This is a genomic window from Xylanimonas oleitrophica, from assembly GCF_003244315.1.
Classification (GTDB): domain Bacteria; phylum Actinomycetota; class Actinomycetes; order Actinomycetales; family Cellulomonadaceae; genus Xylanimonas_A; species Xylanimonas_A oleitrophica.
Genome location: NZ_QKWH01000009.1, coordinates 57672 through 113977, shown reverse-complemented (window position 1 = coordinate 113977; position 56306 = coordinate 57672). Strand labels below are relative to the sequence as shown.

56 protein-coding genes (2 of these 56 cut by a window edge) are annotated in these 56306 nt (G+C 73.6%); 35 read left to right on the top strand and 21 right to left on the bottom strand.

Annotation, left to right across the window (positions count from 1 at the left end; translation table 11 throughout):
* From recN to DNL40_RS11735, 7 genes are all read left to right on the top strand, one after another.
* Positions 1-885 carry the 3' portion of a DNA repair protein RecN gene (gene recN, locus DNL40_RS11765; protein ID WP_111251446.1) on the top strand. Its footprint begins 840 nt before the window's first position, so 885 of the gene's 1725 nt are visible here — the last part of the coding sequence; the start codon falls outside the window, past its left edge; it ends in the stop codon at positions 883-885.
* Between the two features lie 5 nt (positions 886-890).
* A complete protein-coding gene (gene steA / locus DNL40_RS11760; protein WP_111251445.1) occupies positions 891-2093 on the top strand; it encodes a putative cytokinetic ring protein SteA in 1203 nt (400 codons plus the stop codon).
* A 93-nt stretch (positions 2094-2186) separates the two neighbouring features.
* On the top strand, positions 2187-3278 hold the full coding sequence (locus tag DNL40_RS11755) for a copper transporter (protein ID WP_179951055.1): 1092 nt from the start codon (positions 2187-2189) through the stop codon (positions 3276-3278).
* Positions 3278-4123 (top strand): hypothetical protein, encoded by an 846-nt coding sequence (locus tag DNL40_RS11750; protein WP_111251443.1) that lies wholly within the window; start codon positions 3278-3280, stop codon positions 4121-4123. The genes DNL40_RS11755 and DNL40_RS11750 overlap by 1 nt, the downstream gene beginning before the upstream one ends.
* Positions 4120-5835 (top strand): murein biosynthesis integral membrane protein MurJ, encoded by a 1716-nt coding sequence (gene murJ / locus DNL40_RS11745; RefSeq protein WP_111251442.1) that lies wholly within the window; start codon positions 4120-4122, stop codon positions 5833-5835. The genes DNL40_RS11750 and murJ overlap by 4 nt, the downstream gene beginning before the upstream one ends.
* A gap of 170 nt (positions 5836-6005) precedes the next feature.
* Entirely contained in the window at positions 6006-7688 is a 1683-nt protein-coding gene (locus tag DNL40_RS11740; protein WP_111251441.1) for a CTP synthase, read from the top strand.
* Positions 7685-8350, top strand: coding sequence for an NUDIX domain-containing protein (locus tag DNL40_RS11735; protein ID WP_111251440.1), 666 nt, complete (start codon positions 7685-7687; stop codon positions 8348-8350). The genes DNL40_RS11740 and DNL40_RS11735 overlap by 4 nt, the downstream gene beginning before the upstream one ends.
* Positions 8351-8408: 58 nt before the next feature.
* Here the strand turns inward: DNL40_RS11735 and DNL40_RS11730 are convergent, their stop codons facing one another.
* The 3 genes from DNL40_RS11730 to DNL40_RS11720 form a co-directional block, all read right to left on the bottom strand.
* Complete coding sequence (locus DNL40_RS11730; protein ID WP_111251439.1) at positions 8409-9341, bottom strand: COX15/CtaA family protein; 933 nt, start codon at positions 9339-9341, stop codon at positions 8409-8411.
* Positions 9342-9403: 62 nt separating this feature from the next.
* Entirely contained in the window at positions 9404-10186 is a 783-nt protein-coding gene (locus tag DNL40_RS11725; protein ID WP_425450779.1) for an ABC transporter permease, read from the bottom strand.
* Positions 10183-11154 (bottom strand): ABC transporter ATP-binding protein, encoded by a 972-nt coding sequence (locus tag DNL40_RS11720; protein ID WP_111251437.1) that lies wholly within the window; start codon positions 11152-11154, stop codon positions 10183-10185. Before DNL40_RS11720 ends, DNL40_RS11725 begins: the two co-directional genes overlap by 4 nt.
* 62 nt (positions 11155-11216) lie before the next feature.
* Here DNL40_RS11720 and DNL40_RS11715 point away from each other — a divergent pair, with 62 nt between their 5' ends.
* From DNL40_RS11715 to DNL40_RS11680, 8 genes are read left to right on the top strand one after another with little or no spacing between them, the layout of a single operon-like run.
* Positions 11217-12080, top strand: coding sequence for a helix-turn-helix transcriptional regulator (locus DNL40_RS11715; protein WP_342766648.1), 864 nt, complete (start codon positions 11217-11219; stop codon positions 12078-12080).
* Complete coding sequence (sufB, locus tag DNL40_RS11710) at positions 12077-13504, top strand: Fe-S cluster assembly protein SufB (RefSeq protein WP_111251435.1); 1428 nt, start codon at positions 12077-12079, stop codon at positions 13502-13504. The genes DNL40_RS11715 and sufB overlap by 4 nt, the downstream gene beginning before the upstream one ends.
* A gap of 1 nt (position 13505) precedes the next feature.
* Positions 13506-14750 carry a Fe-S cluster assembly protein SufD gene (gene sufD / locus DNL40_RS11705; protein WP_111251434.1) on the top strand — a complete coding sequence of 415 codons (1245 nt, stop codon included), beginning with the start codon at positions 13506-13508 and terminating at the stop codon, positions 14748-14750.
* Positions 14751-14757: 7 nt separating this feature from the next.
* Entirely contained in the window at positions 14758-15102 is a 345-nt protein-coding gene (locus DNL40_RS11700) for a non-heme iron oxygenase ferredoxin subunit (protein ID WP_111251433.1), read from the top strand.
* A 44-nt stretch (positions 15103-15146) separates the two neighbouring features.
* Entirely contained in the window at positions 15147-15914 is a 768-nt protein-coding gene (gene sufC / locus DNL40_RS11695) for a Fe-S cluster assembly ATPase SufC (RefSeq protein ID WP_111251432.1), read from the top strand.
* A gap of 20 nt (positions 15915-15934) precedes the next feature.
* A complete protein-coding gene (locus DNL40_RS11690; RefSeq protein ID WP_111251431.1) occupies positions 15935-17251 on the top strand; it encodes a cysteine desulfurase in 1317 nt (438 codons plus the stop codon).
* A gap of 19 nt (positions 17252-17270) precedes the next feature.
* Positions 17271-17756, top strand: coding sequence for a Fe-S cluster assembly sulfur transfer protein SufU (gene sufU / locus DNL40_RS11685; RefSeq protein ID WP_218926051.1), 486 nt, complete (start codon positions 17271-17273; stop codon positions 17754-17756).
* Between the two features lie 11 nt (positions 17757-17767).
* Positions 17768-18139, top strand: a complete 372-nt coding sequence (locus tag DNL40_RS11680) for a metal-sulfur cluster assembly factor (protein WP_111251430.1) — start codon at positions 17768-17770, stop codon at positions 18137-18139.
* Between the two features lie 357 nt (positions 18140-18496).
* Here DNL40_RS11680 and DNL40_RS11670 read toward each other — a convergent pair whose 3' ends face one another.
* Positions 18497-19120, bottom strand: a complete 624-nt coding sequence (locus tag DNL40_RS11670; RefSeq protein ID WP_111251429.1) for a hypothetical protein — start codon at positions 19118-19120, stop codon at positions 18497-18499.
* Positions 19121-19327: 207 nt separating this feature from the next.
* Between DNL40_RS11670 and DNL40_RS16780 the strand changes: the two genes are divergently transcribed.
* Positions 19328-20161, top strand: coding sequence for a PRC-barrel domain-containing protein (locus tag DNL40_RS16780; protein ID WP_111251428.1), 834 nt, complete (start codon positions 19328-19330; stop codon positions 20159-20161).
* Between the two features lie 31 nt (positions 20162-20192).
* On the opposite strand, the gene DNL40_RS11660 is transcribed toward DNL40_RS16780, so the two are convergent.
* From DNL40_RS11660 to DNL40_RS11645, 4 genes are read right to left on the bottom strand one after another with little or no spacing between them, the layout of a single operon-like run.
* Positions 20193-20555: a PRC-barrel domain-containing protein gene (locus tag DNL40_RS11660; RefSeq protein WP_111251427.1), complete on the bottom strand. Its 363-nt coding sequence runs from the start codon at positions 20553-20555 to the stop codon at positions 20193-20195.
* Between the two features lie 10 nt (positions 20556-20565).
* Positions 20566-21009, bottom strand: a complete 444-nt coding sequence (locus tag DNL40_RS11655) for a hypothetical protein (protein ID WP_111251426.1) — start codon at positions 21007-21009, stop codon at positions 20566-20568.
* Positions 21006-22232, bottom strand: a complete 1227-nt coding sequence (locus tag DNL40_RS11650; RefSeq protein ID WP_111251425.1) for an NRAMP family divalent metal transporter — start codon at positions 22230-22232, stop codon at positions 21006-21008. The genes DNL40_RS11655 and DNL40_RS11650 overlap by 4 nt, the downstream gene beginning before the upstream one ends.
* The gene (locus DNL40_RS11645) at positions 22229-22741 is read right to left on the bottom strand and encodes a hypothetical protein (protein ID WP_111251424.1); all 513 of its coding nucleotides are present in this window, start codon (positions 22739-22741) and stop codon (positions 22229-22231) included. The genes DNL40_RS11650 and DNL40_RS11645 overlap by 4 nt, the downstream gene beginning before the upstream one ends.
* A 126-nt stretch (positions 22742-22867) precedes the next feature.
* Here DNL40_RS11645 and DNL40_RS11640 point away from each other — a divergent pair, with 126 nt between their 5' ends.
* Positions 22868-23239: a PadR family transcriptional regulator gene (locus tag DNL40_RS11640; RefSeq protein ID WP_111251423.1), complete on the top strand. Its 372-nt coding sequence runs from the start codon at positions 22868-22870 to the stop codon at positions 23237-23239.
* On the top strand, positions 23239-24597 hold the full coding sequence (locus tag DNL40_RS11635; protein WP_111251465.1) for a permease prefix domain 1-containing protein: 1359 nt from the start codon (positions 23239-23241) through the stop codon (positions 24595-24597). Before DNL40_RS11640 ends, DNL40_RS11635 begins: the two co-directional genes overlap by 1 nt.
* Positions 24598-24622: 25 nt before the next feature.
* Here the strand turns inward: DNL40_RS11635 and DNL40_RS11630 are convergent, their stop codons facing one another.
* The 4 genes from DNL40_RS11630 to DNL40_RS11615 all read right to left on the bottom strand — a co-directional run bounded on the left by DNL40_RS11630 (position 24623) and on the right by DNL40_RS11615 (position 28058).
* A complete protein-coding gene (locus DNL40_RS11630; RefSeq protein ID WP_111251422.1) occupies positions 24623-26221 on the bottom strand; it encodes an ABC-F family ATP-binding cassette domain-containing protein in 1599 nt (532 codons plus the stop codon).
* Between the two features lie 117 nt (positions 26222-26338).
* Positions 26339-27301, bottom strand: coding sequence for an SURF1 family cytochrome oxidase biogenesis protein (locus DNL40_RS11625; RefSeq protein WP_111251421.1), 963 nt, complete (start codon positions 27299-27301; stop codon positions 26339-26341).
* A complete protein-coding gene (locus DNL40_RS11620) occupies positions 27298-27552 on the bottom strand; it encodes a hypothetical protein (protein WP_111251420.1) in 255 nt (84 codons plus the stop codon). Before DNL40_RS11620 ends, DNL40_RS11625 begins: the two co-directional genes overlap by 4 nt.
* Positions 27552-28058 (bottom strand): DUF3099 domain-containing protein, encoded by a 507-nt coding sequence (locus tag DNL40_RS11615; protein ID WP_245885872.1) that lies wholly within the window; start codon positions 28056-28058, stop codon positions 27552-27554. The genes DNL40_RS11620 and DNL40_RS11615 overlap by 1 nt, the downstream gene beginning before the upstream one ends.
* Positions 28059-28229: 171 nt before the next feature.
* Here DNL40_RS11615 and fabG point away from each other — a divergent pair, with 171 nt between their 5' ends.
* From fabG to DNL40_RS11600, 3 genes are read left to right on the top strand one after another with little or no spacing between them, the layout of a single operon-like run.
* Positions 28230-28970, top strand: coding sequence for a 3-oxoacyl-ACP reductase FabG (fabG, locus tag DNL40_RS11610; protein WP_245885871.1), 741 nt, complete (start codon positions 28230-28232; stop codon positions 28968-28970).
* A gap of 49 nt (positions 28971-29019) precedes the next feature.
* Entirely contained in the window at positions 29020-29790 is a 771-nt protein-coding gene (gene fabI, locus DNL40_RS11605; protein WP_111251417.1) for an enoyl-ACP reductase FabI, read from the top strand.
* Between the two features lie 60 nt (positions 29791-29850).
* On the top strand, positions 29851-30372 hold the full coding sequence (locus DNL40_RS11600) for a SixA phosphatase family protein (RefSeq protein ID WP_111251416.1): 522 nt from the start codon (positions 29851-29853) through the stop codon (positions 30370-30372).
* A gap of 118 nt (positions 30373-30490) precedes the next feature.
* Here DNL40_RS11600 and serB read toward each other — a convergent pair whose 3' ends face one another.
* Positions 30491-31159 (bottom strand): phosphoserine phosphatase SerB, encoded by a 669-nt coding sequence (gene serB / locus DNL40_RS11595; protein ID WP_111251415.1) that lies wholly within the window; start codon positions 31157-31159, stop codon positions 30491-30493.
* The gene (gene glgC, locus DNL40_RS11590) at positions 31156-32397 is read right to left on the bottom strand and encodes a glucose-1-phosphate adenylyltransferase (RefSeq protein WP_111251414.1); all 1242 of its coding nucleotides are present in this window, start codon (positions 32395-32397) and stop codon (positions 31156-31158) included. Before glgC ends, serB begins: the two co-directional genes overlap by 4 nt.
* A gap of 215 nt (positions 32398-32612) precedes the next feature.
* Here glgC and glgA point away from each other — a divergent pair, with 215 nt between their 5' ends.
* On the top strand, positions 32613-33848 hold the full coding sequence (gene glgA / locus DNL40_RS11585) for a glycogen synthase (protein ID WP_111251464.1): 1236 nt from the start codon (positions 32613-32615) through the stop codon (positions 33846-33848).
* A gap of 26 nt (positions 33849-33874) precedes the next feature.
* On the opposite strand, the gene DNL40_RS11580 is transcribed toward glgA, so the two are convergent.
* Positions 33875-34648, bottom strand: coding sequence for a hypothetical protein (locus DNL40_RS11580; RefSeq protein ID WP_111251413.1), 774 nt, complete (start codon positions 34646-34648; stop codon positions 33875-33877).
* A gap of 30 nt (positions 34649-34678) precedes the next feature.
* On the opposite strand from DNL40_RS11580, the gene DNL40_RS11575 reads away from it, so the two are divergent.
* From DNL40_RS11575 to DNL40_RS11535, 9 genes are all read left to right on the top strand, one after another.
* Positions 34679-35488, top strand: coding sequence for an ABC transporter ATP-binding protein (locus DNL40_RS11575; protein WP_111251412.1), 810 nt, complete (start codon positions 34679-34681; stop codon positions 35486-35488).
* 106 nt (positions 35489-35594) lie between these two features.
* Positions 35595-36101: an NfeD family protein gene (locus tag DNL40_RS11570; RefSeq protein WP_179951056.1), complete on the top strand. Its 507-nt coding sequence runs from the start codon at positions 35595-35597 to the stop codon at positions 36099-36101.
* Between the two features lie 127 nt (positions 36102-36228).
* Positions 36229-37407 (top strand): SPFH domain-containing protein, encoded by a 1179-nt coding sequence (locus DNL40_RS11565; protein WP_111251410.1) that lies wholly within the window; start codon positions 36229-36231, stop codon positions 37405-37407.
* Between the two features lie 119 nt (positions 37408-37526).
* The gene (locus DNL40_RS11560) at positions 37527-38234 is read left to right on the top strand and encodes a TetR/AcrR family transcriptional regulator (RefSeq protein ID WP_245885870.1); all 708 of its coding nucleotides are present in this window, start codon (positions 37527-37529) and stop codon (positions 38232-38234) included.
* The gene (locus tag DNL40_RS11555) at positions 38234-39985 is read left to right on the top strand and encodes an ABC transporter ATP-binding protein (RefSeq protein WP_111251408.1); all 1752 of its coding nucleotides are present in this window, start codon (positions 38234-38236) and stop codon (positions 39983-39985) included. Before DNL40_RS11560 ends, DNL40_RS11555 begins: the two co-directional genes overlap by 1 nt.
* Positions 39982-42063 carry an ABC transporter ATP-binding protein gene (locus DNL40_RS11550; protein WP_111251407.1) on the top strand — a complete coding sequence of 694 codons (2082 nt, stop codon included), beginning with the start codon at positions 39982-39984 and terminating at the stop codon, positions 42061-42063. Before DNL40_RS11555 ends, DNL40_RS11550 begins: the two co-directional genes overlap by 4 nt.
* A 118-nt stretch (positions 42064-42181) precedes the next feature.
* Positions 42182-43471 (top strand): endo-1,4-beta-xylanase, encoded by a 1290-nt coding sequence (locus DNL40_RS11545; RefSeq protein WP_111251406.1) that lies wholly within the window; start codon positions 42182-42184, stop codon positions 43469-43471.
* A gap of 4 nt (positions 43472-43475) precedes the next feature.
* Positions 43476-44315, top strand: a complete 840-nt coding sequence (locus DNL40_RS11540) for a TrmH family RNA methyltransferase (RefSeq protein WP_111251405.1) — start codon at positions 43476-43478, stop codon at positions 44313-44315.
* Positions 44316-44450: 135 nt separating this feature from the next.
* Complete coding sequence (locus DNL40_RS11535; RefSeq protein WP_111251463.1) at positions 44451-45362, top strand: siderophore-interacting protein; 912 nt, start codon at positions 44451-44453, stop codon at positions 45360-45362.
* Positions 45363-45470: 108 nt separating this feature from the next.
* On the opposite strand, the gene DNL40_RS11530 is transcribed toward DNL40_RS11535, so the two are convergent.
* Entirely contained in the window at positions 45471-46049 is a 579-nt protein-coding gene (locus DNL40_RS11530; protein WP_245885868.1) for a YbaK/EbsC family protein, read from the bottom strand.
* Positions 46046-46576 carry a YbhB/YbcL family Raf kinase inhibitor-like protein gene (locus DNL40_RS11525; RefSeq protein ID WP_111251404.1) on the bottom strand — a complete coding sequence of 177 codons (531 nt, stop codon included), beginning with the start codon at positions 46574-46576 and terminating at the stop codon, positions 46046-46048. Before DNL40_RS11525 ends, DNL40_RS11530 begins: the two co-directional genes overlap by 4 nt.
* 160 nt (positions 46577-46736) lie before the next feature.
* Between DNL40_RS11525 and DNL40_RS16775 the strand changes: the two genes are divergently transcribed.
* From DNL40_RS16775 to DNL40_RS11510, 3 genes are all read left to right on the top strand, one after another.
* Positions 46737-47642 carry a hypothetical protein gene (locus DNL40_RS16775; RefSeq protein ID WP_245885867.1) on the top strand — a complete coding sequence of 302 codons (906 nt, stop codon included), beginning with the start codon at positions 46737-46739 and terminating at the stop codon, positions 47640-47642.
* 125 nt (positions 47643-47767) lie between these two features.
* Positions 47768-49429 carry a Y-family DNA polymerase gene (locus DNL40_RS11515; protein WP_111251461.1) on the top strand — a complete coding sequence of 554 codons (1662 nt, stop codon included), beginning with the start codon at positions 47768-47770 and terminating at the stop codon, positions 49427-49429.
* Complete coding sequence (locus DNL40_RS11510; protein WP_111251403.1) at positions 49422-52931, top strand: error-prone DNA polymerase; 3510 nt, start codon at positions 49422-49424, stop codon at positions 52929-52931. Before DNL40_RS11515 ends, DNL40_RS11510 begins: the two co-directional genes overlap by 8 nt.
* A 9-nt stretch (positions 52932-52940) precedes the next feature.
* Here the strand turns inward: DNL40_RS11510 and DNL40_RS11505 are convergent, their stop codons facing one another.
* Positions 52941-53240 (bottom strand): hypothetical protein, encoded by a 300-nt coding sequence (locus DNL40_RS11505; RefSeq protein WP_146252085.1) that lies wholly within the window; start codon positions 53238-53240, stop codon positions 52941-52943.
* A gap of 38 nt (positions 53241-53278) precedes the next feature.
* Positions 53279-54118, bottom strand: coding sequence for a metal-dependent hydrolase (locus tag DNL40_RS11500; protein ID WP_111251401.1), 840 nt, complete (start codon positions 54116-54118; stop codon positions 53279-53281).
* Positions 54119-54249: 131 nt separating this feature from the next.
* Between DNL40_RS11500 and DNL40_RS11495 the strand changes: the two genes are divergently transcribed.
* Positions 54250-54675 carry a YrdB family protein gene (locus DNL40_RS11495; RefSeq protein WP_111251400.1) on the top strand — a complete coding sequence of 142 codons (426 nt, stop codon included), beginning with the start codon at positions 54250-54252 and terminating at the stop codon, positions 54673-54675.
* A gap of 96 nt (positions 54676-54771) precedes the next feature.
* Here the strand turns inward: DNL40_RS11495 and DNL40_RS11490 are convergent, their stop codons facing one another.
* Entirely contained in the window at positions 54772-55380 is a 609-nt protein-coding gene (locus DNL40_RS11490; RefSeq protein WP_245885865.1) for a hypothetical protein, read from the bottom strand.
* A gap of 24 nt (positions 55381-55404) precedes the next feature.
* On the bottom strand, positions 55405-56306 hold the 3' portion of the coding sequence (locus tag DNL40_RS11485; RefSeq protein ID WP_111251459.1) for a zinc-dependent alcohol dehydrogenase. The gene runs 244 nt beyond the window's last position; the window shows 902 of its 1146 coding nt (coding positions 245-1146); its start codon lies beyond the right edge, outside the window — the gene reads right to left on this strand; the stop codon is at positions 55405-55407.

The window sequence follows — 56306 nt, the reverse complement described above, 5'->3', positions numbered from 1 at the left end:
GCCGGCTACCTCCTCGCGGACGTGGCGACAGAGCTGTCGGCGTACGTGGACGACCTGCAGGCCGACCCGGGTGGTCTGGAGGTGGCCCACGCGCGTCTGGCGGAGCTGACCACGCTGACGCGTACGTACGGCGAGACGGTCGACGACGTCCTGCGGTGGGCGTCGGACGCCGGTCTGCGCCTCCTCGACCTCGACGACGGCGGGGAGCGGCTGCGGGGCATGACGGAGCGCACGGAGCAGCTCGACGAGGAGATCGTGCGGCTCGGTGGTGAGGTCACGGCGGGCCGCAGGGCCGCCGGGGCGCGCCTGGCGGAGGCCGTCACGGGCGAGCTGGCCGGCCTCGCCATGGGTGGTGCGCGGCTCGAGGTCGATGTCGAGGACTCCGAGCCGGGTCCGTGGGGCGCCGATCAGGTGACGTTCGCGCTGGTGCCGCACCCGGGCGCGCCTGCCCGCCCGTTGGGCAAGGGGGCCTCGGGCGGTGAGCTGAGCCGCGTGATGCTCGCGCTCGAGGTGGCGCTGGCCACCGCGGCGACGGAGCGCGCCGACGACGGGAAGGGGGCTGGGCTGCCGACGTTCGTGTTCGACGAGGTCGACGCGGGCGTGGGCGGCCGTGCTGCCGTCGAGGTGGGGCGTCGGCTCGCCGTCCTGGCACGCAGCACGCAGGTGATCGTGGTCACGCACCTGGCGCAGGTGGCGGCGTTCGCCGACGCGCACCTGGTGGTGACCAAGTCCGCAGGTGACGAGGGCACCGTCACGGGTGTGCGCGAGGTCACGGACGACGAGCGTGTCCGCGAGCTGGCGCGCATGCTCTCGGGTCAGGAGGACAGCGAGGCCGCCAGGACCCATGCTCTGGAGCTGCTCGAGTCTTCCACCGTGGGACGATGAGCGCGATGAGATCGATCCTTCGCCGGTCAGCGGGCCAGCCGGGCCAGTCGCACGACGACGCCGGGGCCTCGCTCACGCGCGGCCCCGCCCGGGTGGGGCGCCGCACCAAGGACCTGACCAAGCGGCTCGCTCCGGGCGACGTCGCCGTCATCGACCACGTGGACATCGACCGGGTCGCCGCCGAGGCGCTCGTGGCGGCACAGCCGGCTGCGGTGCTCAACGCTGCCCGTTCGACGTCGGGTCGCTACCCGAACGCGGGCCCGCGCATCCTGCTCGACGCGGGCATCGTGCTGGTCGACGACCTCGGTGCCGGGGTCATGGCGGTGTCGGACGGCGCGGTGGTCGCGATCGACGGCGGGCGGGTCACCGTCGACGGCGAGACCGTCGCCGAGGGTGCGCGGCAGACCGAGTCCACCGTCGAGGCGAACCTCGCCGCGGCGCGGGAGGGCCTGTCGACGGAGATCGAGCGGTTCGCCGAGAACACGATGTCCTACCTGCGCCGGGAGCGTGAGCTGCTGCTCGACGGCGTCGGCGTCCCGGACGTGCGCACCGAGTTCGAGGGGCGTCACGTGCTGATCGTGGTGCGCGGCTACCACTATCGCGAGGACCTCGCGATGCTGCGGCCGTACATCAAGGAGAACCGGCCGGTGCTGGTGGGCGTGGACGGCGGTGCCGACGCCATCCTGGACGCGGGCCTGCGGCTGGACATGATCGTGGGCGACATGGACTCCGTCTCGGACAAGGCGCTCGCCTCCGGTGCGGAGGTGGTGGTGCACGCCTACCGGGACGGCAACGCACCGGGCCTGGAGCGTGTCCGGGCGCTCGGCGTGGACCCGGTCGTGTTCCCAGCGACCGGCACCAGCGAGGACATCGCCATGCTGCTCGCGGACGACAAGGGCGCCGAGCTCATCGTCGCGGTCGGTACGCACGCCACGCTGGTCGAGTTCCTCGACAAGGGACGCGCCGGCATGGCGAGCACGTTCCTGACACGGCTGCGCGTGGGCGGCAAGCTGGTGGACGCCAAGGGTGTCTCGCGCCTCTACCGCACCCGCATCTCGAACCTCCAGCTGACGCTGCTGTCGCTGGCCGGCCTCGCCGCGGTGGTGGCGGCCATGTGGTCGACCTCCGTGGGACGCACGCTGTTCGGCATCACCGGTGCCCGGCTGGACGACCTGGTGTCCTGGATGGGTAGCCTCTTCGGCGGCTGATCGCCGGGCCGCGTCCGCTGCGGCCGGCCGACCTCCACCGTCTCCGCACCGCCCGTCCCCGGACGGCACCGATCGAAGGAACTCCTGCACACCGTGATCGACTTCCGCTACCACCTCGTCTCGCTGATCTCGGTGTTCCTCGCGCTCGCCGTCGGCATCATCCTGGGGGCGGGCCCGCTGCAGGGAGCGATCGGCGACCAGCTCACCGACCAGGTCGACGCGCTGCGCACCGAGCGCAACGACCTGCGGGACGAGCTCTCGGCGACGCAGGTGGAGGCCGAGCGCCGTCTCGAGTTCTTGCAGGCCGCCGGCCCGCAGCTGGTCGCCGGCACGCTCGAGGGCAGCCGGGTCGCCGTGGTCGACCTCGACGACGTGGCCGGTGACGTCCAGCAGGGTGTGCGCGACCAGGTCGAGGCGGCGGGCGGCACCGTGACGCTCGGCGCCGTGCTCCTGCCGGCATGGACGGACACCGAGCACGCCGGGTTCCGCGACACCATCGCTGGTGGTCTGCGCGAGCGTCTCGCGGAGGCTGCGCCCGACCTGCCGGAGGACGCCAGCACCGAGCAGACCCTCGCGGCGGCGCTCGCGGTCGCTCTGACGGGTGCGGAGGCGCCGGGCGTCCGGAGCCAGGACGCGATCGCTCTGGAGCAGCAGCTCGTGCAGGCCAACCTCGTCGACGTGCGCGAGGAGCAGGGTCAGCCTGCTGACGCCGTGCTGCTGATGTCGGGCGTCACCGCGGTGGCCGAGCCCGGCGAGACGCCGGAGCCGGAGGCGACCCCCGAGGCGGACGCCGTGTCCTCGATGGTGGCCCTGGCGCAGAGCGCTCGTCTCGTGGCCCCCGCAGTGGTGCTGGCCGGCCCGACCCCGACGTCGGACGACGTGCTCTCGGCGCTGCGCGCCGAGGCGGACGCGGCTCGCGAGGTGAGCACCGTCAGCGGGATCGAGACCCCTGTGGGCCGCTTCGTGGTGCCGCTGGCCCTGGCCGCGCAGCTCGGGGGGCAGGTGGGGCAGTACGGCTTCGAGGACGGCACGACGCCGCTGCCTCTGCTGCCGCGCCCGCTGCCCGCCCCGGCGGGAGCGGACGGTGCCGCTGCCGAGGGTGCGGAGCAGCCCGGGGAGACCACGGAGGTCTCGGCTGACGTCGCGACCGACGGCGGCGAGGGTGCGACGGAGGGTGAGGGCTGATGAGCCTCGGCAGGCTGCTCGCCTCCGGCGTGGTGGGGGCGGGCGTGACCGCGGCCGTCCGAGCGGGCCTCGGCAGCGGTGCCCTGGTCGGTGGGGTGCGCGAGGGGGCGGCACCCTGGACGCGGACCAACCACCGTGGTGAACCCGTCAGTCTCCTCGAGGGGCCTGCGGTCGCCGCCGGGCTGGTGGCTGGCGCCGTCGCCGGGGGCTCGGGGCGAGGTCGTGCTGCCGCGGTGGTCGCCACCGCCGGCGCGGGTGCGCTGGGCCTGGTCGACGACCTGGCGGAGGACACCTCGACGCGGACCAAGGGGCTGCGCGGGCACCTCGGCGCTCTTGCCGAGGGGCGGCTGACGACCGGTGGGCTCAAGGTGCTGGGCATCGGCGCGACGTCGCTGGCGGCCGCCGCGGTGGGGACCCGTCGCACTGCGGGCGCTGGGCGGTGGGTGGCTGACGTCGCGGTCAACGGGGCGCTGATCGCGGGGACGGCGAACCTCGTCAACCTCCTCGACCTGCGGCCGGGGCGTGCGCTCAAGGCGTCTGCCCTGCTCGTGTCGCTGCCTGCGGGCGGGCCGGGCGCGGCGGCGGGCACCGGTGCGGTGCTCGGTGCCGGAGCGGCGGCGTGGAGTGGCGACCTCGGTGAGCGCGACATGCTCGGTGACGGTGGCGCGAACGCGCTCGGAGCCCTGGTGGGCACCCGGCTGGCGCTGGGGCTGCCGCGCCCGCTGCGCGTGGCGGCGCTCGCTGGCGTCGTCGGGCTGACGCTGGCGAGCGAGAAGGTCAGCTTCTCGGCGGTCATCGACCGCACGCCGTGGCTGCGGACGATCGACGCCCTGGGCCGCAGGTGACGTCGGAGCCGGTGCGGTCGCGCCCGAGCCGGTGGCAGACGCTGGCCGGCGCGGCCCTCCTCATCACGGCGGTCACGCTCGCCTCCCGCCTCGTCGGGTTCGGACGTTGGCTCGCTCAGGCGCAGTTCTTGGGCACGGGGGGCGTCGACGCGCCGTTCAACTCCGCCAACCTCCTGCCCAACGTGCTGTTCGAGGTCGCTGCCGGGGGAGCGCTCGCCGGGGCCGTCGTGCCGCTGCTGGCTGGTCCGTTGAGCCGAGCGGCAGGTTCTGGTGCCGACGCGCACGAGGCGCGCGCGGCGGCCTCTCGGTCGGCCTCGGCCCTCCTGTCCTGGGCGCTCGTGGTGCTCCTGCCGCTGGGTGTGCTGACGGCGGCGCTGGCACGACCGATCGTGTCGTCGCTGGGGCTGGGCGACCCGGTCCTGGACGACGCGGCCACGTTCTTCCTGCGGGTCTTCGCGGTGCAGATCCCGGTGTACGGGGTGGCCGTGGTGCTCGGGGGCATCCTCCAGGCGCACAAGCGGTTCTTCTGGCAGGCGTTCGCGCCGCTCGTCTCGAGCGTGGTGGTCATCGGCGTCTACGCCGTGTTCGGGGTGCTGGCGCAGGGCCAGCAGCAGCAGGTGGCAGCGCTGCCCCCGCGGGCGCTCGAGTGGCTCGCCTGGGGTACCACCCTGGGGGTCGGCTTCCTCGCGCTGCCCTTGCTGGTGCCGGTGCGTCGTACGGGGCTCCGGCTGCGGCCCACGCTGCGGTTCCCGGCGGGTGAGGGGAGGCGCGCGGCGGCCCTGGCCTTCGCCGGCGTGGGCGCCCTGGTCGCGCAGCAGCTGTCGGCCCTCGTCGTCATGAAGGCGGCCAACGCGGCAGGCGGTCCAGGTGCCTTCACCGTGTACCTCTACGTGCAGCAGGTGTACCTGCTGCCGTACGCGGTGCTCGCCTTCCCGATCGCGACGAGCGCGTTCCCACACTTCGCCGAGCATGCGGCGGCGGGTCGCCGGGAGGAGCTCGGGGCCCTGGTGTCGCGCACCTCGCGGTCCCTCCTGCTGGCGGTGGGCGCCGGTGTGGCGGCCCTCCTGGCGGCTGCGCCGTTCGTGCAGCTCGTCTTCGACCTGGTCGCGCGCGGCGGTGGTGCTGCGGGCATGGCCGCAGGGCTGACGTGGATGGCGCCGGGGCTCGTGGGCTATGCGCTGATCCTGCACCTGTCCCGGGCGCTGTACGTGGTCGACGCCGGCCGGCCCGCCGTCGTCGCGACGGCGGCAGGCTGGCTCGTCGTCGCCGCGGGCGCTGCGAGCGTGCCGGCCGTGGCGCCCGTGCTCGCGGGTGGCGACGACCCGTCGTGGGCGCTCGTGCTGACGCTGCTCGGCGCGTCCACCACGGTGGGCATGGCGGTTGCCGGGGCGGGGCTCCTGGTCGCCGTCCGACGCCGAGTCGGGGCCGCAGCGCTGCGCGGCGTGCCCCTGACGCTGGCCGTGGTCGCGGCGGGTGCCGCCGCCGGTGCGGTGCTCGCGCGCGTGCTGCTGGCCCCGGCTGTCGCCACGCACCCGGGGGCCGGTGGCGCGCGCGACTTCGACCCCGGGGAGCTCTTCGGGAGCGTGGCGCTCGGTGCTCTGGCCGGGGTGCTGGCGGCCGCCGTGGTGTGCCTGGTGGCGCTGGTGGATCCCGTCCTGCGTGGCCGGCTGACCGCGGCGGTGCGTGCGCTGAGGGCGCGCGCCCGGCGCTGAGCGGGCGACGCGCGACACCCGCCGGCGTGCCCGTTCGCGGAGCGACGTCCTGGCGGCCACACTGGCCACGAACATGTCCGCCGCCACCGGGCGGCCACCGTGCGGTACGTGCCGCGTCGCACACGCGTCGCGGGGCGTGGGACGGGAGCCGTCGGATAGGATGGAGTTCCGTGGCAGATCACCTGAACCGACTCCAGACCCGCTCCTCCGGCCGCTCGGGTGCCTCGCACACGACGCGCCACATCTTCGTGACGGGCGGTGTGGCCTCGTCTCTCGGCAAGGGTCTGACTGCCTCCTCCCTCGGTCGCCTGCTGCGTTCTCGCGGCCTGCGCGTCACCATGCAGAAGCTCGACCCGTACCTCAACGTGGACCCGGGCACCATGAACCCGTTCCAGCACGGTGAGGTCTTCGTGACCGAGGACGGCGCCGAGACCGACCTCGACATCGGCCACTACGAGCGCTTCCTCGACGTCGAGCTGCCTGCGTCGTCGAACGTCACCACCGGCCAGGTGTACTCCCGCGTGATCGCCAAGGAGCGCCGCGGCGAGTACCTGGGAGACACGGTGCAGGTGATCCCGCACATCACCGACGAGATCAAGGCGCGCATGCGCGCCCAGGCCGGCACCGACGTCGACGTGATCATCACCGAGATCGGCGGCACGGTGGGCGACATCGAGTCGCAGCCGTTCCTCGAGGCCGCCCGGCAGGTGCGCCACGAGCTCGGCCGTGACGACTGCTTCTTCCTGCACGTGTCGCTGGTGCCCTACATCGGCCCGTCGGGCGAGCTCAAGACCAAGCCGACGCAGCACTCCGTGGCCGCGCTGCGCAGCATCGGCATCCAGCCTGACGCGATCGTGCTCCGCTCGGACCGCGTGGTCCCGGACTCGATCAAGCGCAAGATCGCGCTGATGTGCGACGTCGACAACGAGGCCGTCGTCAACGCGGCCGACGCGCCGAGCATCTACGACATCCCGCGCGTGCTGCACGCCGAGGGCCTGGACGCCTACGTCGTGCGCCGTCTGGACCTGCCGTTCCACGACGTCGACTGGGACGGCTGGAGCACGCTGCTGCAGCGGGTGCACGAGCCGGAGCACAACGTCGAGGTCGCCCTGGTGGGCAAGTACATCGACCTGCCCGACGCGTACCTGTCGGTCACGGAGGCGCTGCGTGCCGGCGGGTTCGCGAACGACGCGAAGGTCTCCATCCGCTGGGTCGCGGCGGACGACTGCCAGACGCCCGAGGGTGCGCAGGCCTCGCTCGAGGGTGCGGACGCGATCCTCGTGCCCGGCGGCTTCGGGGTCCGCGGCATCGACGGCAAGGTCGGTGCGCTGCGCTGGGCCCGCGAGAACCTGGTGCCGACGCTCGGCATCTGCCTGGGCCTGCAGTCGATGGTGATCGAGTACGCCCGCAACGTGCTCGGCTACACCGACGCGTCGTCCACGGAGTTCGACCCGGCCTCCGAGCACCCGGTGATCGCCACGATGGCCGAGCAGCTCGCCATCGTCGACGGCCAGGGCGACCTGGGCGGCACGATGCGCCTGGGGGCGTACGAGGCCGCGCTTGCGCCCGGCTCGGTGGTCGCCAAGACGTACGGCACCGAGCGTGTGACGGAGCGTCACCGGCACCGCTACGAGGTGAACAACACCTACCGCCAGGAGCTGGAGGAGGCGGGGCTGCGCATCTCGGGCACGTCGCCGGACGCGAAGCTCGTCGAGTTCGTGGAGCTGCCCGCCGAGACGCACCCGTACTACGTCTCGACGCAGGCGCACCCGGAGTTCAAGTCGCGCCCGACGCGCTCGCACCCGCTGTTCAGCGGTCTGGTCGCGGCGGCGCTGGAGCGGCAGAGCGCGTGACCGAGCGCCTCGAGGACGTCGTCGCGCCGCGCCCGGTGGTGCGGCGCGACGACGTGTTCTCCGGGCGCATCTTCGACGTGGTGCGCGACTCGGTGGACCTGGGCGGCGGTGGTGAGGCCGGCGAGGGCGACCAGGCCGGGACGGTGACGCGCGAGTACGTCGACCACCCGGGCGCTGTGGCGGTCGTGGCGCTCGACGCCGAGGACCGTGTCGCGCTGGTGGACCAGTACCGCCATCCGGTGCGGTCGGTGCTGTGGGAGGTGCCCGCTGGCCTGCTCGACGTCGAGGGCGAGCCTGCCCACGTGGGCGCGGCGCGCGAGCTGGCCGAGGAGGCCGACCTCGTCGCGCAGCGGTGGGACGTGCTGGCCGACTTCCTGACCTCTCCAGGCGGCAGCAACGAGGCGCTGCGCGTCTATCTCGCCCGGGAGCTCTCTCCGGTGCCCGTGGGGGAACGTCACGTGCGGACGGACGAGGAGGCTGCCATGCAGGTGCGCTGGGTGCCGCTGGACGACGCGGTGGCCGCCGTGCTGGACGGTTCGTTGCACAACCCGTCGACGGTGGTGGGGGTGCTCGCCGCGCACGCGAGCCGCGCCGGCGGCTGGGCCTCGTTGCGCCCCGTGGACGCCCCGTGGCCGTACCGTCGCGGCACCCTGCCGTCCTGACCTTCCCTCCTCGCGCCGCGCGTCCCGGCGATCCCCTGGCGGGCTCCGGGCGGCGCGGTCAGGTGCGGGTGCGCAGCCGCAGGACGGCGTTGGCGGTGGCCCAGACGAGCAGGCCGGCACCGAGCATGTGGATGCCCACCAGCAACGCGGGGAGGCCGAGGAAGTGCTGCGTGTAGCCGATCACGCCCTGGGCCAGCGTGGTGACCAGGAGCAGCCAGGCGCCGCGCCGGGCGGCGGCCGTCGTCGTGCCGGCCCGGGCACGGTGCAGCAGCACCAGCAGCACGACGAGCGCGATGGTGAAGAGCCACACCGAGGCGGCGTGCGCGCGTGTGATCGCCAGCGGGTCGAGGGCGAAGCGGTAGCCCACCTCGGTGTCGCCTGAGTGGGGCCCGGACCCGGTGACGAGCACGCCGAGCGTGATGACGGGGACCAGGAGGAGCGCCAGCACGGTGCCGGTGAGGCTGACGGCGCGCGAGCCCACGGGCGCGGGACCGCCGTCGCCCTCGCCGTGGCGGTGCAGGAGGTAGGACGACATCCACACGAGGCCGGCGGACACCCCGAAGTGCAGGGACACCCAGCCGGGGTGCAGGTGCAGCAGCACCACGACACCACCGATGACGGCTTGGGCGAGCACGCCGAGCAGGGGCACGAGCCCCAGACGGCGGTAGGCGACCGACCGGGTGCGGTCCGTCCAGACCAGCAGGAGCACGGCGACGCCGATGACCGTCAGCACGCCGGTGAGGGTCCGGTTGCCGAACTCGATGTACGGGTGGATCGAGGACGCCTCGTGGAACGCCGGGGTGAACCGGCCCGGCTCGCAGGCGGGCCAGGTGGAGCAGCCGAGCCCCGAGCCCGTCAGACGCACGGCGCCGCCGGTGACGATGATGCCGATCTGGGCGATGACGTTGGCGATCAGCACCGGCCGGGTGAATCGGCGCAGGGGGGCCAGGCGGTCGGCGCGCTCACGCGCGGGGACGGTGGTGGCGGTCACGTCACCCACGGTAGTGCCCGACGGCGCCAGGCCCGGCCGTGAGGCGTGTGACGTTGGTCGGTTCAGTGCCAGCGGAAGAGGCGTGCGGCGCCCCAGCCGAACGCGGCCGTCCAGCCGAGCAGCACGACGACGGAGAAGGCGGGGACCCCGTGGCCCAGGAGCGCCCCCCGCATGGCCTCGCCGAGCGCGCCGGACGGCAGGAGCACGGCCAGGTGGGCCAGGGGGCCGGCGAGCCGGCCGGCGGGCACGAGGATCCCGCCGCCGACCACGAGCAGCACGAGCACCAGGTTGGCGACGGCGAGCACCCCCTCGGCGCGCAGCACCCCGGCGAGCAGCAGGGCCAGCGACGTGAAGGCGGCGGTGCCGAGCAGCGCGGCGCCGAGCGCGGCCGGCACGCCGGCGACGTCGGGGCGCCACCCCATCGCCAGGGCGACGCCGGCGATGACCACGATCTGCACGACCTCGACAGCGAGCACCCCGAGCACCTTGCCGGCGAGCAGCCCGCCTCGGCCGAGCGGCGTGGTGGCCAACAGGCGCAGCACGCCGTTGCGCCGGTCGAACGCGGTGGCGATGGCCTGGGAGGTGAACGCCGTCGACATGACGGCGAGGGCCAGGACGCCCGGGGTGACGAAGTCGACGCGGGTGGCGCCCTCGGTGTCGAGGGACACGACGTGGGTCTGGACGAGCCCGACCAGGAGGATCACCGGCAGGGCCACGGTGACCAGGAGCTGCTCGCCGTTGCGCAGGATCATCCGAGTCTCGAAGGCGGCCTGCGCGGCGACACGACGCCAGGCGGGGGCGGCTCCGCTCGGGTGGGGCGTGGTGGGTGCTGGGGTGCTCGTCACCGCAGGTGCCTCCCGGTCAGGTCGAGGAAGACGTCCTCGAGCGTGCGCCGCCCCACGGTGAGGGAGGAGACGAGGGCGTCGCGGTCGGCGAGCCACGCGGTCAGGGCTGCGACGGCGGCCGGGTCGGCCGGGCCCGTGACGACGTAGGAGCCGGGACGGGGTTCCGCGACGGTCCAGCGGGGGCCGGTGCCGGCTCCGGCGGCACCGAGCGCGGAGGAGAGGCCGTCCAGCGGGAGGCCGGCCGGGGCCTCGAAGCGGACGGAGGTCTCGCCGTCGGGCGTACCGCTGCTCGCGAGCAGGTCGGGCACCGTGCCGGAGGCGATCACGGAGCCGTGGTCGACGACGTGCACGACGTCGGCGAGCTGCTCGGCCTCGTCCATGAGGTGGGTGGTGAGCACGATGGCGACGCCGTCGGCCCGCAGCTCGTGGACGAGCTCCCACACCGCCAGGCGGCTCTGGGGGTCCATGCCGGCGCTGGGCTCGTCGAGGAAGACGACCTCGGGGCGCCCGACGACGGCGGCCGCGAGCGCGAGGCGCTGGCGCTGGCCGCCGGAGAGGCGCCGCACCGTGGTGCGGGCGAAGGAGGCGAGCCCGAGGCGCTCGACCAGCTCGGCGACGTCGCGCGGGCGGGCGTACATGGCGGCGACGTGACGGAGCATCTCGACGGCGCGCACTCCGGTGGGCAGGCCGCCGTCCTGCAGCATGACGCCCACCCGGGGGCGCAGGGCGGCCGCGTCGGTGCGGGGGTCGAGGCCAAGGACGTGCACGGTGCCCTCGTCGGGGGCGCGGAGCCCCTCGCAGCACTCGATGGTGGTGGTCTTGCCGGCGCCGTTGGGGCCGAGCACCGCGGTGACCTGGCCGGGGGCGGCCTCGAGGCTCAGGCCGTCGACGACGGCGCGGTCGCCGTAGCGCTTGACGAGCCCGCGCACGACGACGGCGGCGCCGGGCAGCGCGGGGGAGGAGGGCACCGGAAGAGTCTACGAGTGAGGTAGACCTTGCTTGACATCCTGGATTACGCAACAAGGATGTTCTGTATATCGACGACGACGGCGAGGGTCCGTGCTGCCCGCGGACGCACGCGCCGCACCGTCAGCACGAGGCAACCACGAGGGTCGCGGCGCCGTCGGCGTCCGGCCCGCACGCAGCCGCACGACCACCAGGACCACGAGGACGGGAGGAGCACACCGTGACGACCACCACGCCCGGCACGACCCCCGTGCCCGTGGACGCGAGCGAGTCGACCACCCGCCGCCGGGTGCTCGAGCTGGTCGCCTCGAGCGGCCCCGTCACGGCCGCCGACCTGGCCAGCCAGCTCGGCCTGACGTCGGCGGGCGTGCGCCGGCACCTGGCTCTGCTCGAGGAGGAGGGCAAGATCGCCGTCCACGCCTCGCGCACCCCCGGCCGCGCCAGGCGCGGCCGGCCCGCTCGCAGCTACGTGGTCACGTCCGGTGGGCAGTCCGAGCTCCTCGGCGGCTACTCGGAGATCGCCGTCCAGGCGCTGCGCCACCTGCGGGCCGCCGGCGGATCGGCGGCCGTGGCGGCCTTCGCCGCCGAGCGGTACGACGACGTCGTGCAGCGCTACCTGCCCCGCCTGACCGCCGTCGACCCGGCCGACCGGGCCGAGCAGCTGGCGGCCCTCCTGGCTGCCGACGGGTACGCCGCCTCCGTGCGGCCCGGCCCGGCCACCACGCTCGTCCCCACCGCCCAGCTGTGCCAGGGTCACTGCCCGGTGCAGCACGTCGCCGAGGAGTTCGGGGAGCTCTGCGAGGCGGAGACCCGCGCGTTCTCCGAGCTGCTCGGCACCCACGTCCAACGTCTGGCCACGATCGCCGGCGGCGCGCACGCCTGCGTGACGAACCTGCCCCTGCGCGCCCCTGAGGAAGGAACACGATGACTGCACCCACGGAGCAGCGCACCGACGAGGAGATCATCGCCTCGATCGGCGCGTACGAGTACGGCTGGCACGACAAGGACGACGCGGGCGCCACCGCGCAGCGCGGCCTCAACGAGGACGTCGTCCGCAACATCTCCGCGCTCAAGAACGAGCCGGAGTGGATGCTGAACCAGCGCCTCAAGGCGCTGCGCCTGTTCGACAAGAAGCCCATGCCCTCCTGGGGTGCGGACCTCTCGGGCATCGACTTCGACCGCATCAAGTACTTCGTGCGCTCCACGGAGAAGCAGGCCACGAGCTGGGACGACCTGCCCGAGGACATCCGCGCGACGTACGACAAGCTCGGCATCCCCGAGGCGGAGAAGCAGCGCCTGGTGGCCGGCGTCGCCGCGCAGTACGAGTCCGAGGTCGTCTACCACCAGATCCGCGAGGACCTGGAGGCCCAGGGCGTCATCTTCGTCGACACCGACACCGGCCTGCGCGAGTACCCGGAGCTCTTCCAGGAGTACTTCGGCACGGTCATCCCTGCGGGCGACAACAAGTTCGCTGCCCTGAACTCGGCCGTGTGGTCGGGCGGCTCGTTCGTCTACGTGCCGCCGGGCGTGCACGTCGAGATCCCGCTGCAGGCCTACTTCCGTATCAACACGGAGAACATGGGCCAGTTCGAGCGGACGCTGATCATCGCCGACGAGGGCTCGTACGTGCACTACGTCGAGGGCTGCACCGCCCCGATCTACTCGAGCGACTCGCTGCACTCCGCGGTCGTCGAGATCATCGTGAAGAAGAACGCCCGCGTGCGCTACACGACCATCCAGAACTGGTCGAACAACGTGTACAACCTGGTGACCAAGCGCGCCACGGCCGCCGAGGGCGCCACCATGGAGTGGGTCGACGGCAACATCGGCTCCAAGGTGACGATGAAGTACCCGGCGATCTACCTGCTCGGCGAGCACGCGAAGGGCGAGACGCTGTCCATCGCCTTCGCCGGCGAGGGCCAGCACCAGGACGCCGGCGCCAAGATGGTGCACGCAGCGCCCCGCACGTCGTCGTCCATCGTCTCCAAGTCGGTGGCCCGCGGTGGCGGCCGCACCTCCTACCGCGGGCTCGTGCAGGTGCTCGAGGGCGCCTCGCACTCGGCCTCGACCGTGCTGTGCGACGCGCTGCTCGTCGACCAGATCTCGCGCTCCGACACCTACCCGTACGTGGACGTCCGCGAGGACGACGTGTCGATGGGCCACGAGGCGACCGTGTCCCGCGTGAGCGAGGACCAGCTGTTCTACCTGATGTCCCGAGGCATGGAGGAGACCGAGGCCATGGCCATGATCGTGCGCGGGTTCGTCGAGCCCATCGCGCGCGAGCTGCCCATGGAGTACGCGCTCGAGCTCAACCGCCTCATCGAGCTGCAGATGGAAGGGTCCGTCGGCTGACATGACCAGCACCACCGAGAACAAGGGAGGGGCCGCCGTGCCCACCTTGACGACCGACCACAGCCGGGCCAAGGCCGACGGCGCCCACTCCCACGGGGTCGTCCCCGCGGGCTCGCGCGCCGAGCGCGTGACGTCCTTCGACCTCGCGGACATCCCGGTGCCCACCGGCCGCGAGGAGGAGTGGCGCTTCACGCCGGTGGACCGCCTGCAGCCGCTCTTCGCCCCCGAGCTGGGTGCCGCGGGCGTGCGCACCACCGTGGTGCCCGCTCCCGAGGTCCGCGTGGAGATCGTCGGCCGCGACGACGAGCGCCTCGGCACGGCGGGCAAGCCGGGCGACCGCACCGCCGTCACCGCCTGGAACGCCTTCACGGAGGCCACCGTGGTCACGGTCCCGGCCGAGGCCGTGGCCTCCGACGTCACCTCGGTGCGCGTCGAGGGCATCTCCAAGGATGCCACCGCGAGCCACCTGCTCATCCGCGCCGAGCGCTTCTCGCAGGCCGTCGTCGTGGTGGACCACCTGGGCGACGCGCTGCTCGACCAGACGGTCGAGATCGTCGTGGAGGAGGGGGCGCACCTGACGGTCGTCTCGGTCCAGGACTGGGCCGACGGCGCCGTGCACGCGTCCTCGCACCGCGCGACGATCGCCCGTGACGGGCGCCTCAAGCATGTCGTGGTCACCTTCGGTGGCGACGTCGTCCGCATCACCCCGGACGCCACGTTCGCGGGCGAGGGCGCCGAGGTGGAGATGGTCGGCCTGTACTTCGCGGACGCCGACCAGCACCAGGAGCACCGCCTGTTCGTCGACCACGCGCAGCCGCGCTGCAAGTCGCGCGTCACCTACAAGGGCGCCCTGCAGGGCGTCGGCGCGCACGCGGTGTGGGTGGGCGACGTGCTCATCCAGGCGCACGCCGAGGGCACCGACACCTACGAGCTCAACCGCAACCTGGTCCTGACCGACGGCGCGCGCGCGGACTCCGTGCCGAACCTCGAGATCGAGACCGGCGAGATCGACGGTGCCGGCCACGCCTCGGCCACCGGCCGGTTCGACGACGAGCAGCTCTTCTACCTGATGGCGCGCGGCATCCCCGAGGTCGACGCCCGCCGTCTGGTGGTGCGCGGCTTCTTCGCCGAGCTGATCGACGAGATCGGCGTGCCCGCGGTCGAGGAGCGCCTGATCGCGTCGATCGAGGCCGAGCTCGAGAAGTCGATGAGCGTCATCACGGGCGTCGCCGACGCCGCGGAGTGACGACGAGATGACGATGCAGTACGCGTGCGCCGTCGGCGACCTCGCCCCCGAGGAGGCGAGGCTCGTCGAGCTCACCGGGCCCGACGGCGCCCCCGTCCCGGTCGCGGTGATCCGCGACGCCGACGGCGAGTTCCACGCCCTGAGCGACCTGTGCTCGCACGGCGCGGTCTCGCTATCGGACGGCGAGGTCGAGGGATGCCTCGTCGAGTGCTGGCTGCACGGTTCGCAGTTCGACGTGCGCACCGGCAAGCCGGTCCAGCTCCCCGCCGTCAAGCCGGTGCCGGTCTACCCGGTGACGGTCGACGGCGAGGACGTGCTGGTCGACATCGACACCACCCTCGCGCCCGCCTGAGCGCCCACCCCCCACAGCTTCGAAGAAACCTGGAGAACCACCGCATGTCCACCCTGGAGATCCGCGACCTGCACGTCAGCGTCGAGACCAAGGAGGGCCCGAAGCCCATCCTTCGCGGCGTCGACCTGACCATCAGCAGCGGCGAGACCCACGCCATCATGGGCCCGAACGGCTCGGGCAAGTCGACCCTGGCCTCGGCCCTGGCCGGCCACCCCAAGTACGAGGTGACCTCCGGCACCGTCACGCTCGACGGCGAGGACGTCCTCGAGATGAGCGTCGACGAGCGTGCCCGTGCCGGCATCTTCCTGGCGATGCAGTACCCGGTCGAGGTGCCGGGTGTCTCTGTCGCCAACTTCCTGCGGACCGCCAAGACGGCCATCGCCGGCGAGGCCCCCGCCCTGCGCACGTGGGGCAAGGAGGTCAAGTCCGCGATGGAGAACCTCCGCATCGACCCGGCCTTCGCCGAGCGCTCGGTCAACGAGGGCTTCTCGGGCGGCGAGAAGAAGCGCCACGAGATCCTGCAGCTCGAGCTGTTCAAGCCGACCTTCGCGATCCTCGACGAGACCGACTCGGGCCTCGACGTCGACGCGCTGCGCATCGTGTCCGAGGGCGTCAACCGCGCCAAGGAGACCACCGACGTCGGCGTGCTGCTGATCACGCACTACACGCGCATCCTGCGCTACATCAAGCCGGACTTCGTCCACGTCTTCGTCGACGGCAAGGTCGCCGAGGAGGGTGGCCCGGAGCTGGCCGAGCGCCTGGAGAACGAGGGCTACGACCGGTACGTCGGTACCGGCGCGACCATGGCGTGACCCTTCCCTGAGGAGAGCTGATGACCACCACCGACACCGTGCGCGCGGGCGCGCCGGAGACGACGACGGCCCCGGCCGTCGACTGGTCCGCCGTGCGGGCCGACTTCCCGCTGCTCGCGCGCACGGTGCGGGGGGGTCGCCAGCTCGTCTACCTCGACTCGGCGGCCACGGCCCAGAAGCCGAACGTCGTGCTCGAGGCCGAGGTCGACTTCTACGAGCAGCGCAACGCCGCGGTGCACCGCGGGGCGCACCAGCTCGCGGAGGAGGCCACCGAGGCGTTCGAGGACGCGCGCGTGGCCGTCGCGACGTTCGTCGGCGCCGACCCGGGCGAGATCGTCTGGGCCCCGGGCGCCACGGCCGCGCTGAACCTCGTGGCCTACGCCTTCTCGAACGCGACGGCCGGACGCGGGGGAGCGCGTGCCGAGCGGTTCGTGCTGCGGCCGGGCGACGAGATCGTCGTGACCGAGGCCGAGCACCACGCCAACCTCGTGCCGTGGCAGGAGCTGTGCGCCCGCACCGGCGCCGTGCTGCGCTGGTTCGGCGTCACCGACGACGGACGGCTCGACCTGTCCGACCTCGATGCGGTGATCACCGAGCGCACGCGAGTCGTGGCGTTCGGCCACGTCTCCAACGTGACCGGAGCCGTCGCGCCGGTCGCCACCCTCGTCGAGGCCGCGCGGCGGGTCGGGGCCGTGACCGTGCTCGACGCCTGCCAGTCGGTGCCGAACCTGCCCGTGGACCTCCATGCCCTGGGCGTCGACTTCGCCGCCTTCAGCGCCCACAAGATGCTCGGCCCCACCGGCGTCGGTGCGCTGTACGGTCGGCGCGAGCTGCTCGAGGCGATGCCGCCGGTGACCACGGGCGGCTCCATGGTCGAGGTGGTCACCATGCAGGAGACCACCTACGCCCCGCCGCCCCAGCGGTTCGAGGCCGGCACCCAGATGGTGGCCCAGGCCGTGGGCATGGGCGTGGCCGCGCAGTGGCTGGACGAGCTCGGGATGGACGCCGTCGCCGAGCACGAGCGCCAGCTCGCCGCCGAGCTGCTGAAGATCGCCGACATCCCCGGCGTGCGGGTGATCGGCCCTCTCGACACCGCCGACCGGCTGGCCGTCGTCTCGTTCGTGGTCGACGGTGTGCACGCCCACGACGTCGGGCAGGTGCTCGACGACAAGGGCATCGCCGTGCGGGTGGGGCACCACTGCGCGCAGCCGCTCCACCGGCGGTTCGGCGTGGCCGCCACCGCCCGGGCCTCGGCGTCGGTGTACACCACGGTCGAGGAGATCGTGGCCTTCCGGGAAGCGTTGGCAGGGGTCCGCGCGTTCTTCGGTGCGGAATGATCGTCTCGGAAGGGAAGCCGTGAGCTCGCTCGAGCAGATGTACCAGCAGGTCATCCTGGACCACGCGAAGCACCCGCACGGTCGGGGGCTGGTGGCCGTGGCCGGTGACGGCCTGGCGGGGGAGTCGCACCAGGTGAACCCCACCTGTGGCGACGAGGTGACGCTGCGCGTCGCCGTCGCCCCCGCAGCCGACGGCGGCGCACCCACCGTCTCCGGGGTCTCCTGGGAAGGCCAGGGGTGCTCCATCTCGCAGGCGTCCACGTCGGTGATGACGGAGCTCGTCACCGGCCGCACCCTCGACGAGGTGGCCCGCCTGGACGCCACGTTCCACGACCTCATGGCCTCCCGGGGCAAGGGGCTGGACGACGAGGACGCCGAGGACTCCCTCGGCGACGCCACCGCCTTCACCGGGGTCTCGCAGTACCCCGCCCGCATCAAGTGCGCGCTGCTCGGCTGGGCGGCGCTCAAGGACTCGCTGGCGCGCAGCGGCGCGCTGGCCGGATGAGAGGACCCGCGATGAGCGACACCAGCCAGTCCGTCGACCAGGCGGCTGCCGGCACGCAGGGCGTCGGCCCCACGCCGACCACCGTCGCCGACGTCGAGGAGGCGCTGCGCGACGTCATCGACCCGGAGCTGGGGATCAACGTGGTCGACCTCGGCCTCGTCTACGGCATCCAGGTCGACCAGAACAACCACGCGACCATCGACATGACACTCACCTCGGCGGCCTGCCCGCTGACCGACGTCATCGAGGACCAGTCGGCCCAGGCCCTGGACGGCCTGGTCAACGACTTCCGGGTCAACTGGGTCTGGATGCCGCCGTGGGGTCCGGAGAAGATCACGGACGACGGCAAGGAGCAGCTGCGCATGCTCGGCTTCAACGTCTGAGCAGTCAGCGCGACAGGGGGGAGGCCCTCTGCACGGCCCGGGTGGCTGTGCAGAGGGCCTCTCGTGCTCGTGCGGGAAGGCCCTCTGCTGCCCGCGGCCGGTTGCCGGGGTGCGGGCTGCCAGCGTCCGCGTGCGGGCACGGACGGACCTCTGACGGGGCGGCTAGTCCAGGAAGGTCACCTCGACCAGCTTGCACTCCCGCACCCAGGTCTCCGGCCGCAGGGGCTGAGCCAGCGCCCCCGGGTTCGACGGCTGGTTGAGGTCGGCGACGATCCTCCCAGCGCACCGCCGGAAGGATCGTCGCCGTGCTCCTGATGGTCGCGGTCCCGCGCCCGGTGGCCGCGCACCGGCGTGCTCTCAGTCGGTCAGCGGGGTCCGGTGCGTGACGTCGGCGCTGTCCACCTTGCGGTGGTACCGCATGCCGGCGAGCCCGCCCAGCACCGCGCCGCCGAGCGAGACGAGCGCAGCGACCACGAGGGCGATGATGCCACCGGTGGTCAGGGTGCCCTCGTCGACGGGGATGCGCGGGAAGCCGTTGATCTGGCCGAGGATGTTGTACTGGCTGCCGGCCACCGCGGCGACCACGGCGAGGACGACGGCGATGATGATGGCCCACAGCCACACGGCGATTCCCTGCTTGGCGCCGTCGAACCGCGCCATGCGCCCGGCCACGTAGCCGCCCGCGTAGTAGGCGACGAACAGGATCACGGCCAGCACGATGCCGCCCACGATGCCGACGGTGCCCGGGTCCTGGGCGGCCTGGTCGGCGAGCTGGGCGGGGTCCGCCTCGTTGGCGACGCCGACGCCGGCTCCGATCGCGGACAGGAGGGCGGTGAGCAGCACGGCCAGCCCGGTGGCCGTCAGCCACCCGAAGAACGCCGCTCCGAACTTCATCCCTCCGAACTGACTTCGCTGGGCGGCGACGGTCTCGTCGCGCCGGCGCTTCGGTGTGCTCGCGCCCGACCGGTTCGTCTCACTCATGGTGGCCTCCTCAGATCGTGCTCGGCTGGAACCGCACTTCCACGGTCACCCTGGGCGGGGCAGCCCGCAAGGTGGCGGGAAGGCTGAGAGGTTGCGGCCGGGGGAGGGCGATGCTTCCGTGAGAGTGTCCGGAGGGCTTCGCAGGCGTCGCCGTGACGAGGGCGGCCGTCGCCGGGCCCCGACACCAAGGCGTGGGAGGGGACGAAGATGCTGACATCCGCACAGCTGCAGGAGCTGGCCGACGGGGGCGCGACCGTGGTCGGCGCCGACGGCGACAAGATCGGCAAGGCCGTGGACGTCTACCTGGACGACAGGACGGGCCGGCCGAGCTGGCTCACCGTCAAGACGGGGTTCTTCGGCAGCGCGGAGTCGTTCGTGCCGGTGTCGGAGGACACTGCCGCTCAGGACGGTGACATCCGGGTGCCGTACACCAAGGACACGGTCAAGGGTGCGCCCAAGATCGACCCGGACGGCGAGCTCGCTCCCGAGGAGGAGGACGAGCTGTACCGCTACTACGGTCTCGATGACGAAGGCGGTCACGACGCTGCCGCAGCGGGGCCAGGGACCGGCGCAGCAGGGGCTGCCGGTGCCGCGGGTGGCCCGCCGCAGGGCGAGCGCCCGGCGTCGGGTGGCACGCCGTCCGACGCCCGGGGTTCGTGGCAGCGGGACACGGCAGCGAGCCAGCAGGGTGGCGGCGCGGACGACGTCCCCGCGGCGACGCCCGTCGCGGGCGGGGGGCAGGCTCCTGTCGAGGAGCAGGGCTCTGCTGGTGGCGGCCAGGCGGCCTCCACCTCGGGGTCGCCGGGTGACGCGACGGCTGGCGAGGGCACGGCGGCCGGCACCGCTGCGGAGGGCGAGACGGCCGGCGTCGGTGAGCGTGAGGTGGGCAGGATGCGCCTGCGCAAGTACGCGGTCACGGAGAACGTGACGCAGACGGTGCCGGTGACCCGCGAGGAGGTGCGGGTGGAGCCCGAGCCGCTGCCGTCCGAGGAGGGTGGTGCGGACGCCCAGCCTAGGGGCCGGCACCTGCGGGAGGAGTGACGCGGGTGCGCTCGACCTCATGCCCGAGGCGTCAGCGGTGCAGGGTGGCGTCGTACCGGAGGTAGCCGGGGCGCAGCACGACGACGGCCGGCCCGGGGTGGTCGGCGTCGTCGGGCTCGGGCACGCGGGCGACGTCGGGCCAGTGCACCAGGAAGGTGCCGCGGTGCCAGCGGCGCAGCAGCGGTGCGATCGGCCAGGGTGAGCGGACGTCGGAGCGCTCGAACCCGAGGAACGAGGTGCGGGTGCGTGGCGAGACCACGAGCCCGTGCAGGCGGGGCCGGGCGAGGATGCCGTCGGTGGTGCCGTCGAGCACGAGGCGCAGGTCCACCACCCAGCCGACGGCCTGCCCGTCGGCCTCGAGCACCCGCGCGTCCAGCAGGTCTGAGGCGATCATCGGGAGCTCCTCATGGTCCCGCGTCGGGGTCGTGGCGGCCGCCGGGGAGGCGTCCGACGACGTGGTCGCGCACCCAGCGCTCGGTCCACGTGAGGTCGAGGTCGTCGCCGCGGTTGGCGAGGCGGACGGCGGTGCCGACGTCGGTGACGTGGCGCCACAGCACCCGGTGCCAGCGGGAGGCGGGCGGGCGCCCGCCGAAGACGCGCGTGCCGAGCACCGGCCCGGAGAGCAGCGCGGTGACCACCACGGTGGTGGTGCCGTCGAGGGGCGGGTCGTCGGCGCGCGGGCTGCCTGCCGCGGCTCCGGGGCCGGAGGGGCCCAGCTCCAGGTCGTCCAGCGTGCCGACGGGCACGCTGTCGACGTCGAGCACCTGCCGGTCGAGCAGGTGCAGGCGGGCGTCGAGCACGCGGCCGGGCTGCCGCGGTTCCGGGAGCAGGGGAGCGGCGCCGGTCATCCGCCGGCCTCCGTCGCGATCATGAGAGGGATGGCGGCCACCGCTGCCACGACGATGATGACCAGGTACACGGTCGCTACGGCGTTCATGGCGCGGCCGTTGACCTGGTCGCCCATGTACTCGGGGTCGTTGGCGACGACGAGGATCGGGAGGTAGGTCAGGGGCAGCGCCACCGCGGAGAAGACGACGGAGTACTCGGTGACCGCGATGGGGTCCACGTTCGTGGCCAGCACCGCCACGGCGACCACGAGGGCCAGGATCATGGCGAGGTGGAAGCGCGCGGCCTGGGCGGGCCGGCGGAACTTGCCCCACGACCACCCGAGGTACTGCGAGAGGCTGTACCCGGTCGAGAGCGCCGTCTCGAGCGCGGCGCCGAACGTGGCGGCCACGATGCCCACGATGATCACGGCCACGAGCAGCGTGCCGCCGGCCTGGGCGACCGGCAGGGTGAGCTGGGACATCGCGTCGACCTGAATCCCGGCGGGCATCAGCACGAGGGCCGCGCACGCGGCGATCGAGACGGACAGGAGACCGCCCAGGGGGAACCCCACGAGCACGTTGAGCCGCGACGTGGCCAGGTCCTTGGCGGTCCAACCCTCCTCGACGCCCCCGGAAGAGAAGAAGAACACCTCGTACGGGGTCATGGCGGCACCGAACAGGGCTATCGCGTAGTACCAGTACGTGCCGGCGTCCTCCTCGACGGGAACCTGCGGGGCGAGCTGCGCGGCGAGCTCGCCCCAGTCGGGCCCCAGGAGGAAGACGGCGACGGCGAAGCCGACGAGCGCGAGCCCGAGGAGGCCGGTGACGTTCTCCATGATCTCGAACTTGACCCGCCACAGCACGAGCCAGACCGCGAGGGCTGCGACGGGCACCCACAGCCGGTGGTCCACGCTGCTGGCGAGCTGGAGCGCGAGGGCGATGCCGCCCACCTCGGCGACCAGCGTGAGCACGGTGACGGCGAGGCTTGCCGCGAGGTTCAGCCCGGCCGCGCGCGGTCCGAGGCGCTCGCGGATGATCTCGAACGTGGCGCGACCGGAGACGGCCGCGACCTTGCCGGACATGTGGGCGAACACGCAGATGCCGATCACACCCGCGCCCACCACCCAGGCCAGGGACATGCCGAACCGCGACCCCACGACGGCGTTGGTCACGAGGTCTCCGGCGTCGAGGAAGCCGCCGATGGCGGTCAGGATGCCGAGGGCGACGGCGAGCAGCCGCTTCATCTCGCCGCCCGCTCCGACGCTGCCTGCTGGACGGCCGCGTGCGCTCTCTCGACGGCGGTCGAGGCGTCGTCGAGCGCGTCGAGCAGGTCCGGGGGCGCGGCGGCGTCGGCGGCGCTCGTGCCGAGCCAGGTGCGGGCGCTGGCGACCGGGCCGACGGCGATCTCGGAGGCGTCCAGCGCGGCCCGCCGCACCTGGTCGGTGGCGCTGTCGGGCACCACGAGGGTGCCGATGGCGTGGACGGCTCCGGACGCCGTCTCGACCGCGTCGCTGATGGCGGCGTCGGCGGTGACGGCGGGCAGGTGCCCGTCGGCGCGGGCTTCGACGGCGAGTCGTGCGGTGGCGACGGCGGAGCCGGCGGCGTCGAGCTGGTCAGTGACGGACAGGAGCGCGTCGGTGCTCTCGGCCCGCCCCGCTGCGGGGCCGCAGGCGGTCAGGGCGGCGAGCGCGGCGCACGCCGTGGCGGCCGTCAGCGCGCGACGGGCGGTCGCGGAGCGCGGACGGGACGGCACGGGCCTCACCTGCCGGATCCTGGCGCGCGGCGGCGCGGCTCGCACGCGTGGGGCGCGCGATGATCGGTCGCGCATACCTAGGAGTGCTAGGGTAAAACCCCTAGCACTCCTAGGTATGGAGACATCGTGCGCATCGACAAGGACCTCGTGGCCGCCTCAGCCACCCCCCTCGTCCTCGGCATCCTCGCCGGAGGCGACCTGCACGGCTACGCCATCGTCAAGCGCGTCGCCGAGCTCTCCGACGGCCGCATGCAGTGGACCGACGGCATGCTCTACCCCCTGCTCCACCGGCTCGAGCGCCTCGGCTACGTCGAGGCCACCTGGGGAACCTCCGAGGCCGGCCGCCGTCGCAAGCACTACAGCCTCACCACCGCCGGCCGCGAGGCGCTCGCCGAGCGCCAGGCCCAGTGGGGCGTCGTGTCCGACGCCCTGCGCCAGGTCTGGCAGGACGTCCGCACCGGCCCGCAGGCCCTGCGCCCGGCGGAGGGATGGGCCTGATGAGCGACCACACCACCCTCGAGGCCCAGATCGACCAGTGGCGGGCCTACCTCCAGCGACGCCAGGCCGTCGTGTCGGCCGACGTCGACGAGCTCGAAGACCACCTGCGCGGGCAGATCGCCGACCTCACCGCCGGCGGGCTCGACGACGACGAAGCGTTCCTCGTCGCCGTCAAGCGCATGGGCGGTCTCGACGCCGTCTCGCGCGAGTTCGCCCGCGAGCACTCCGACCGGCTCTGGAAACAGCTGGTCCTCGTGCCCGGGGAGCCCGGCGCCAGAACCTGGTGGCGCGACCTCGCGGTGCTGCTCGCCTTCGCCCTCGGGGCCGGCCTCGCGATCAAGATCCTGGTGGCCGCCACCGCCGACGAGATGGTCATGGTCCGCAACGCAGCGTTCGTCGTGCTGCCGTTCCTCGCCGGCTGGTTCGCGTGGAAGCGTCGGCCGGCCCCCGTCGTCGCAGCCGTGGTCGTCACTGTCGCCGCCGTGCTCGCCCTGGCCGTCAACCTCTACCCGTTCGTCCCCGCAGGGGAGGGCGACCCGGGCATGACCGCCGTCCTCGCCGCCACCCACGCCCCCGTGGTGCTGTGGCTGCTCGTCGGCGTCTTCTACGCCGGCGGGGCCTGGCGCTCCCACCCCCGCAGGATGGACTTCGTCCGCTTCACCGGCGAGCTCGCCGTCTACCTCGCCCTCATCGCCCTGGGCGGGGGCCTGCTGATCGGGCTGACCTTCGGCGTCCTGTCCCTCGTGGAGGTCGACTTCGAGGCCGCCCTCAGTGGCTGGGTCCTGCCCTTCGCTATGCCCGGGGCGCTCCTCGTGGCCGCCTGGCTCGTCGAGGCGAAGAAGAGCGTGGTCGAGAACATCGCCCCCGTCCTCACCCGGGTCTTCACGCCCCTGACCATCGTCATGCTCGCAGCGATGTTCGTCGTGCTCCTGGTCGGGGGGCCGCTCACCGCCGTCGACCGCGAGCTGCTCATCCTCATGGACGCCGTGCTCGTGCTCGTCCTGGCCCTGCTCCTGTACTCGATCTCGGCACGGGACCCGCACGCGCGGCCCGGCGTCTTCGACTGGGTCCAGCTCGTCCTGGTCGGTGCGGCGCTCGCGGTCGACGCCGTCGCCCTGACGGCGATGGTCACCCGCATCGCCGAGTTCGGCCTCACCGCCAACAAGACCGCCGCGCTCGGCCTCAACCTCGTGCTGCTCGCGCACCTGGTGTGGGCGGCACGGCTCGGCCTCGGCTTCGTGCGCGGGCGCCAGCCCTTCGCCGCCGTCGAGCGCTGGCAGACGGCGTACCTGCCCGCCTACGGCGCGTGGGCCGCGGTGGTGGTGCTCCTGTTCCCGCCGCTGTTCGGCTTCGCGTGACCGGGCGGGCCGGCGCCCGGCCGACTCACGCCAGGGACACCAGCTCCGCGTAGGAGTCGTTCCACAGGTCCTCGTCCCCGTCGGGCAGCAGCAGCACCCGCTCGGGCTCGAGCGCCTCGACGGCGCCGTCGTCGTGGGTCACCATGACGACGGCGCCCTCGTACGTCTTGAGCGCTCCGAGGATCTCGGCGCGCGACCCCGGGTCCAGGTTGTTGGTGGGCTCGTCCAGCAGCAGCACGTTGGCGCTCGAGACCACCAGCGTGGCCAGGGCCAGGCGCGTCTTCTCTCCGCCCGAGAGCACGTGCGTCGGCTTGTCGGCGTCGTCGCCCGAGAACAGGAACGAGCCCAGCACCGACCGCACCTCGGTGTCGGTCAGGTCGGGGGCCGCGTGCCGCAGGTTCTCCACGACGGTGGCGTCCATGTCGAGCGTGTCGTGCTCCTGGGCGTAGTAGCCCAGCTTGAGCCCGTGCCCGGGGATCACCTCGCCCGTGTCCGGCGCCTCGACCCCGGCGAGGATGCGCAGCATCGTCGTCTTGCCGGCACCGTTGAACCCCAGGATCACCACGCGTGAGCCGCGGTCGATCGCCAGGTCCACGCCCGTGAACACCTCGAGCGAGCCGTACGACTTCGACAGGTCCTTGGCCATCAGAGGTGTGCGGCCGCTCGGTGCGGGCTTGGGGAACCGCAGCTTGGCCACGCGGTCGGCCTGCCGCTCGCCCTCGAGCCCGCCCAGCATGGTCTCGGCCCGGCGCATCATGTTCTGCGCGGCGGTGGCCTTGGTGGCCTTGGCGCGCATCTTCTCAGCCTGCGCCATCAGCGCGCCGGCCTTCTTCTCCGCGTTGGCCCGCTCGCGGCGGCGGCGGCGCTCGTCCTGTTCGCGCTGCTCGAGATACTTGTCCCAGCCGAGGTTGTACTGGTCGAGCTCGCCGCGGTTGGCGTCCAGGTGGAACACCTTGTTCACGGTGGCGCGCAGCAGCTCGACGTCGTGGGAGATGACCACGAAGCCGCCCGGGTACGTCTTGAGGTACTCGCGCAGCCAGACGATCGAGTCGGCGTCGAGGTGGTTGGTCGGCTCGTCGAGCAGCAGCGTCCCGACGCCCGAGAACAGGATGCGAGCCAGCTCCACGCGTCGGCGCTGGCCGCCCGAGAGCGTGTGCAGCGGCTGCGCCAGGATGCGGTCGTCCAGCCCCAGGTTGCTCGTGATGCGGTGTGCCTCGGACTCCGCGGCGTACCCGCCCGCGGCCAGGAACCGGGCCTCGAGCTTCGGGTAGCGCTCGAGGGCGGCCGTCATGGTGTCCGGGTCGGCCGAGGCCATCTGGCCCTCGGTCTCGCGCATCTGCCGCACCACGTGGTCCAGGCCGCGTGCCGACAGCACCCGGTCCATCGCCAGGACGTCCAGGTCGCCCGTGCGCGGGTCCTGCGGGAGGTATCCCACGTCGCTCGAGCGCACGATCTGCCCGGCCGTGGGCTGTGTCTCGCCCGCGAGGGTCTTGGTCAGGGTCGTCTTGCCGGCGCCGTTGCGGCCGACCAGGCCGATGCGGTCGCCCTCGGCGATGCGGAAGCTCGCCGGGTGCAGCAGGACGCGGGCGCCGATGGAGATCTCGACGCCGTGAGCGGTGATCAAGGTTCGTGGTCCTCGGGGGTCGCGGGCGGTGGGGCCGGCGTCGTCGGCGGCCGTCCGAGTCTACCGGGGCGGCGCGCAGAGGCGTCCGGTGGGGCCGGCGTCGTTCCCCCGCGGTCGTCAAGGACCGTCGAGCAGGGCGTCCTCCAGCTCCTCGTCCGTGGGCCGGCGCCTGCGCTCGGGGCGGCGCGACCGCGTCCCCTGCTCACCCGTGGCGAGCAGCAGGTCCCCGGCCGTCACGGTGCTGCCCCGAGTCTCGCGCCGCCACAGCAGCACGTAGCCGCCTACGGCACCGAGGGCGAAGACGCACCACTGGAACGTGTACGACAGGTGCGAACCGGGGTCGAGGTCCGGCGGCGTCAGCGCCACCAGGGACTGCGTCGGGGCCGGGTCCTCCGAGCGCAGCTGGCCGTACGCCTCCACGGTGCGGCCCTCGGCCCAGCCGGCGCCCGCCGGTGCGGCGGCCAGCACCTGCTCCGTGCTGATCGCCTGCACCTGCCCCGCCGGCGCCCCCCGGGTGGTACGGGGCTCGTCGGCGCGCAGCGTCACGACGGCGCGGACCTGGCCGGCCGGGGGAGCGGGCACCTCGTCGGGCTGGCTGGAGTCGGCCCCGAGCGGCACGAACCCGCGGTCCACGACCACCACCAGCCCGCTGTCGGTCTCGAACGGCACCAGCACGTGGAACCCCGGCGTGGCGTTGACCGGCCGGTTGCGCAGCAGCACCGTCGCGTCAGGCACGTACCGGCCGGTGAGCGTGGCGGGCCGCCACACGTCCTCGGCCTCCAGCACGGCCCCGGGGCCGGGCAGCACCTGCTCCACGGGGACCGGCTCGGCCCCGTAGTTGCGCTCGACCAGCGCGATCTGCGCCTCGCGCTCGGTGTACCGGTGCCACTGCCAGACGGCGGCGGCCACGCACAGCGCGGCCAGCAGCACGGCGGCGACGCCGAGCGTCACCCACTGGCGGCGCGTGCGCGGCGTGCGCACCCCGGCGTCCGGGTCCGGCGGCGGCCCCGGTGGGCCACCGGCGGGCCTGCTGGTCTCGGCGCCGGGGCGGGCGGTGGAGGTGCCGGGCTCGGCGGTCATGGGCGAGCCTCCGGGCTGAACCGGTCGAGCGCGTCCACAGGGACGGTCTGCTTCCAGAAGTCCCGGCGCGAGAGGAACTGCTCGAGGTGCTCACGGTGCTCGTCGCACGCCAGCCACACCTTGCGGCGCTCGGGGGTGTGGATCTTCGGGTTGTTCCACAGCAGGCCCCACGCTGCCTCGGCGCGGCAGCCCTTGGCGGAGCAGAGCAGCTCGCCCTCCGCCACGGCGTCGGCCGTCCCCAGCAGGTCCATCAGTGCTCCTCGTGCTCGCCGGTGTCGTCGCTCGTGCGCCCCGCGCCCGGGGTGGGGTCGTCGCGGTGCTCGATCACCCGGTGCCCGGCTGCCCCGTGCTCACCCGCTCGGTGCCCGGCGTCGTCGTCGCCGGCTCCGGTGCGCGAGCCCGGGGAGCCTGGGCTCTGCCGGTCGCTGTCCGTCGGACGGGCGGGCAGGGCCTGCGGCTGCGCCGGGGGCATCGCGGAGGTGTCGTAGCTCACCTTGTCGCGGCCAGCGTTGACCAGCAGCACGGCCACGTAGGGGATGACGACGGCGGCCGCGAGCATGGTCCAGCGGAGCCACCCGGTGGCCATGAACGCACCGACGAAGCAGACGACGCGCAGCCCCATCTGCCACAGGTACCGGCGCGCGCGGCGCGCCTGCTCCTGCGTCAGCGGTTCCTGCGCCCCGGTGATCGAGGGCACCTGCTCCGTGTGCCGCTCGCGGGGCGAGGGGCGCCCGGGGGATGCGGGGGAGGGGCTCACCCGGTCAGTCTACGAGGAGCGGCCGGGGCCGGGGTGCGCCGCCGGTGGCAGGCGAGGCTTGTAGGAAACCGACAAGTCCGCGCCCTGATGCGGTCTGCGGCGTGGGCACCGGCGGACGCTCGCGCGGGGTACGTTCGCCCTGGTCCAGCCGCCCGCAGGAAGGAAACCGCCGTGAGCACGTCCCCCGCCGACACCACGCCCGACGTCGCCCCCCGCGTCGTCGTCGTGACCGGTGCCGCGCGCGGCATCGGCCGCGCCATCGCCGAGGCCTTCGTGGCCGGCGGCGACACCGTCGCCACGCTCTACCGCGGCGGCGACCTGCCCGAGGGGGTGCACGGCTACGTCGCCGACGTCACGGACTCCGACGCCGTGGACGCCGCGTTCACCGCCATCGAGTCAGACCTCGGCCCGGTCGAGGTGCTCGTGGCCAACGCGGGAGTCACCCGCGACGGGCTGCTGATGCGCATGACGGACGACGACTTCACCAGCGTGCTCGACGTCAACCTCACGGGCACCTTCCGGTGCGTGCGCCGCGCGTCCAAGGGCATGATCCGCCTGCGTCGCGGCCGCATCGTCCTGGTCGGCTCCGTCGTCGGGCTGCTCGGCGGTCCCGGCCAGGTCAACTACGCCTCCTCCAAGGCGGCGCTGGTGGGCATGGCCCGCTCGATCACGCGCGAGCTCGGCGGGCGCGGCATCACGGCCAACGTGGTGGCCCCCGGGTACGTCGAGACCGACATGACGGCGGCCCTGCCGGAGGACACGCAGAGGCAGTACAGGTCCACGATCCCGGCCGGCCGCTTCGCCGCGCCGTCGGAGATCGCGGGCGTCGTCCGCTTCCTGGCCTCCGACGCCGCGGCCTACGTCTCCGGCGCCGTCGTCCCCGTGGACGGCGGCCTGGGCATGGGCCACTGACCGACGCGTCACGCGTCCCTTCCCCCCGCACAACCTCCGAAAGGTCATCATGGGTCTGCTCGACGGCAAGAAGCTCCTCGTCACCGGGGTGCTGACCGACAGCTCGATCGCGTTCCACGCGGCGCGCCTCGCGCAGGAGGAGGGCGCCGAGGTGGTGCTCTCGTCGTTCGGCCGCCAGATGAAGCTCACGCAGGCGTTCGCCAAGCGTCTGCCCGTCGAGGCCCCCGTGGTGCAGCTCGACGTCACCTCGCAGGAGGACCTGGACAACCTGGCCGGCGCCGTCCGCGAGGCCGGCGTCGAGCGGCTCGACGGCGTCGTGCACTCGATCGGGTTCGCGCCGCAGTCCGTGATGGGCGGCAACTTCCTGTCCGGGACGTGGGAGGACGTCGCCACCGCGATCCACGTCTCGACCTTCTCCTACAAGTCGCTCGCGGTGGCCGCCAAGCCCCTCATGACCGAGGGGGGCGCCGTGGTGGGTCTCACGTTCGACGCGCAGTTCGCCTGGCCCGTGTACGACTGGATGGGCGTGGCGAAGGCCGGCCTGGAGTCCGCGAACCGCTACCTGGCCCGCGACCTGGGCCCGGACGGCATCCGCGCCAACCTCGTCTCGGCCGGCCCGATCCGCACCACGGCCGCCAAGTCGATCCCCGGCTTCGAGACCATGGAGGACGCGTGGCCCCGCCGCGCCCCGCTGGGCTGGGACCAGACGACCGCCGAGCCCGCGGCCCGCGCCGTGGTCGCGCTGCTCTCGGACTGGTTCCCCGCCACGACCGGCGAGATCGTTCACGTCGACGGCGGTGTGCACGCGATGGGGCAGTGACACGTACTCTGTGACACCGGGACCCGCGCACGGCGGTTCCCGGGCGATCAGAGAGGGACGATGAGCGGACGACGGCTGGTGCTCCTCCGCCACGCGAAGGCCGAGCCTGGTCGAGGCGAGGGCCTCGACGAGATGCGCCCGCTCGCGGTCAACGGCCGCGAGCAGGCGGGCAGGGTCGGCAAGGCTCTCGTGGCCGCGGGCTTCGTGCCCGACGTCGCGCTGGTGTCGACCGCGCTCCGGACGCGCCAGACGTGGGAGCTGCTCTCGGCACAGCTCGACGGCGGCCCCGGGCGCGGCGGCGCCACCATGCGTCCTGAGCTGTACGAGGCGTCGGTGGCCGACGTCCTCGACCTCGTCCGCGGTGTCGACCCGAAGGTGCGCACGGTGCTCGTCGTCGGGCACGAGCCCACGATGGCCGCCACCGCAGCCCACCTGGCGGGCCCGGGTTCCGACGACGCCGCGCTCGTCCAGGTGCGGGTGGGGGTGCCGACGGCGACCTGGTCGGTGCTGGAGTCCGATGCCGCCTGGGCCGACTGGGGGCGGGGCGCGGCGCGTCTCGTCGAGGTCTCGCGCCCGGCCTGAACGAGGCGCCCAGCCTGCACGACACCGCGAGCCCCCGCGCTCCGGCCGTCGGGGCAGGACCGTCACGGCGTCGAGCACGACGGCAGGCCCCGCCTCGGGCGGGGCCTGCCGTCTGCGTTCAGCGGACGGGAGCGAGACCGTCCACGATCTGCAGCACCTCGTCGAGAGCGCCGTCGATCGCGTGGGCGGCCTGCTCCCGCACCACGGGCTTGGCCCGGTAGGCGACACCCACCCCGGCGGTCGCCAGCATCTCCAGGTCGTTGGCGCCGTCACCCACGGCCAGCGTGTCGGCGAGGTCGACGCCCTCCTCGGCCGCCCAGGCGCGCAGCGTCTGCGCCTTGACCGCCTTGTCGACCACGGTGCCGACGGTGCGACCGGTCAGGACGCCGTCGGCGACCTCGAGACGGTTGGCGCGAACCCGCCTGATGCCGAGCGAGGCCGCCAGGGGGCCGACGATCTCCTCGAAGCCGCCGGAGACGAGGCCGAAGACCCAGCCGCGCCGGTGGCACTCGGCGACCAGGTCGGCGGCGCCGGGGGAGAGCTCCACGGCCTCGCGCACGGCGTCGAGCGCGGAGAGCGGCACCCCGGCGAGCGTGGCGACGCGCTCGCGCAGCGACGCGGCGAAGTCGAGCTCACCGCGCATCGCCCGCTCGGTAACCTCGGCCACCTGGTCGCGGGTGCCGGCGTGCTCCGCGAGGAGCTCGATGACCTCTTGCTGGATGAACGTGGAGTCGACGTCGGTGACCACCAGCCACCGGCGGTCCGGAGCGGTCCGCTGAGCGCTCACGCGACGATCGTCCCCTTGGGGACCACGGTGATGCCCGACTCGGTGACGGTGAAGCCCCGCGCGAGGTCCTCCTCGTGGTCGACGCCGATGCGGGCCCGCTCGCCCACCACCACGTTCTTGTCGACGACGGCGCGGTGCACCTGCGCGTGCCGGTGCACCTGCACGCCGTCCATGAGCACGGCGTCGGTCACGGTGGCCCAGGAGTGCAGGTGCACGCCGGGGGAGAGGATCGACCCCGCGACGGTGGCACCGGAGACGAGCACCCCCGGGGAGACGATCGAGTCGGCGGCGTGGCCCAGGCGCCCGGGCCCGGCGTGCACGAACTTGGCGGGCGGCAGGCCGATGTAGCCCGTGTAGAGCGGCCACTCGTCGTTGTAGAGGTTGAAGACCGGCTGGACGGCGATGAGGTCCTTGTTCGCCTCGAAGTAGGCGTCCATGGTGCCGGCGTCGCGCCAGTAGTCGCGGTCGCGGTCGGTGGAGCCGGGCACGTCGTTGCGGATGAAGTCGTAGACCCCCGCGGTCCCCTCGGCCACGAAGGCCGGGATGATGTCGCCCCCCATGTCGTGGCGCGAGTCGGGGTCGGCGGCGTCCTTGGTGACCGCCTCGACGAGCGCGTCGACGTCGAACACGTAGTTGCCCATCGACGCCAGGACCTCGTCGGGGGAGTCGGGCAGGCCCGTGGGGTCCGCCGGCTTCTCGAGAAAGTCGCGGATGCGGGTCGGGTCGGCCGGGTCGACGTCGATGACGCCGAACTGGTCGGCCAGCGAGATGGGCTGGCGGATCGCCGCGACCGTGGCCCGTGCCCCGGACTCGACGTGGGCCTCGACCATCTGGGAGAAGTCCATGCGGTAGACGTGGTCGGCACCCACCACGACGACGATGTCGGGCCGCTCGTCCTCGATGATGTTGAGGCACTGGTAGATCGCGTCGGCGCTGCCGAGGTACCAGTGCTTGCCGACGCGCTGCTGGGCGGGCACGGAGGAGACGTAGTTGCCCAGCAGGGGCGACATGCGCCACGTCTTGGAGATGTGGCGGTCCAGCGAGTGGGACTTGTACTGCGTGAGCACGACGACGTGCAGGTAGCGCGAGTTGATGATGTTCGACAGCGCGAAGTCGATGAGGCGGTAGATGCCCCCGAACGGCACCGCGGGCTTGGCGCGGTGGGCGGTGAGCGGCATGAGCCTCTTGCCCTCGCCACCAGCGAGGACGATCGCGAGGACGCGTGGGGTGGACGCCATGCCACCGACCTTAGGGCCCGCCGTGCCTCGCTGCCGAGCGGAGGGGCGCAGCAGGGGCGCCTGGGGCGGCGCGTCCGCGGTGCGTGCGCGCCCGGCCGGTCGCTACCGTGTCGTCCGTGACCGATGCCAGCACCCCGGGCGGCGCGCCCGGCAGCGTCCCGGACAGCGCCCGCGAGCACCCCGAGGCCCGGACCGGCGACCGCGCCGCGGGCAGGATCCGCGTCGACCTCCTGACACGCGAGTTCCCCCCGCACGTCTACGGGGGTGCGGGGGTGCACGTTGCCGAGCTGTCGGCGGTGCTGCGCCGGCACGCCGACGTGCGGGTGCGGGCGTTCGACGGCCCGCGCGGGCCCGAGGCCGAGGCCGACGGCGTCTTCGGGTACGCCGTTCCCGCTTCGCTCGCCGACGCCAACCCCGCCCTCGCCACCCTGGGCGTCGACCTCACGATGGCGGCCGACGTCGCCGGGGCGGACCTGCTGCACTCCCACACCTGGTACGCCAACATGGCCGGCCACCTGGGCGGGCTGCTGCACGGCGTGCCGCACGTGGTCTCCGCCCACTCGCTCGAGCCGCTGCGCCCGTGGAAGGCCGAGCAGCTCGGCGGTGGCTACGCCCTCTCGGCCTGGGCCGAGCGCACCGCCTACCTGGGCGCCGCCGGCATCATCGCCGTCTCGGCCGGGATGCGCGCCGACATCCTGCGCGTCTACCCCGAGCTGGACCCGGCCAAGGTCCACGTGGTGCACAACGGCATCGACCTGTCGCGCTGGGCGCGGCCCGCCACCACGGGGCCCGAGGCGGACGCCGCCGAGCAGGCCGTGCGGCGCCTGGGCATCGACCCGGAGCGGCCCTCGGTCGTGTTCGTGGGTCGCATCACCCGCCAGAAGGGCCTGCCGTACCTGCTGCGTGCCGCCGAGTCGCTGCCTGCCGACGTGCAGCTCGTGCTGTGCGCGGGCGCTCCCGACACCCCGGAGATCCTCACCGAGGTGAAGTCTCTCGTGGCGGGCCTGCGGGAGAAGCGCGGCGGCGGGGACGCCGGCGTGGTGTGGATCGAGGAGATGCTGCCCCGCCCCGACCTGGTGGCGGTGCTCGCCGCCGGCACCGTGTTCGTGTGCCCGTCGGTGTACGAACCGCTCGGCATCGTGAACCTCGAGGCGATGGCCGTGGGCCTGCCCGTGGTGGGTACCGCGACCGGTGGCATCCCCGAGGTGGTCGAGGACGGCGTCACCGGTGCGCTCGTGCCGATCGAGCAGGCCGACGACGGCACCGGGACACCGCTCGACCCTCCGGCGTTCGTGCGCGCTCTCGGCGACGCCCTGCTGGACGTGCTCTCCGACCCGCAGCGCGCGGCGGACATGGGAGAGGCGGGCCGGCGTCGGGCCGAGGAGCACTTCTCGTGGGCGGCGATCGGGGAGCGCACGATGGACGTCTACCGCACCGTGCTGCGGGGCTGAGCGAGGGCTGCGCGCAGGCGCGCCACTCAGGCCGGGACGCGTCCGTACGTCGCCGCGGCGATCGCGTGGCGGGCGGTGCGCTCCACCTCGCGCAGCGCCGTCGAGCGCTGGTCCGCCTGCCACAGGTTGACGGCCCCGCCGTCGTCGTCGGTCGCGAGGTCCACGATGGCGAGCAGGCGGGTGGCCAGCTGCAGCACCCGCGCCCGGCGACCGTCGAGAGCGGGCACCGGCCACGCGTCGGTGGAGGAGCTGCGGACCGCCTCGATGGCGTCGGCGGCGTCGTCGCGCCAGCGCGCGACGTCCAGCGAGTCGAGCGCCTCCGTCGCCGTGATCAGGGAGGTGCGCAGCTCGCGCTCGGCGTCGGCCAGCGATCCGACGGCGCCGGCCAGCGCGGTGGACCAGGCGGGGACGGGCCGCACGTCCCAGGCGACCAGGTGGCCGAGCTCGAGCACCGAGCCAAACTCGGTGATCCGAGGCACCACCGCCCACGACCCGCCCCGGGTGGACACCAGCACGCACTCGCCGGCCTCGGTGGCCGCGGCGCTCGCGGCGGCGGGGACGCCCGAGGGGTCCCCGGGGGCGGGGAGGGGAGCGCAGACCTCGCGGGGACCGCTGGTCCACGTCTCGACGAGGTCCTTCAGACCGGCGCTGTCGCCGGCGAAGCCAGGCAGGCCGGTGACGGTGTGGGGCTCGTCGTCGCCCTGCACGCAGCGCACGACGACGCCGGGTGCCGCCCCGTCGGTCGCCAGCCACAGCGCGAGCACGGCGGCGCGCGGGAGCGCGGTCGGGTCGGCGGGCACGCGCCCAGGTTACCGATAAGGTCGGGCGTCATGAGCACGGTTCTCGACCTGAAGGGCGTCACCGTCCGGCGCGGCAGCACCACGATCCTCGACTCGGTGGACTGGCAGGTGAACGAGGGCGAGCGCTGGGTGGTGCTGGGACCCAACGGCGCCGGCAAGACCACGCTCATGCAGATCGTCTCTGCGCGCATGCACCCGACGTCGGGCACGGCGCACATCCTGGACGAGACGCTGGGCAAGGTCGACGTGTTCGAGCTGCGACCCCGGATCGGGCTGTCGTCGGCGGCTCTCGCCGAGCGGATCCCGGCCTCGGAGACGGTGCGCGACGTCGTCCTGACGGCCGCCTACGGGGTGACCGGCCGCTGGCGCGAGGAGTACGAGGAGATGGACTCCTCCCGCGCGCAGAGCCTGCTGGCCGCGTTCGACGTCGACACGCTGGCCGACCGCACCTACGGAACGTTGTCGGAGGGGGAGCGCAAGCGGGTGCAGATCGCCCGCGCCCTGATGACCGACCCGGAGCTGCTGCTGCTCGACGAGCCGGCCGCCGGCCTGGACCTCGGCGGTCGCGAAGAGCTGGTCGGCGCGTTGTCGGAGATCGCGCAGGACGCGGCCTCTCCGGTGCTGGTGCTGGTGACCCACCACGTGGAGGAGATCCCGCCCGGGTTCACCCACCTGCTGCTCCTGGGGCACGGCACCATCCAGGCGGCCGGCCCGCTGGAGGAGGTGCTGACGGCGGAGAACCTCTCGGCGGCCTTCGGTGTCGAGCTCCTCGTGGCGCACGGCGGTGGCCGCTGGCTGGCGCGGGCCGCGCGGGGTGCGGCGCGCCAGGCCCGGCACTGACCGCCTGCTCACTCGAGCCAGCAGTTCCTCTCGGCCCGGCTCTTTGGTAAAGTTCGGGCAAAAGTCTGTGAACGCCTGGCTTTAGGTGAAGGGGTCGACGATGGACCTGGGTTGGCTGTGGTGGGTCGGCGTCGCGCTCGTGCTGGTGGTCGTCGAGATGGTGTCGCTCGAGCTGGTGCTCCTGATGCTGGCGGGCGGTGCCCTGGCGGGCGCGGCCGCGCAGGCTGCCGGCGCGCCGCTCTGGCTCCAGATCGTGATCGCCGTGGTCGTGGCCACGGTGCTGCTGGTCACGCTGCGCCCCTGGCTGCTGCGCCACCTGCGTCACCGTGTGCCGCTCACGGAGACGAACGCGGCCGCCCACGTGGGCCGCACCGCCGTCGTCGTCGGCGAGGTCACCGAGCAGGGCGGGCGGATCAAGCTCGTGGGCGAGGTGTGGAGCGCGCGCCTGCCGGAGGACGGCAAGCCCGGCTCCGCGAGCCTGTCCGCGGGCACGGAGGTCGTGGTGCTGAGGATCGAGGGCGCCACCGCCGTGGTGGCGCCGCTGCACGCGGAGGCGGGCGGGGCCGAGGGTCCCGCAGGTGCCTCGCCGTCCGGGGCGCCGAGCATCGCCTGAACGGGGGCGCGTCCGGGGCCGGGACCGGCCTGCGGACCGTTCACCAGGGCCGGCCCGCAGCGCGCGGGCCGGCGGAGGACCTCGCGTCGCGACGGCGTGAGCAGCCGAGTCGGAGGGGAGCAAGTTCGTGGAAGGTGTGAACGCGGGGCAGGGGTTGTTGTACCTCGTCCTGATCGTCCTGCTGATCGTCGTGGTGACGGCGCTGGTCAAGGCGGTGCGCATCGTGCCGCAGGCCACCGCGCTGATCGTCGAGCGGCTGGGGCGCTACTCCCGCACGCTCGAGCCGGGCCTGCACCTGCTGGTCCCGTTCATCGACAAGGTGCGTGCCGGGGTGGACCTGCGCGAGCAGGTGGTCTCCTTCCCGCCGCAGCCGGTCATCACCTCCGACAACCTCGTGGTGTCGATCGACACGGTCATCTACTTCCAGGTGACCGAGCCGAAGTCGGCCGTGTACGAGATCGCGAACTACATCACCGGTATCGAGCAGCTCACCGTCACCACCCTGCGCAACGTCGTGGGGTCGATGGACCTGGAGCAGACGCTCACGAGCCGTGACCAGATCAACGGCCAGCTCCGTGGCGTGCTGGACGAGGCGACCGGCCGCTGGGGCGTGCGTGTGAACCGTGTCGAGCTCAAGTCGATCGAGCCGCCGGCGAGCGTGCAGGGCGCGATGGAGCAGCAGATGCGCGCCGAGCGTGACCGCCGCGCCGCGATCCTCACGGCCGAGGGTGTCAAGCAGTCGCAGATCCTCACGGCCGAGGGTGAGAAGCAGTCGCAGATCCTTCGTGCCGAAGGTGACGCCCAGGCCCAGGTGCTCCGCGCCGAGGGTGAGGCGCGTGCGATCCTCCAGGTCTTCGACGCCATCCACACCGGTGACGCGGACCCCAAGCTGCTGGCCTACCAGTACCTGCAGATGCTGCCGCAGATCGCCAACGGCACGGCCTCGAAGCTCTGGGTGGTGCCCACCGAGTTCACCGCTGCGCTGGGCTCCATCTCGAAGGGCTTCGGCGGTTCCGGCATCCCGGGCGTGCCCGCGGACCCGGACGGCGCGGCGCCCTCGGGGGAGGAGTCGGAGGCGAGCAAGGCCCTGCGTCGTGAGCGGATGGAGACCATCGGGGCAGGTGCCCTGACGGACCCGGCGGAGGCGCTGCGAGAGGCCAAGCGGCAGTCTGAGGCGGCCGCGGCCGACGCGACGAGCTCGGGCACCCGTTCCGGCGCTCCGTTCGACCGTGCCTCTGAGGCCGGCCAGCACCCGGCCGGTGGCGAGCCGCCGGTTCCGCCGGTGGACCCCCAGCCACGCGCCTGACGCGATGACGGCCGATGACGGCCCACGACGGCCCCCGCTCGTCCTGACGAGCGGGGGCCGTCGTGCTCCCTGCGCCCAGGATGTTGCGGAGTGAGTGCTCACTCATCTACCGTGCGCGAGTGGCCACCACTGACAGCACCCGGCGCCGCGCCGCGCCTCTCGCTCCCGACGACCGGCGCGCGGCCGTCATCGACGCCGTCATGCCGCTCGTGGCCGAGCGGGGCCCGGACGTCACCACCAAGGAGCTGGCCGCCGCAGCCGGTGTCGCCGAGGGCACCCTGTTCCGCGTGTTCCCCGACAAGCACAGCCTGGTGGGGGAGGCCGCCATCGAAGGGCTGCGCCGTGCGTCGCGACCGGCCGAGACTCGCGCCGAGCTCGCTGCCGTCGACCGTTCGGCACCCCTGGAGCAGAGGCTGGAGCAGGTGATCGAGCTCGGCCGCGCGCGGATGGGCGACGTCGTGCGCTGGATGGGCGTGCTGCGGCAGCTGCACGCACGCACGGCCGCAGCCGAGGTGCCGCACGAGCGGATGGAGGAGCTCCGAGCGGAGCTCTTCGGTCAGCGGGAGCTGCAGCGCCAGGCCACCCTCAAGGGTCTGCACGCCGTGCTCCGGCCTGACGAGGCCCGCCTGCGCGTACCGCTCGACGTCGCGGTCGCCCTGCTCGAGTCGGCCATCGCCGGCACCCACGCGCGCGTCGACCACCTGCTGCCGGCCCTGCCCGCCGCGGTCGTGGCCGACGCGCTCGTGCACGGGCTGCTGAGCCCGTCCCCGAACTCCGACGCCGGGACCTCCGACGCCGTTCCCACCGCACCCGCACAGGACCGCTGATGCTCTTCACCCTGGCCCGCAGATACCTGCGGCCGTACGGCCTCGCCGTGCTCGCGCTGCTCGTGCTGCAGCTCGTCCAGACGCTCGCCTCGCTCTACCTGCCCTCGCTCAACGCCGACATCATCGACGAGGGCGTCACCCAGGGCGACATCGACTACATCTGGCGCACCGGCGGGTGGATGCTCGCCGTGAGCCTCGGCCAGGTGGTCTGCGCCGTCGGCGCCGTCTACCTCGGCGCCCGCGCCGCGACGGCGTTCGGGCGCGACCTGCGCCGCGACCTGTTCGACGCCGTGCAGGGCTTCAGCGCCCGCGAGGTCGGCCGGTTCGGCGCCCCCAGCCTCATCACGCGGACCACGAACGACGTCCAGCAGGTGCAGATGGTGGTGCTCATGACCTTCACCATCATGGTGATGGCGCCCATCATGCTGGTGGGCGGCGTCATCATGGCGCTCCAGGAGGACCCTCGCCTGTCCGCGCTCCTGCTGCTGGTGGTGCCGGTGCTGGGCGTCACCATGGGGCTGCTGCTGTGGCGGATGGTGCCCTACTTCCGTGCCATGCAGGGGCGCATCGACGTCATCAACGGGGTGCTGCGCGAGCAGATCACGGGGCTGCGCGTGGTGCGGGCGTTCGTGCGCGAGCGGCGCGAGGCCGAGCGGTTCGGGGCGGCCAACCAGGACCTCTACGAGACGTCGCTGGGTGCCGGCAAGCTCATGGCGCTGGCGTTCCCGGCCGTCATGCTGGTGATGAACGCGTCCAGCGTGGCGGTGCTGTGGTTCGGCGCCCAGCGCATCGAGTCCGGCGGCATGCAGGTCGGCTCCCTGACGGCGTTCCTCTCCTACCTGATGTACATCCTCATGGCCGTGATGATGTCCACGATGATGGTGATGATGGTGCCTCGCGCCGCCGTCGCCGCGGACCGGATCGGCGAGGTGCTCGGCACGCAGACGTCGGTGGTGGCGCCGTCGTCGTCCGTGCCGCTGGCCGACCTGGCCGGCGGGGCGGGGCCGCGCGGCCAGGTCACCTTCGAGGACGTCGAGCTGCGCTACCCCGGCGCCGACGCCCCTGTGCTGTCCGGGCTGACCTTCACGGCCGAGCCCGGCACCATGACCGCGATCATCGGCTCTACGGGTGCGGGCAAGACGACGCTGCTGAACCTGGTGCCCCGCCTGTTCGACGTCACCGGTGGGCGGGTGCTGCTGGACGGCGTGGACGTGCGGGACCTGGCCCCGGCCGACCTCGGCTCCCTGCTCGGGCTGGTGCCGCAGAAGGCGTTCCTGTTCTCCGGCACGGTGGCTTCCAACCTGCGGTACGGCAAGCCCGACGCCACCGAGGAGGAGATGTGGGAGGCGCTGGAGGTGGCGCAGGCGCGCGACTTCGTCGAGGCGCTCCCCGGGGGCCTGGAGGCACCTGTCGCTCAGGGCGGCACGACGTTCTCCGGAGGCCAGCGCCAGCGCCTGGCCATCGCTCGCGCCGTCGTCCGCCGTCCGTTGGTGTACCTGTTCGACGACTCGTTCTCCGCCCTCGACTACGCCACCGACGCCCGGCTGCGGGCCGCGCTGCGGCCCCGGACGGCGGACGCCACCGTCATCGTGGTCGCCCAGCGGGTCGCCTCCATCCGCGACGCCGACCAGATCCTCGTGCTCGACCACGGCCGGGTCGTGGGGCGCGGTACCCACGCCGAGCTGCTCGCCGGCAACGAGACCTACCAGGAGATCGTCTCCTCCCAGATGTCCCTCGAGGAGGCGGCATGAGCACCGACGGCAAGGCTCCCCAGGGAGCGGACGGCTCGGCGCCGGAGCAGCGGCCTGCCGCACCGGCAGCCACCGAGGCCGCGCCCCCGCGGCGCGGTCCCGGCGGCCACGGCGGCCCGATGGGAGGGCTGGGCGCACCCGTCGCCAAGCCGATGGACTTCACCGGGTCGCTGCGCCGCTTCGCCCGGTCGATGCGCCCGGAGCGGGCGCGCGTCGTCTGGCTGACGCTGTGCGGCATCGTGTCGGTGGCGCTGACCGTCGTGGGACCGCGCATCCTCGGTGAGGGCACCAACGTCATCTTCGAGGGGTTCGTGGGTGCCCAGCTCGGGCGCAGCCTGCCGCCCGGCACCACCGTCGACGAGGCTGTCGCGGGCCTGCGAGCCCAGGGTCAGGACCGCATGGCGGACATGATCGCGGCGATGGACCACGTCGTCGTCGGGCAGGGCATCGACTTCGGTCACCTCGCACAGATCCTGATGCTCGTGCTCGCCGTCTACCTGGGAGCGTTCCTCTTCGGCTGGCTCCAGGCGCGCATCATGACGGTGGCGGTGCAGAACACCGTGCGCCGGCTGCGGGACGAGGTCGAGGCGAAGCTGCACCGCATCCCGCTGTCGCACGTGGACAAGCAGCAGCGCGGCGAGATCCTCTCGCGCGTCACCAACGACATCGACAACGTCGCCCAGACCACGACCCAGACCCTCGCCCAGCTCGTCACGTCGGTGCTGACGGTGGTGGGCGTGCTCGCGATGATGTTCTCCATCTCGCCGCTGCTGGCTCTCGTGGCGCTGGTGACCGTGCCGCTGTCCGTGGTGGTCACGGCGCAGATCGCCAAGCGCAGCCAGCCGCAGTTCGTGGCGCAGTGGGCCTCGACCGGGCGCCTCAACGCCCACATCGAGGAGATGTTCACCGGGCACGCGCTCGTCAAGGTCTACGGGCAGCAGGACGCCGCGGCGGCGCGGTTCGCCGACGAGAACGAGGCGCTGTACACGGCCTCGCGCAAGGCGCAGTTCATCTCCGGCACCATCCAGCCGGCGCTGGGCTTCCTCGCCAACCTCAACTACGTGATCGTCGCCGTGGTGGGCGGCCTGCGCGTCGCCTCCGGGCAGCTGAGCCTGGGCGACGTCCAAGCGTTCATCCAGTACTCGCGGCAGTTCACGCAGCCGCTGACGCAGATCGCGTCGATGATGAACCTGCTGCAGTCCGGCGTCGCCTCGATCGAGCGGGTGCACGACCTGCTCGACGCCCCCGAGCAGGAGCCCGACCCGCAGGAGCCCGTGCGGCTGGAGCGGGTGCGCGGGCGCGTGGCGTTCGAGGACGTCTCGTTCTCCTACGTGCCGGACGAGCCGCTCATCGAGCACCTCGACCTGGTCGCCGAACCCGGGCAGACCGTGGCGATCGTGGGCCCCACCGGTGCCGGCAAGACGACGCTGGTCAACCTGCTCATGCGGTTCTACGAGGTGGACGGCGGGCGCATCACGCTCGACGGCGTGGACACGCGTGACCTGACCCGCGACGCGCTGCGCGGCAGCGTCGGCATGGTGCTCCAGGACGCCTGGCTGTTCAAGGGCACGATCGAGGAGAACCTGCGCTACGGCGTGCGGCGGGAGATCACCGAGGAGGAGTTCCTCGCCGCCACGCGGGCCACGCACGTCGACCCGTTCGTGCGCACCCTGCCGGACGGCTACGCGACCGTGCTGGACGAGGAGGCCACCAGCCTCTCCGCAGGGGAGAAGCAGCTGCTGACCATCGCGCGGGCCTTCCTGGCCGACCCGGAGATCCTCGTGCTCGACGAGGCCACGAGCTCGGTGGACACCCGCACCGAGGTGCTGGTGCAGCAGGCGATGAACGCGCTGCGCAGCGGGCGCACGTCCTTCGTCATCGCGCACCGTCTGTCGACCATCCGCGACGCCGACGTCATCGTGGTGATGGAGGCCGGGCGCATCGTCGAGACGGGCGACCACGAGACGCTGCTGGCCGCCGACGGCGCGTACGCGCGCCTGTACCGGTCGCAGTTCGCGGCGCCGGTGGTGGACGACGACGCCGAGCCGACGGCGGCGGTGGGGCTGCCCGGGGCCTGACCTCCGGGCGGGGCCGGGCGGTGGCGCCCGGCCCCGCCGTCGGGACGGCGAGCCGTGGACCAGGACGGAGTCTCGAAACGATTCGCTGCTGGGCGGGCGGCATGGCAGGCTGGGACTCGTGAGCACACCGACGTCTCTCTTCACGCCCCCGGTCGACCACGTCGTCGACCCGGACCTCGCGCACCGCCGCGCCGACGCCGTCGTCACGGTCACCGGTGCCGACGGAGCCCCGCTCGCCGACACCGACGTGCTGGTCGAGCAGACCCAGCACCGCTTCGGGTTCGGCTGCATCGGGTTCGACCTCGTCGACCACGCCAACGGGACCAGCGCCGACCCCGCCTACGACCAGCGGCTCGCCGAGGCGTGGTTCGACGTCTTCAACTTCGCCACCCTGCCGTTCTACTGGGGCACGTTCGAGCCCGAGGAAGGCCGCACGCGCACCGAGGAGCTGCTCACGGCCGCCCGCTGGTTCCGCGAGCAGGGCATCGCGGTCAAGGGGCACCCGCTGGTGTGGCACACCGTGCAGCCGAAGTGGCTGCTGGGCAGGCCGCTCGAGGAGGTCGAGCGGCTCCAGCGCGAGCGCATCCGGCGCGACGTCGCCGCGTTCGCCGGCGTGATCGACATGTGGGACGCCATCAACGAGGTCGTCATCATGCCGGTCTTCGACGCCGAGGAGAACGCCATCACACCCCTGGCCCGCGCCCGCGGCCGGGTCGAGACCATCCGCATGGCGTTCGAGGAGGCACGGGCCACCAACCCGTCGGCCGTGCTGCTGCTCAACGACTTCGACATGTCCACCGCCTACGAGTGCCTCATCGAGGCCGTGCTCGAGGCCGGCATCCGCATCGACTACCTCGGCCTGCAGTCCCACCAGCACCAGGGCTACTGGGGCCGGGAGAAGACGCTGCGGACCCTCGATCGGTTCTCCCGCTACGGCATCCCGATCCACATGACCGAGACCACCCTGCTCAGCGGCGACGTCATGCCCGAGCACATCGTCGACCTCAACGACTGGCAGGTCGACGAGTGGCCCTCCACCCCCGAGGGCGAGGAGCGCCAGGCCGACGAGATCGAGGAGTGGTACCGCACCCTCCTCGCCCACCCCGCCGTCCAGGCCACCACCTACTGGGGGCTCTCGGACCGCGGCATGTGGCTCAACGCGCCCGGGGGCCTGCTGCGCGCCGACGGCACGCGCAAGCCCGCGTTCGACCGCCTCCGGTCCCTCGTCAAGGGAGAGTGGTGGACCGGCCCGACGGCGCTGCGCACCGACGACGCCGGCCGCGTGCGCCTCTCCGGGTTCCTCGGGGAGTACCGCATCTCCGCCGAGACCGGCGCCGACGCCGGCCCCGCCACGTTCGAGCTGGACGCTCCCGGCGCACAGGAGGTGTCCGTCCGCCTGGGAGAATGACCCCGTGCCCAGCCCCGACGTCGTCCGCGTCACCGACCCCGCCGACCCCCGCCTGAACGACTACACCGGCCTCACCGACGTGCGCCTGCGCACGGCCCGGGAACCGGCCGAGGGCCTCTACATGGCCGAGTCGTCCACCGTGATCCGGCGGGCGATGGCGGCCGGGCACACCCCGCGCTCGTTCCTCATGGCCGACAAGTGGCTCGACTCCCTGGAGGACGTGCTCGCGTCCGACGCCGTCCCCGCCGGGACCCCCGTGTTCGTCGCCGAAGAACCCGTGCTGGAGCAGATCACCGGGTTCCACCTGCACCGCGGGGCGCTCGCGGCCATGCACCGGCCCGTGCTGCCCACCGTGCACGAGCTCGTGACCGGGGCTCGCGGCGGCGCCGGGGCGCGGCGGGTGGCGGTGCTGGAGGACGTCGTCGACCACACCAACGTGGGTGCGGCGTTCCGCAGCGCCGCCGCCCTGGGGGTCGACGCGGTGCTCGTCTCGCCCCGCTGCGCCGACCCGCTGTACCGGCGCTCGGTGCGCGTGTCGATGGGCACGGTGTTCCAGGTGCCGTGGACCCGGTTCGAGTCGTGGCCCGGCGGGCTGCGCGAGCTGCAGGAGGACGGGTTCACCGTCGCCGCGCTCGCCCTCACCGACGACGCCGTCTCGCTCGACGACCTCGCCGCCGACCCGCCGGAGAGGCTCGCGCTCGTGCTGGGCACCGAGGGGCACGGCATGACCGAGGCTGCGATCGCGACCGCCGACGTCGTCGTGAAGATCCCGATGGCCGGGGGAGTGGACTCGCTCAACGTCGCGGCGGCGTCAGCCGTGGCGTTCTGGGCCACGCGCGCCTGAGGCGAGACGCCATCTCGGGGTGCGATGTGACGCAGGCCACTCTTTGAGTGTGGGCTCAGTGAGGTTAGGGTTACCTGCGTGACGACGACCGACGAGACGACCCAGCAGGCCGCCCCGGCCGTCCAGCCCTGGCGGATGTTCGACGTCGAGGTCTCGCGCGTCACCCGCCTCTGCCCGTCCTTCGTGCGCATCACCTTCACGGGTGAGGACCTGCACGAGTTCGCGGACAACGGCCGCGACCAGCGCATCAAGTTCCTCCTCCCGGCCCCGTGCGGCGGCTGGGAGTACCTGGACCGGCAGAACCCCGACTGGTTCAGCTCCTGGCGCGCGCTGCCCGACGAGCGCCGCAACCCGCTGCGCACCTACACCGTGCGCGCCGTGCGTCAGGACATGAACGAGGTCGACGTCGACATCGTGCTGCACGGTGACACCGGCCCCGCCTCACGCTGGGCCAACGGTGCCAAGCCCGGATCCCCGCTGGTCATCATGGGTCCCAACGCCGCCTACGACGGCGCGCACGGCGGGCTCGAGTTCGCCCCGCCGCAGCAGGCGCACGCGCTGCTGCTCGCCGGCGACGAGACCGCCGTCCCCGCCATCGCCGCGATCTGCGAGTCCCTGCCCGACGACGCGTTCGGCGAGGTCTACCTCGAGGTGCCCCACCCGGAGGACCGCTGGACGCTCGTGGCTCCTGAGGGCGTGCGAGTGCACTGGCTCGGCCGTGACGGCCGCGAGCACGGCGAGCTGCTGGTGCCCGCCGTCCAGGACGCCGCCGACCGCCTGCTCGCGATGGGGGTGCGCCCGTCCACCGCCACGCCGGCTGAGCCCGTGGACCTCGAGGACGTCGACATCGACCACGACATCCTCTGGGAGGTGCCGGTCGGCACCGACGGGCAGCCGCTCGCCCAGGACGCGGTGCTGTACGCGTGGCTGGCCGGCGAGGCCGGCGTCATCAAGACGCTGCGCCGCTACCTCGTGGGGGAGTGCGGCGTGGACCGCAAGTCCGTCGCGTTCATGGGCTACTGGCGCCGGGGCAAGGCCGAGATCTGACCCTGCGGGCCTCCTGGCCCGCTGAGTCGGGGGCGGCTGCGGCGAGGCTGCTCGACCGTGCCCACCGGCGGCGGTGCCGCGGAAGGTGGCACCCCGGGATCGCCTGGATCACCGCTCGATCCCGAGGCCCTCGACCACCTCGGCGCCCGGCAGGGTCGCCAGCAGATCGCCCGGCACCAGCAGCTTGGAGCGGCGCACGCCCGAGCCCATGAGCGCCAGGGAGCCAGGCTCCACGACTCGTGAGTCGAGCAGCACGCGCCAGCCCTGCGGCAGCCCCACGGGGGTGATGCCGCCGTACTCCATGCCGGACTCGGCCGTGGCGCGGTCCATGGGCAGGAACGACGCCTTGCGCACGTCGAGGAGCTTGCGCACGAGCCGGTTGACGTCGGCGGTCGTGGTCGCCCGGACCACGCAGGCCGCGATCTTCTCGGCCTCGCCGCGCCGCCCGCCCACCAGCACGCAGTTCGCGCTGGCCGACGGCGGCAGCTGGTGCACCTCGTTGAGCGTCGCGGTGTCCGCGTGGTCGGGGTCGATCTCGGCCACCGCCACCTCGGCGGCCACCCGGGGCTCGGCCTCCGCCCACGCGCGCAGCACCGCGGCCGTCGGGGTCGCGAGCAGCTCGGGGTGGTCGAGGGCCGGCGCCCAGGCGAGGCCGCCGAGGGTGGGCAGGTCGGGGTACGTGCTCACCGCTGGTAGGTGGCCACGAGCACGGCCCGCGCCAGGGTGTGGAACACGGCGTTGAACGCCACGGCAGCGTTGGAGGCGTCCGGGCCGACGCCGAGCTGCGGCACGTCCAGGGCGTGCACCGCGAAGTAGTAGCGGTGCTCGTGGTCACCCTGGGGCGGCGCGGCCGGGGTGAAACCGGGCTCGCCGCCGTCGTTGCGCACCTGGTAGGCGCCGGCGGGCAGGCCGGAGCCGTCCGGGGCGCCGGCGCCGCGCGGCAGCGCCGTCGTCGTGACAGGCACGTCGACGGCGTTCCAGTGCCAGAACCCGGACGGCGTGGGCGCGTCGGGGTCGTAGACGCTCACGACGAAGGACTGCGTGCCCTCCGGGAATCCCGACCACTCCAGCGCGGGCGAGACTCCCTCGCCGTCGGCTGTGAAGGCGGTGTCCAGGCGCTGCCCCTCGGTGATGTCAGGGCTGGTCAGGGTGAAGGAGGGGACCTGGGGGAGCAGCGAGTACGGGTCCGGGGGATAGGGGCGCTCGAGACTCATGGCGCCATCGTGCCCCGGTGGCGAGGGTCTCGCCACCCCCTTCTCGGCAGGTGCTCGCGCGGTTGACAGCGGAGCCTACGGGGACGTTCACTAGAACACGTGTTCGAACAGGTGTTCGGCGCGAGCTCCACAGCGCCGCACCGCGGGGAAGGGGGTCCCCATGACCGGGATCGTGGCGGTCGACCGGCACGCCCAGGCTCTGGCAGCGCTCCGCGCGGCAGAGCAGCGCACGGGCGTGCGGCACCCGCTGCAGCAGGCGGCGCCGCTGCGCCCGGCGTCTCCGACACCCCCTGGGGTGGGCGCTGGGGCAGCCCCTGGGGCGGACTCTGCGGGGCACGCCGTGGCGGACGGCGCTCGACGCGCCCTGCCTCATCCCGCCCTGCCTGATCCCGCCCTGCCGGCGCCTGCCCGGCAGACGCTGCCCCAACAGGGACGGCGTCTGCCGGTGCACCCTCGCCTGGCCGGTCTCCTGCCCGGCGGCGCTCTACCCGTGGGCGGCACCGTGGCGGTCCAGGGGTCGACGTCGCTGCTCCTGGCTCTGCTCGCCACCGCCTCGGCCGACGGCGCCTGGGTGGCGTTCGTCGGCGCGCCTGCGGTGGGCATGCTCGCGGCGGCCGACGCGGGGATGGCGCTCGAGCGCGTCGCGCTGGTGCCTGACCCGGGCCCGGACGCTCCCGCGGTGATGGCAGCCCTCCTGGACGGCATGGACGTGGTGGTCGCCGGTCCGCGCGCCGTCCTGCTCGACGGCGACCGGCGCCGCCTGGCCGCTCGGGCGCGGGAGCGCGGTGCCGTGCTGGTGCCGACGACGTCGTGGCCTGGAGCGCACGTCAGCCTCGACGCGCGCGGTGGGGGCTGGTGGGGCGTCGACCAGGGCGCAGGCTGGTTGCGGCGCCGCACCCTGGAGGTGCTGCGCACCGGGCGGGGGGCGGCGGCCCGGCCTGTGGAGCTGGAGGTGGAGGTGCCGCTGGTGGCGGGCGCCGTGCTGCCCGAGGTGGCGCTGACGGGCGCCGAGCAGACGCAGGAGCCGCGGGCCGGTGCGGCACCCCACCTGCAGGTGGTCGCGTGAACGTCCCGACGACCCGGACGGTCGCGGCCCGGCCAGGACCGGCCACCTCGGACGCCCGGGTCACGGCTGCAGGCTCCACCCGCACCGCCGTGCTGTGGGTGCCCGACTGGCCGGTGGTCGCAGCGATGGCCGTGACCGGCGTCGACGCCCACGTCCCGGCGGCGGTGCTCACCCACCGGGGGGTGGTGGCGGTCTCCGCCGTCGCCCGTGCTCACGGGGTGCGCCGGGGCATGCTCCGGCGCCAGGCCCAGGAACGCTGCCCGGAGCTGGTGCTGCTGGGCGCCGACGACGCCCGCGACGCCCGCGAGTTCGAACCGGTGGCGGTGGCCGCCGAGACGGTCGTGGCGGGCATCGAGGTGGCGCGCCCCGGTCTGCTGCTGCTGCCCGCGGACGGCGCCGTGCGGTATCACGGCTCGGAGCGCGCCCTGGCTGCCGCGCTGGTCGATGCCGTGGCTGCTGCCGGGTTCGAGTGCCAGGTGGGCGTGGCCGACGGCGGCCTCGCCGCCGTGCTCGCCGCCCGGGCCGACGCCGTCGTGCCCCCGGGAGGCTCCCGCGCCTTCCTGGCCCCGCGCCCCGCTGCCGACCTGCTGCACGCCGTCACCGACCCGGGCGGCGTGGCCGCCGTGCGGCAGGTCGTGGACCTGTGGTGGCGGCTGGGCGTGCGCACCCTGGGCGACCTCGCCGCGCTCCCGGCGACGAGCGTGCACGGCCGCTTCGGCGACCTGGGTGCGTGGGCGCAGCGGCTGGCCCGCGGCGAGGACGTGCGCCCGCCAGCCCGCCGCCGGGTCGAGGCCGACCTCGCCGTCGGCGCCGAGCTCGACCCGCCCGCCCTGCGCGTCGACGTCGCCACGTTCGCCGCCCGCCGGCTGGCCGAGGAGCTGCACGCCCTGCTCACCCACCGTGGGCTGGCGTGCGGACGCCTGCGCATCACGGCCCGTACGCAGGAGGCCACGCTCGAACGGGTGTGGCGTACCGACGACACCGCCACCGGCGGCATGAGCGCCGCACGCATCACCGACCGCGTGCGCTGGCAGCTGGAGGGGTGGCTCACGTCAGCGGCGGCCCGCCGCGGCCTGGACGGTGACGCTGACGTGGCCCCCATCGAGCACCTGGCGCTCGCGGCCGAGGAGGTGGTGCCCGCGGGGACGCACCAGCCGAGCCTCTGGGGGGCGGACGCCGGCCAGGACGTGCGGGCGCACCGTGCGCTGGGCCGGGTACAGGGTCTGCTGGGCGGGGACGCCGTGCTCACGGTCAGGGTGCAGGGTGGGCGCGACCCGCGCGACCGTGTGCACCTGGTGCCGTTCGGCGAGCACGTGGAGCCCGCGCGCGACGCCACGCTGCCCTGGCCGGGAGCTCTGCCGGCGCCGGCGCCGGCCACGCTGCTGCCCGAGCCCGTCCCGGTGCGGGTGCTCGACGCCGCCGGGGGTGACGTCGTCATCGACGCGCGCCTGGCTGTGAGCGCACCGCCCGCCCGGGTGGTGCTCGTCGATGAGGTGGGGCGGCAGCACGCGTCCCCGCCCGGTGACGCTGCGGCTGCGGCACGGGTGCGAGGCCGGTCGCTGCTGCCCGCCGACGCTGTCAGTCCGCGGTGGGCGGGCCTGCCGGTGCCGCTCGGGACGGCGTCGGCCGTGGTGGGCTGGGCCGGGCCCTGGCCGCTCGCCGAGCGGTGGTGGGCGCCCGACGGCGGCAGCCGACGTGTGCTGCTGCAGGTGCTGCTCGACGACGGCCGCGGGATGCTGCTGGCCGCCACCGCCGGTGCCTGGCGGATCGAGGCCCTCTATGACTGACCGGCCCCGGTACGCCGAGCTGCACGCGCACTCGGCGTTCAGCTTTCTCGACGGCGCCTCCCACCCCGAGGAGCTCGCCGCCGAGGCGTCCCGTCTCGGGCTGAGCGCGCTGGCCCTGACCGACCACGACGGGCTGTACGGCGTCGTGCGCTTCTCGATCGCCGCCCGGGGCCTGAAGCTGCCCACGATCTTCGGTTCGGAGCTGCACCTGCCCGTGCCCGCAGAGCCGGGCGGTAGCACCCTTCCCGTGCTGGACCCTCCCACCGGGGTGCCCGACCCCCGGGCCGACCACCTGCTCGTGCTGGCACGGGGAGCCCAGGGCTACCGGAACCTGTCGAGTGCGATCGCCACCGCGCACCTCGAGGCCGGCACCAAGGGCAAGGCCTCCTACCACCTGGAACGGCTGGGGGAGCAGTCTGCCGGCGAGTGGCTGGTGCTCACCGGGTGCCGCAAGGGCTCCGTGCGACGCGCCCTGCGAGCCGAGGGGGAGGCCGGGGCACGCCGCGAGCTCGACCGCCTGACCGCCCTGTTCGGCCGCGACAACGTGGCCGTCGAGATCACCGCCACGGGTGACCCGCGCGACGCCGACCTGCACGCCGCTCTCGCCGGTCTCGCCCACGACGCCCGGCTCCCGCTCGTGGCCACCACCGGCGCGCACTACGCCCGCCCCCGGGACGCCGACCTCGCCGCCGCGCTCGCCGCCGTCCGCGCCACCAGCTCCCTGGACGCCATGGACGGCTGGCTGCCCGGCGCGCCCACCGCGCACCTGCGCTCCGCCGAGGAGATGCTGCGGCTCCACCACGGTCACCCGCAGGCCGTGGCCACCGCCGCCGTCCTGGGTGCCGAGTGCGCGTTCGACCTGCGGCTCGTGGCCCCGAACCTGCCGCCCTACCCCGTGCCGGACGGCCACGACGAGGTCTCCTGGCTGCGCGAGCTGGTGCGTCGTGGCGCCGTCGAGCGCTACGGCGAGCGCGACCACGAGCGCGTGCCCGGCGCGTGGGCGCAGATCGACCACGAGCTGAAGGTCATCGAGCAGCTCGGCTTCCCCGGCTACTTCCTCGTGGTCTACGACCTGGTCGACTTCTGCCGCCGCCAGGGCATCCTCTGCCAGGGGCGGGGCAGCGCCGCCAACTCTGCCGTCTGCTACGCCCTCGGCATCACCGCCGTCGACGCCGTGCGGCACGGCCTGCTGTTCGAACGCTTCCTCGCCCCCGAGCGCGACGGCCCGCCCGACATCGACATCGACATCGAGTCCGTGCGGCGCGAGGAGGTCATCCAGCACGTCTACGAGCGGTACGGGCGCACGCACGCCGCCCAGGTCGCCAACGTCATCTCCTACCGCCCCCGGTCCGCGGTGCGCGACGCCGCACGGGCGCTCGGGTACGACGTCGGGCAGCAGGACGCCTGGTCCAAGTCGATCGAGCAGTGGGGGCCGCTGCGCGACCTGGAGCCGGACGACGCCCCGGACGGCACCGGCGACCCCGGTGCGGTGGCCCCTGCTCCGGCCGCCGCTGCGGCCGCACCGCCCGTCGCGACCCGCACCGCGCAGAAGGACGCCCAGCGGTCAGCGCTGTGGGGCCCGCGCGCCACCGACCCCCTGGTCGACCCCCTGGCCAAGGACGAGGCGGACCGGCGCGACCTCGGCCCCGGCCGTGCACGCTCGGACGACGCCCACGACGTCGTCCCCTTCCGCCGCCCGCCGTCAGCAGAGCAGGACGGCGAGATCCCCGCTCACGTCATCGACCTCGCCCACCGCATGCTGCGCCTGCCCCGCCACCTCGGCATCCACTCCGGCGGCATGGTCATGTGCGACCGCCCCGTCATCGAGGTGTGCCCCGTGGAGTGGGCCCGCGCGGAAGGCCGCACGGTGCTGCAGTGGGACAAGGACGACTGCGCCGACGCCGGCCTCGTGAAGTTCGACCTCCTGGGCCTCGGCATGCTCACCGCCCTCCGCTACGCCTTCGAGGAGGTCGAGCGGCAGACGGGGGAGCACCTCGAGCTGCACGCCCTGCCCCCGGAAGACCCGGCCGTCTACGACCTGCTGTGCGCCGCCGACACCGTCGGGGTGTTCCAGGTCGAGTCCCGCGCCCAGATGGCCACCCTGCCCCGCCTCCAGCCACGGAACTTCTACGACATCGTCATCGAGGTCGCCCTCATCCGCCCCGGCCCCATCCAGGGCGGCTCCGTGCACCCCTACCTGCAACGCCGGCGCATGGCCCCGCAGGACGTCCCGTACGCGCACGAGCTGCTGCGCGCACCGCTCGCCCGCACCCTCGGGGTGCCGCTGTTCCAGGAACAGCTCATGCAGATGGCCACCACCCTCGCCGGGTTCAGCGCGGCCGAGGCCGACCTGCTCCGCCGCGCCATGGGCGCCAAGCGCTCCAAGGAGAAGATGCGCGGGCTGCGCGCCCGGCTCATGCAGGGCATGGCCGACCGCGGCATCGAGGAGGAGCTGCGCGAGGAGATCTACACCCAGCTCCAGGCGTTCGCCGACTTCGGCTTCCCCGAGTCGCACGCCTACTCCTTCGCGTTCCTCGTCTACGCCTCCAGCTGGCTCAAGGTGCACCACCCGGCCGCCTTCTACGCCGGGCTCCTCGCCGCCCAGCCCATGGGCTTCTACTCCCCGCAGTCCCTCGCCGCCGACGCCCGCCGCCACGGCGTCACCGTGCTACGCCCCGACCTCAACGCCTCCCGGGCGCTCGCGGCCACCGAACGGCTGCCCGGCGACGCAGCCCTGCCGCCCGAGACGACACCGCTGCCGCGCTCGCCCGCACGCGAGCACGGCCCCGACCCCGACCTGCGGCTCGCGGTGCGCCAAGGGCTCGCCCAGGTGCGCGGCATCGGTCAGGAGAAGGCGGAGGAGATCGTGGCCGCACGGGAGGCTGGTCCGTTCCGGGACCTGCGGGACCTGGTGCGCCGGGTGGACCTCAGCACCGCGCAGCTCGAGGCGCTGGCCACCGCGGGCGCCACCGAGTCGCTGGGAGCGAGCCGCCGGGAGGCCCTGTGGGCGGCCGGCGCGCTGTCCCAGGAGGGGCCGGGCACCCTGGAGGGCGTGTCGGTGGGCGTGGCGGCTCCCGCCCTGCCGGGCATGACGGAGGTCGAGACCGTCGTCGCCGACGCATGGGCCACCGGCATCACCCCGGACTCCTCACCCGTGGAGCTGGTGCGCGAAGGGCTGCGCCGCGCAGGTGCCGTCACCGTGGTCGAGGCGGCGGCCACGGAGGCGGGCCGGCGCATCGCCGTCGGCGGGGTGGTCACCCACCGGCAGCGGCCCGGCACCGCGGGCGGCGTCACGTTCCTGTCCCTCGAGGACGAGACAGGACTGCTCAACGTGGTCTGCTCACCCGGCCTATGGAGGCGGTTCCGCACCGTGGCCCGAGGGGCGCAGGCCATGGTGGTGCGAGGCCGGGTCGAGAAGGCCGACGGCGCCGCCAACCTCGTCGCCGAGCACCTGGCGCCCCTGAGCCTGCCCGTGCAGGGGCGCTCCCGCGACTTCCGCTGAGAGGTGCGGTCAGAGGTCTGGGAGCAGGCCGGTGAGGAAGAAGGTGACGCAGACGCCCCACACGGTGGCGAACGCGTAGACCGCCCACGCTGCTCGTGACCACCGCCGCGAGACGACGCTCAGGCAGAAGCACAGGCCAACCGCAGCGACCACGAAGACGGTCACGACGGGGAGCTCGGTCGTAGCAGCCAGCCGCCACGGCAGGACGGCGAGCACCGCCGCGGCCACGAGCGCCACGACGCCGCCGCGCAGCGCGGGCCGGGTCTCGACGTCCTGTCGCGCAGCGGCTGGGGCCTGAGGCGTCGTCACGTGTGGGAGGGTAGCGGGTCGCCGCCGGCCGGGCCGTGTCAGCCGCCCAGCAGCTGCCCCCACGTGACGATGCTCCACTGCACGAGCGAGTCCCACACGGGGGCGGTCTCGAACCCCATCTGGTCCAGCGCGGCCCAGCCCACGCCCACCACGGCGTAGATGCTGACCGGTGTCATGACCACCCACTCGCGCCACGAGCCGGCGTCGCCCAGGAGCGGGACGGCGAGGTTGCCCCCGGCCCGCCACACGTCGTCGAACGGCAGCACGGGGTAGCGGCGCACCCAGCGCGGGGAACGGACGCGCAACGGCCACAGCAGCGGGATGCCCCGGGTGGTCAGCAGGTCCCCGAGCAGGTGCATCAGACAGCCGAGCCCCACGCAGAACGGCATCCAGTACCACTCCTCGGGCGCGAAGACCGCGACGAGCGCGGCCAGCGAGAGCGAGGAGAGCCACGGCCAGACCGTGCCCTTGCGGGTCAGGCGCAGGGCCCGCATCGCGAACGCGATGAGCAGCACCGCCATGATGCCGGGACCCACCAGCACGTCGCCGAACGTCTCCGTGCGCAGCGTGACCATGCCGGCCACCCACGCGATCGCGGTGAACACCGCCACACCGAGCAGCGAGTGGGTCGCGCCGCGGTGCCCGCCGGAGATGCTGGCGACGAACTTCGTGACCCCTTCGGAGACCGGGGGCAGCGAGTGGGCGATCGTGCCGGAGTGGTGGTCGGAGTCCGGCAGGAGGGCCGCACCGGCGCACACCAGGGCCCCGGTCATGACCCCCACCTCGGAGACCGGGTACCAGCCGAAGGCGATCGGCGTGGTGGAGGTGACGGCGACCCAGGCCGCGGCCCCGCTCGCCGCGTGGTGCCCACCCATCATGCCTGCCGCGCCCCTTTCGCACCGCCTGTCCGCTCTGACCGGTTGGTCCGGCCGGAGGAGACCGTACACGTCGCGGCCGACAGCGCCGTGCTCGGCAGGCACGCCGGGGGAGCGAGGAGTACCGTCGCCACATGTCTGCGACGGAGCAGCCACGGGAGTCGGTCCACGGGGCCGACCCTGACCTGGGGTGCGCCCTCGACGTCGAGCACCAGGTCGTGCGCGGCGTCGCGATGGTGCTGCGGTTCCTCCTCGAGATCGCGATGCTGGTCGCCGTGGGCTGGTGCGCCTGGGCCACGGTGGTGCCACACGGCTGGCGGTGGGCGGCAGCGTCGCTCGCACCGGTCGTCGTCGCAGCGCTGTGGGCCACCTACCTGTCACCGCGTGCTCCCCGCCGACCGTCGGAGACGGTGCGGGTGCTCGTGGAGCTGGTGCTCTTCTTCGGGGCGGGGGCATGGCTGTGGACGCTCGGGCAGCCGGTGCTCGGTGCCGCGCTCGCCCTCGCGTGGCTCGTGGACCGCGCCGTCATCGCCACGTCGTCGCGCCCGCGCGAGGGCTGAGCCGGACCAGAGGCGGCTTGGGCCGGAGGAGGCGACCGGCCGCCGTGGTCACGACGTGCACCCGCACCTCCTCCGGACCAGGTCCGGGGGACCAGGTCAGCGCCGTCGGGCCCGCACGATGCGGCGCACGACGGCGAACACCGCCGCACCGCCCAGGACCCACGGCCCGGCGACGATCAGCGGGTCCAGGGCCTGGTGCTTGACGTCGGTCCGGCGCGCCCCGACGCGCGACGACCAGCCGTGGCGGGAGACCTCCGCCCGCACCCCGGTCTCGGCGACCAGGTTGTCCGGCCGGCCCCGCAGCAGCGCCGTGACCCGGCTCTCGGCCACGTCGACCCGGTCACCGGCCATGAGCAGGAGCCAGTGCGCCGCACGGCCCTCGCTGAACCGCTGGTACGCCAGGCGCCGCACCGCGCCCGACAGGCCGTGGAGCGGCTGCGCCGTGCCGAAGGCGGGGGTGAGCATGGCGTGTTCGATCGACCGCTCCCGCGGGCGCTCCTCCGGCTGGCGTGCGGGGAAGTCCCAGTGCGCGCCGGTGGCGTCCGGGTCGAACCGCAGGCGCGGCACCGACGGACGGTCGGCCGGGTCCAGGTCGACGCCCCAGCCGGGGATGCGGGCGCGCAGCTCCTCGGGAGTCTCGCGCAGCGGGCGCCGGGCGGGCATGTACGCCGGCTCGACCCCGGGGGACGGAGGCGTGGTGGTCATGTCGGTCTCCTCTCGGGCGTCGGGTCAGGCGTCGAACGTGACCAGCGGCTTGATGCAGCCGTCCAGCTTCGACGAGAACATGTGGTACGCCTCCGCGATGTGCTCCAGCGGCACCCGGTGGGTCACCATGTCGCTCGGCTTGATGTACCCGTTGCGCACGTGCTCGAACAGGCGCGGCCACTGACGCTTGACGTGCGCCTGGTTCATGTTCAGGGTCAGGCCCTTGTTCATGGCGTCGCCGAACTTCACCGCGCTGAAGATGGGACCGTACGCACCCATCACCGAGACGGTGCCGCCCTTGCGCACCGAGTCGATGGCCCAGTTGAGCGCCACCGGCGACCCGCCCTGGAGCTTGAGCTTCGCCGCCGTCACGTGCTGCAGCAGGTTGCCGTCCGCCTCGGCACCCACGGCGTCGATCGCGACGTCCGCCCCCAGGTGGTCGGTGATCCGCTTGAGCAGCACCACGACGTCGTCGTGCTCCACGAAGTTGTACGTCTCCGCGTGCGCCATCTCGCGCGCCTTGGCCAGGCGGTACTCCAGGTGGTCGATCACGATGACGCGGCCGGCCCCCATGAGCCACGACGACTGCGCCGCCACCAACCCCACCGGGCCAGCACCGAACACCACGACGACGTCGCCCTCCTTGATGTCCCCGAGCTGCGCCCCGAAGTAGCCGGTGGCGACGGCGTCCGTCAGCAGCACCGCGTCCTCGTCGCTCATCCACTCCGGGATCAGGCTCGGGCCCACGTCCGCGAACGGCACCCGCACCAGCTCAGCCTGGCCGCCGTCGTACCCGCCCGTCGTGTGCGAGTACCCGTAGATGCCGCCCACCGCCGTCGCGTTCGCGTTGACGTTGTGACAGTTCGCGTACAGGCCGCGAGCGCAGTACCAGCACGACCCGCAGAAGATGTTGAACGGCACCATCA

What these genes read in the sequence shown, in the direction of transcription:
- steA (WP_111251445.1), top strand. Translation starts at nt 891, where the DNA reads ATGAGATCGATCCTTCGCCGGTCAGCGGGCCAGCCGGGCCAGTCGCAC.
- DNL40_RS11555 (WP_111251408.1), top strand. Translation starts at nt 38,234, where the DNA reads ATGCTCTTCACCCTGGCCCGCAGATACCTGCGGCCGTACGGCCTCGCC.
- DNL40_RS11535 (WP_111251463.1), top strand. Translation starts at nt 44,451, where the DNA reads ATGTTCGACGTCGAGGTCTCGCGCGTCACCCGCCTCTGCCCGTCCTTC.
- DNL40_RS11680 (WP_111251430.1), top strand. Translation starts at nt 17,768, where the DNA reads ATGAGCGACACCAGCCAGTCCGTCGACCAGGCGGCTGCCGGCACGCAG.
- sufC (WP_111251432.1), top strand. Translation starts at nt 15,147, where the DNA reads ATGTCCACCCTGGAGATCCGCGACCTGCACGTCAGCGTCGAGACCAAG.
- DNL40_RS11635 (WP_111251465.1), top strand. Translation starts at nt 23,239, where the DNA reads ATGAGCGACCACACCACCCTCGAGGCCCAGATCGACCAGTGGCGGGCC.
- DNL40_RS11690 (WP_111251431.1), top strand. Translation starts at nt 15,935, where the DNA reads ATGACCACCACCGACACCGTGCGCGCGGGCGCGCCGGAGACGACGACG.
- DNL40_RS11655 (WP_111251426.1), bottom strand. Translation starts at nt 21,009, where the DNA reads ATGACCGGCGCCGCTCCCCTGCTCCCGGAACCGCGGCAGCCCGGCCGC.
- fabI (WP_111251417.1), top strand. Translation starts at nt 29,020, where the DNA reads ATGGGTCTGCTCGACGGCAAGAAGCTCCTCGTCACCGGGGTGCTGACC.
- DNL40_RS11600 (WP_111251416.1), top strand. Translation starts at nt 29,851, where the DNA reads ATGAGCGGACGACGGCTGGTGCTCCTCCGCCACGCGAAGGCCGAGCCT.
- DNL40_RS11500 (WP_111251401.1), bottom strand. Translation starts at nt 54,118, where the DNA reads ATGATGGGTGGGCACCACGCGGCGAGCGGGGCCGCGGCCTGGGTCGCC.
- DNL40_RS11700 (WP_111251433.1), top strand. Translation starts at nt 14,758, where the DNA reads ATGACGATGCAGTACGCGTGCGCCGTCGGCGACCTCGCCCCCGAGGAG.
- DNL40_RS11620 (WP_111251420.1), bottom strand. Translation starts at nt 27,552, where the DNA reads ATGGACCTGCTGGGGACGGCCGACGCCGTGGCGGAGGGCGAGCTGCTC.
- sufB (WP_111251435.1), top strand. Translation starts at nt 12,077, where the DNA reads ATGACTGCACCCACGGAGCAGCGCACCGACGAGGAGATCATCGCCTCG.
- DNL40_RS11550 (WP_111251407.1), top strand. Translation starts at nt 39,982, where the DNA reads ATGAGCACCGACGGCAAGGCTCCCCAGGGAGCGGACGGCTCGGCGCCG.
- DNL40_RS11625 (WP_111251421.1), bottom strand. Translation starts at nt 27,301, where the DNA reads ATGACCGCCGAGCCCGGCACCTCCACCGCCCGCCCCGGCGCCGAGACC.
- glgC (WP_111251414.1), bottom strand. Translation starts at nt 32,397, where the DNA reads ATGGCGTCCACCCCACGCGTCCTCGCGATCGTCCTCGCTGGTGGCGAG.
- DNL40_RS11510 (WP_111251403.1), top strand. Translation starts at nt 49,422, where the DNA reads ATGACTGACCGGCCCCGGTACGCCGAGCTGCACGCGCACTCGGCGTTC.
- sufD (WP_111251434.1), top strand. Translation starts at nt 13,506, where the DNA reads ATGACCAGCACCACCGAGAACAAGGGAGGGGCCGCCGTGCCCACCTTG.
- DNL40_RS11660 (WP_111251427.1), bottom strand. Translation starts at nt 20,555, where the DNA reads ATGATCGCCTCAGACCTGCTGGACGCGCGGGTGCTCGAGGCCGACGGG.
- DNL40_RS11515 (WP_111251461.1), top strand. Translation starts at nt 47,768, where the DNA reads ATGGCCGTGACCGGCGTCGACGCCCACGTCCCGGCGGCGGTGCTCACC.
- DNL40_RS11525 (WP_111251404.1), bottom strand. Translation starts at nt 46,576, where the DNA reads ATGAGTCTCGAGCGCCCCTATCCCCCGGACCCGTACTCGCTGCTCCCC.
- DNL40_RS11490 (WP_245885865.1), bottom strand. Translation starts at nt 55,380, where the DNA reads ATGACCACCACGCCTCCGTCCCCCGGGGTCGAGCCGGCGTACATGCCC.
- DNL40_RS11750 (WP_111251443.1), top strand. Translation starts at nt 3,278, where the DNA reads ATGAGCCTCGGCAGGCTGCTCGCCTCCGGCGTGGTGGGGGCGGGCGTG.
- DNL40_RS16775 (WP_245885867.1), top strand. Translation starts at nt 46,737, where the DNA reads ATGACCGGGATCGTGGCGGTCGACCGGCACGCCCAGGCTCTGGCAGCG.
- DNL40_RS11495 (WP_111251400.1), top strand. Translation starts at nt 54,250, where the DNA reads ATGTCTGCGACGGAGCAGCCACGGGAGTCGGTCCACGGGGCCGACCCT.
- DNL40_RS16780 (WP_111251428.1), top strand. Translation starts at nt 19,328, where the DNA reads ATGCTGACATCCGCACAGCTGCAGGAGCTGGCCGACGGGGGCGCGACC.
- DNL40_RS11670 (WP_111251429.1), bottom strand. Translation starts at nt 19,120, where the DNA reads ATGAGTGAGACGAACCGGTCGGGCGCGAGCACACCGAAGCGCCGGCGC.
- DNL40_RS11650 (WP_111251425.1), bottom strand. Translation starts at nt 22,232, where the DNA reads ATGAAGCGGCTGCTCGCCGTCGCCCTCGGCATCCTGACCGCCATCGGC.
- DNL40_RS11575 (WP_111251412.1), top strand. Translation starts at nt 34,679, where the DNA reads ATGAGCACGGTTCTCGACCTGAAGGGCGTCACCGTCCGGCGCGGCAGC.